This is a genomic window from Methylosinus sp. Ce-a6 (genome assembly GCF_009811655.1).
Classification (GTDB): Bacteria; Pseudomonadota; Alphaproteobacteria; order Rhizobiales; family Beijerinckiaceae; genus Methylosinus.
The window spans coordinates 1-54811 of the sequence record NZ_BGJX01000019.1 but is presented as its reverse complement, the minus strand read 5'-3'; the positions used below and the strand labels follow the sequence as shown (position 1 = coordinate 54811).

At 65.4% G+C, this 54811-nt stretch carries 53 protein-coding genes and 1 tRNA gene (1 of these 54 cut by a window edge); 31 read left to right on the top strand and 23 right to left on the bottom strand.

Translation table 11 applies throughout. The features are described 5' to 3' along the window. The 3 genes in view from rnhA to ispH are tightly spaced (at most 43 nt apart) and all read right to left on the bottom strand, a layout consistent with a single transcriptional unit that may run on beyond the window. Positions 1-431 carry the 5' portion of a ribonuclease HI gene (gene rnhA, locus Mspo_RS13005; RefSeq protein WP_159730388.1) on the bottom strand. The gene continues 19 nt to the left of window position 1, outside the view, so only the first 431 of its 450 coding nucleotides appear in the window; it begins with the start codon at positions 429-431; the stop codon falls past the left edge of the window. After that, positions 428-1393 carry a homoserine kinase gene (gene thrB / locus Mspo_RS13000; RefSeq protein WP_159730386.1) on the bottom strand — a complete coding sequence of 322 codons (966 nt, stop codon included), beginning with the start codon at positions 1391-1393 and terminating at the stop codon, positions 428-430. Before thrB ends, rnhA begins: the two co-directional genes overlap by 4 nt. Before the next feature lie 43 nt (positions 1394-1436). After that, complete coding sequence (ispH, locus tag Mspo_RS12995; protein WP_159730384.1) at positions 1437-2408, bottom strand: 4-hydroxy-3-methylbut-2-enyl diphosphate reductase; 972 nt, start codon at positions 2406-2408, stop codon at positions 1437-1439. Between the two features lie 236 nt (positions 2409-2644). On the opposite strand from ispH, the gene Mspo_RS12990 reads away from it, so the two are divergent. Continuing rightward, positions 2645-3328: a DUF937 domain-containing protein gene (locus Mspo_RS12990; protein ID WP_159730382.1), complete on the top strand. Its 684-nt coding sequence runs from the start codon at positions 2645-2647 to the stop codon at positions 3326-3328. Between the two features lie 4 nt (positions 3329-3332). Here the strand turns inward: Mspo_RS12990 and Mspo_RS12985 are convergent, their stop codons facing one another. Continuing rightward, the gene (locus tag Mspo_RS12985) at positions 3333-3500 is read right to left on the bottom strand and encodes a Flp family type IVb pilin (RefSeq protein ID WP_159730380.1); all 168 of its coding nucleotides are present in this window, start codon (positions 3498-3500) and stop codon (positions 3333-3335) included. Between the two features lie 324 nt (positions 3501-3824). Between Mspo_RS12985 and Mspo_RS12980 the strand changes: the two genes are divergently transcribed. Continuing rightward, the gene (locus Mspo_RS12980) at positions 3825-5198 is read left to right on the top strand and encodes a glutamate--cysteine ligase (RefSeq protein WP_159730378.1); all 1374 of its coding nucleotides are present in this window, start codon (positions 3825-3827) and stop codon (positions 5196-5198) included. A gap of 38 nt (positions 5199-5236) precedes the next feature. Here Mspo_RS12980 and Mspo_RS12975 read toward each other — a convergent pair whose 3' ends face one another. After that, positions 5237-5545, bottom strand: coding sequence for a hypothetical protein (locus tag Mspo_RS12975; protein WP_159730376.1), 309 nt, complete (start codon positions 5543-5545; stop codon positions 5237-5239). Between the two features lie 330 nt (positions 5546-5875). After that, positions 5876-6622, bottom strand: a complete 747-nt coding sequence (locus Mspo_RS12970) for a 16S rRNA (uracil(1498)-N(3))-methyltransferase (protein WP_159730374.1) — start codon at positions 6620-6622, stop codon at positions 5876-5878. A gap of 144 nt (positions 6623-6766) precedes the next feature. Between Mspo_RS12970 and Mspo_RS12965 the strand changes: the two genes are divergently transcribed. Continuing rightward, positions 6767-7210, top strand: a complete 444-nt coding sequence (locus Mspo_RS12965; RefSeq protein ID WP_159730372.1) for a hypothetical protein — start codon at positions 6767-6769, stop codon at positions 7208-7210. Then, a complete protein-coding gene (ubiA, locus tag Mspo_RS12960) occupies positions 7207-8145 on the top strand; it encodes a 4-hydroxybenzoate octaprenyltransferase (protein ID WP_159730370.1) in 939 nt (312 codons plus the stop codon). The genes Mspo_RS12965 and ubiA overlap by 4 nt, the downstream gene beginning before the upstream one ends. Here the strand turns inward: ubiA and Mspo_RS12955 are convergent. Then, positions 8136-8669, bottom strand: a complete 534-nt coding sequence (locus Mspo_RS12955; protein ID WP_159730368.1) for a DUF6101 family protein — start codon at positions 8667-8669, stop codon at positions 8136-8138. The genes ubiA and Mspo_RS12955 overlap by 10 nt on opposite strands. A 229-nt stretch (positions 8670-8898) precedes the next feature. Here Mspo_RS12955 and Mspo_RS12950 point away from each other — a divergent pair, with 229 nt between their 5' ends. From Mspo_RS12950 to lpxK, 4 genes are all read left to right on the top strand, one after another. Then, positions 8899-9732 (top strand): 3'(2'),5'-bisphosphate nucleotidase CysQ, encoded by an 834-nt coding sequence (locus tag Mspo_RS12950; RefSeq protein ID WP_159730366.1) that lies wholly within the window; start codon positions 8899-8901, stop codon positions 9730-9732. Further along, positions 9729-9980: a DUF4170 domain-containing protein gene (locus tag Mspo_RS12945; RefSeq protein WP_159730364.1), complete on the top strand. Its 252-nt coding sequence runs from the start codon at positions 9729-9731 to the stop codon at positions 9978-9980. The genes Mspo_RS12950 and Mspo_RS12945 overlap by 4 nt, the downstream gene beginning before the upstream one ends. 228 nt (positions 9981-10208) lie before the next feature. Beyond that, positions 10209-11486 (top strand): 3-deoxy-D-manno-octulosonic acid transferase, encoded by a 1278-nt coding sequence (locus tag Mspo_RS12940; RefSeq protein ID WP_159730362.1) that lies wholly within the window; start codon positions 10209-10211, stop codon positions 11484-11486. 21 nt (positions 11487-11507) lie between these two features. Continuing rightward, positions 11508-12494, top strand: coding sequence for a tetraacyldisaccharide 4'-kinase (gene lpxK / locus Mspo_RS12935; RefSeq protein ID WP_159730360.1), 987 nt, complete (start codon positions 11508-11510; stop codon positions 12492-12494). Between the two features lie 97 nt (positions 12495-12591). On the opposite strand, the gene Mspo_RS12930 is transcribed toward lpxK, so the two are convergent. Further along, positions 12592-12819, bottom strand: a complete 228-nt coding sequence (locus tag Mspo_RS12930) for a DUF2093 domain-containing protein (RefSeq protein WP_159730358.1) — start codon at positions 12817-12819, stop codon at positions 12592-12594. A 269-nt stretch (positions 12820-13088) separates the two neighbouring features. After that, on the bottom strand, positions 13089-14717 hold the full coding sequence (locus Mspo_RS12925) for an OprO/OprP family phosphate-selective porin (protein WP_159730356.1): 1629 nt from the start codon (positions 14715-14717) through the stop codon (positions 13089-13091). 588 nt (positions 14718-15305) lie between these two features. Here Mspo_RS12925 and Mspo_RS12920 point away from each other — a divergent pair. The 3 genes from Mspo_RS12920 to Mspo_RS12910 all read left to right on the top strand — a co-directional run bounded on the left by Mspo_RS12920 (position 15306) and on the right by Mspo_RS12910 (position 20873). Beyond that, positions 15306-16961 carry an OprO/OprP family phosphate-selective porin gene (locus Mspo_RS12920; RefSeq protein ID WP_159730354.1) on the top strand — a complete coding sequence of 552 codons (1656 nt, stop codon included), beginning with the start codon at positions 15306-15308 and terminating at the stop codon, positions 16959-16961. Positions 16962-17217: 256 nt separating this feature from the next. Further along, the gene (locus Mspo_RS12915) at positions 17218-18849 is read left to right on the top strand and encodes an OprO/OprP family phosphate-selective porin (protein ID WP_244613431.1); all 1632 of its coding nucleotides are present in this window, start codon (positions 17218-17220) and stop codon (positions 18847-18849) included. A 353-nt stretch (positions 18850-19202) separates the two neighbouring features. Beyond that, the gene (locus Mspo_RS12910) at positions 19203-20873 is read left to right on the top strand and encodes a porin (RefSeq protein ID WP_159730350.1); all 1671 of its coding nucleotides are present in this window, start codon (positions 19203-19205) and stop codon (positions 20871-20873) included. 168 nt (positions 20874-21041) lie between these two features. On the opposite strand, the gene Mspo_RS12905 is transcribed toward Mspo_RS12910, so the two are convergent. Beyond that, a complete protein-coding gene (locus Mspo_RS12905) occupies positions 21042-22193 on the bottom strand; it encodes a Ppx/GppA phosphatase family protein (RefSeq protein WP_244613430.1) in 1152 nt (383 codons plus the stop codon). 268 nt (positions 22194-22461) lie between these two features. Between Mspo_RS12905 and Mspo_RS12900 the strand changes: the two genes are divergently transcribed. Beyond that, positions 22462-22535, top strand: a tRNA-Gln gene (locus Mspo_RS12900). Positions 22536-22573: 38 nt separating this feature from the next. Beyond that, positions 22574-23020: a DUF6538 domain-containing protein gene (locus Mspo_RS20295; protein ID WP_368854809.1), complete on the top strand. Its 447-nt coding sequence runs from the start codon at positions 22574-22576 to the stop codon at positions 23018-23020. Between the two features lie 260 nt (positions 23021-23280). Here Mspo_RS20295 and Mspo_RS12895 read toward each other — a convergent pair whose 3' ends face one another. From Mspo_RS12895 to mutY, 4 genes are all read right to left on the bottom strand, one after another. Next, positions 23281-23586, bottom strand: a complete 306-nt coding sequence (locus Mspo_RS12895; RefSeq protein WP_159730348.1) for a hypothetical protein — start codon at positions 23584-23586, stop codon at positions 23281-23283. 245 nt (positions 23587-23831) lie between these two features. Beyond that, positions 23832-24296 (bottom strand): hypothetical protein, encoded by a 465-nt coding sequence (locus Mspo_RS12890; RefSeq protein WP_159730346.1) that lies wholly within the window; start codon positions 24294-24296, stop codon positions 23832-23834. A 115-nt stretch (positions 24297-24411) separates the two neighbouring features. After that, positions 24412-24675 (bottom strand): Imm74 family immunity protein, encoded by a 264-nt coding sequence (locus Mspo_RS12885; protein WP_159730344.1) that lies wholly within the window; start codon positions 24673-24675, stop codon positions 24412-24414. 20 nt (positions 24676-24695) lie between these two features. Continuing rightward, a complete protein-coding gene (mutY, locus tag Mspo_RS12880) occupies positions 24696-25799 on the bottom strand; it encodes an A/G-specific adenine glycosylase (protein WP_159730342.1) in 1104 nt (367 codons plus the stop codon). 50 nt (positions 25800-25849) lie between these two features. Here mutY and Mspo_RS12875 point away from each other — a divergent pair, with 50 nt between their 5' ends. Next, the gene (locus Mspo_RS12875) at positions 25850-26365 is read left to right on the top strand and encodes a DUF721 domain-containing protein (protein WP_159730340.1); all 516 of its coding nucleotides are present in this window, start codon (positions 25850-25852) and stop codon (positions 26363-26365) included. A 122-nt stretch (positions 26366-26487) separates the two neighbouring features. Here Mspo_RS12875 and Mspo_RS12870 read toward each other — a convergent pair whose 3' ends face one another. Then, positions 26488-26808: a hypothetical protein gene (locus tag Mspo_RS12870; RefSeq protein ID WP_159730338.1), complete on the bottom strand. Its 321-nt coding sequence runs from the start codon at positions 26806-26808 to the stop codon at positions 26488-26490. Between the two features lie 140 nt (positions 26809-26948). Further along, positions 26949-28199, bottom strand: a complete 1251-nt coding sequence (locus Mspo_RS12865; RefSeq protein WP_159730336.1) for an FAD-binding oxidoreductase — start codon at positions 28197-28199, stop codon at positions 26949-26951. 271 nt (positions 28200-28470) lie between these two features. Between Mspo_RS12865 and purB the strand changes: the two genes are divergently transcribed. After that, complete coding sequence (purB, locus tag Mspo_RS12860) at positions 28471-29778, top strand: adenylosuccinate lyase (protein ID WP_159730334.1); 1308 nt, start codon at positions 28471-28473, stop codon at positions 29776-29778. Positions 29779-29982: 204 nt separating this feature from the next. On the opposite strand, the gene Mspo_RS12855 is transcribed toward purB, so the two are convergent. After that, positions 29983-30282 (bottom strand): DUF6156 family protein, encoded by a 300-nt coding sequence (locus Mspo_RS12855; protein ID WP_159730332.1) that lies wholly within the window; start codon positions 30280-30282, stop codon positions 29983-29985. Between the two features lie 617 nt (positions 30283-30899). On the opposite strand from Mspo_RS12855, the gene Mspo_RS12850 reads away from it, so the two are divergent. The 9 genes from Mspo_RS12850 to Mspo_RS12810 all read left to right on the top strand — a co-directional run bounded on the left by Mspo_RS12850 (position 30900) and on the right by Mspo_RS12810 (position 43305). Continuing rightward, positions 30900-31472 (top strand): ANTAR domain-containing response regulator, encoded by a 573-nt coding sequence (locus tag Mspo_RS12850; RefSeq protein WP_159730330.1) that lies wholly within the window; start codon positions 30900-30902, stop codon positions 31470-31472. Continuing rightward, complete coding sequence (locus Mspo_RS12845; protein WP_159730328.1) at positions 31469-32641, top strand: CmpA/NrtA family ABC transporter substrate-binding protein; 1173 nt, start codon at positions 31469-31471, stop codon at positions 32639-32641. The genes Mspo_RS12850 and Mspo_RS12845 overlap by 4 nt, the downstream gene beginning before the upstream one ends. A 335-nt stretch (positions 32642-32976) precedes the next feature. Continuing rightward, the gene (locus Mspo_RS12840; RefSeq protein WP_159730326.1) at positions 32977-34302 is read left to right on the top strand and encodes a CmpA/NrtA family ABC transporter substrate-binding protein; all 1326 of its coding nucleotides are present in this window, start codon (positions 32977-32979) and stop codon (positions 34300-34302) included. A 14-nt stretch (positions 34303-34316) separates the two neighbouring features. Beyond that, positions 34317-35213 carry a nitrate ABC transporter permease gene (gene ntrB / locus Mspo_RS12835; RefSeq protein ID WP_159730324.1) on the top strand — a complete coding sequence of 299 codons (897 nt, stop codon included), beginning with the start codon at positions 34317-34319 and terminating at the stop codon, positions 35211-35213. A gap of 13 nt (positions 35214-35226) precedes the next feature. Continuing rightward, complete coding sequence (locus tag Mspo_RS12830) at positions 35227-36018, top strand: ABC transporter ATP-binding protein (RefSeq protein ID WP_159730322.1); 792 nt, start codon at positions 35227-35229, stop codon at positions 36016-36018. 12 nt (positions 36019-36030) lie between these two features. Next, the gene (locus Mspo_RS12825; RefSeq protein WP_159730320.1) at positions 36031-37245 is read left to right on the top strand and encodes an NAD(P)/FAD-dependent oxidoreductase; all 1215 of its coding nucleotides are present in this window, start codon (positions 36031-36033) and stop codon (positions 37243-37245) included. Further along, positions 37245-38999 carry a NirA family protein gene (locus Mspo_RS12820; RefSeq protein WP_159730318.1) on the top strand — a complete coding sequence of 585 codons (1755 nt, stop codon included), beginning with the start codon at positions 37245-37247 and terminating at the stop codon, positions 38997-38999. Before Mspo_RS12825 ends, Mspo_RS12820 begins: the two co-directional genes overlap by 1 nt. Then, positions 38996-40621, top strand: a complete 1626-nt coding sequence (locus tag Mspo_RS12815; RefSeq protein WP_159730316.1) for a sulfite reductase subunit alpha — start codon at positions 38996-38998, stop codon at positions 40619-40621. Before Mspo_RS12820 ends, Mspo_RS12815 begins: the two co-directional genes overlap by 4 nt. After that, positions 40621-43305, top strand: coding sequence for a nitrate reductase (locus Mspo_RS12810; protein ID WP_159730314.1), 2685 nt, complete (start codon positions 40621-40623; stop codon positions 43303-43305). Before Mspo_RS12815 ends, Mspo_RS12810 begins: the two co-directional genes overlap by 1 nt. A gap of 100 nt (positions 43306-43405) precedes the next feature. Here Mspo_RS12810 and pgk read toward each other — a convergent pair whose 3' ends face one another. The 4 genes from pgk to gap are packed head-to-tail and all read right to left on the bottom strand — an operon-like array spanning position 43406 to position 46314. After that, positions 43406-44602, bottom strand: a complete 1197-nt coding sequence (gene pgk, locus Mspo_RS12805) for a phosphoglycerate kinase (protein WP_159730312.1) — start codon at positions 44600-44602, stop codon at positions 43406-43408. A 1-nt stretch (position 44603) separates the two neighbouring features. Continuing rightward, positions 44604-44963, bottom strand: a complete 360-nt coding sequence (locus Mspo_RS12800) for a hypothetical protein (RefSeq protein ID WP_244613429.1) — start codon at positions 44961-44963, stop codon at positions 44604-44606. A gap of 4 nt (positions 44964-44967) precedes the next feature. Continuing rightward, complete coding sequence (locus Mspo_RS12795) at positions 44968-45288, bottom strand: hypothetical protein (protein WP_159730310.1); 321 nt, start codon at positions 45286-45288, stop codon at positions 44968-44970. 18 nt (positions 45289-45306) lie between these two features. Further along, the gene (gene gap, locus Mspo_RS12790; protein WP_159730308.1) at positions 45307-46314 is read right to left on the bottom strand and encodes a type I glyceraldehyde-3-phosphate dehydrogenase; all 1008 of its coding nucleotides are present in this window, start codon (positions 46312-46314) and stop codon (positions 45307-45309) included. Positions 46315-46582: 268 nt separating this feature from the next. Here gap and Mspo_RS12785 point away from each other — a divergent pair, with 268 nt between their 5' ends. Together Mspo_RS12785 and Mspo_RS12780 are read left to right on the top strand one after the other, a co-directional pair. Beyond that, a complete protein-coding gene (locus Mspo_RS12785; RefSeq protein ID WP_159730306.1) occupies positions 46583-46879 on the top strand; it encodes a DUF4164 family protein in 297 nt (98 codons plus the stop codon). A gap of 71 nt (positions 46880-46950) precedes the next feature. After that, complete coding sequence (locus Mspo_RS12780) at positions 46951-47334, top strand: cell division protein ZapA (RefSeq protein ID WP_159730304.1); 384 nt, start codon at positions 46951-46953, stop codon at positions 47332-47334. 22 nt (positions 47335-47356) lie between these two features. Here Mspo_RS12780 and Mspo_RS12775 read toward each other — a convergent pair whose 3' ends face one another. Further along, positions 47357-47872, bottom strand: coding sequence for a hypothetical protein (locus Mspo_RS12775; protein ID WP_244613428.1), 516 nt, complete (start codon positions 47870-47872; stop codon positions 47357-47359). Between the two features lie 450 nt (positions 47873-48322). On the opposite strand from Mspo_RS12775, the gene Mspo_RS12770 reads away from it, so the two are divergent. The 3 genes from Mspo_RS12770 to Mspo_RS12760 all read left to right on the top strand — a co-directional run bounded on the left by Mspo_RS12770 (position 48323) and on the right by Mspo_RS12760 (position 52911). Further along, positions 48323-50128 (top strand): bifunctional diguanylate cyclase/phosphodiesterase, encoded by a 1806-nt coding sequence (locus Mspo_RS12770; protein ID WP_244613427.1) that lies wholly within the window; start codon positions 48323-48325, stop codon positions 50126-50128. A 218-nt stretch (positions 50129-50346) separates the two neighbouring features. Continuing rightward, positions 50347-52446, top strand: a complete 2100-nt coding sequence (locus Mspo_RS12765; RefSeq protein WP_159730303.1) for a sensor domain-containing diguanylate cyclase — start codon at positions 50347-50349, stop codon at positions 52444-52446. A gap of 84 nt (positions 52447-52530) precedes the next feature. After that, positions 52531-52911, top strand: a complete 381-nt coding sequence (locus Mspo_RS12760) for a VOC family protein (RefSeq protein WP_159730302.1) — start codon at positions 52531-52533, stop codon at positions 52909-52911. A gap of 103 nt (positions 52912-53014) precedes the next feature. Here Mspo_RS12760 and Mspo_RS12755 read toward each other — a convergent pair whose 3' ends face one another. Beyond that, positions 53015-53491, bottom strand: a complete 477-nt coding sequence (locus Mspo_RS12755; RefSeq protein WP_159730301.1) for a MarR family winged helix-turn-helix transcriptional regulator — start codon at positions 53489-53491, stop codon at positions 53015-53017. Between the two features lie 96 nt (positions 53492-53587). Between Mspo_RS12755 and Mspo_RS12750 the strand changes: the two genes are divergently transcribed. Then, positions 53588-53956, top strand: coding sequence for an antibiotic biosynthesis monooxygenase (locus tag Mspo_RS12750; protein ID WP_159730300.1), 369 nt, complete (start codon positions 53588-53590; stop codon positions 53954-53956). 26 nt (positions 53957-53982) lie between these two features. Continuing rightward, positions 53983-54429 carry a hypothetical protein gene (locus Mspo_RS12745; RefSeq protein WP_159730299.1) on the top strand — a complete coding sequence of 149 codons (447 nt, stop codon included), beginning with the start codon at positions 53983-53985 and terminating at the stop codon, positions 54427-54429. The last annotated feature ends 382 nt before the right edge of the window (positions 54430-54811 follow it).

Below are 54811 nucleotides of genomic sequence, written 5' to 3'. Positions count from 1 at the left end.
AACGGCGCCATTCCCTTTCTTGCGAGCGCGTCGGCGCGCTCGTTCATCTCGTCTCCGGCGTGGCCGCGCACCCAATGCCACGCCACTTCGTGCCGCTCGGTCGCGGCGTCGAGGCGCGTCCAGAGATCGACATTCTTCACCGGCTTGCGGTCGGCCGTCTTCCAGCCGCGCGCCTTCCAACCCTTCAGCCACGACATGATTCCGTCGCGCAAATATTGCGAGTCGGTGTGCAGATCGACATGGCAGGGGCGCGTCAGCGCCTCGAGCGCCTCGATCGCCGCGGTGAGCTCCATGCGGTTGTTGGTGGTCGCCGCCTCGCCGCCGCTGAGCTCCTTCTCGCGCTCGCCGAAACGCAATATCGCGCCCCAGCCGCCGGGGCCCGGATTTCCCGAACAGGCGCCGTCGGTCCAGATGGCGACGCGCCCGCTCACGCGCGAAGGCCGTAATCGCTTGCGGCGCGGATCGTCCTGTGGAAGCGCAGGCGGGCGAGATATTCGCGCGGATCCTTCGGCCTGACCAGCGCGCCCGGCGGCACGTCGAGCCAATCGACGAAACGCGTCAGCAGGAAGCGCAGCGCGGCGCCGCGCGCGAGCAGCGGAAAAGCCTCGACCTCCGCCGCGGTCAGCGGGCGGGCGCGGGCGTAGGAGTCGAGCAGCGCCGCGCCTTTTTCGGGGTCGTAAGTCCCGGCCGCGTCGAAGCACCAGGCGTTCAGGCAGACGGCGAGGTCATAGGCGAGCGAATCGACGCAGGCGAAATAGAAGTCGATGAGGCCGGAGATCCGATCGCCGAGGAAGAACACATTGTCCGGGAAGAGATCGGCGTGGATGACGCCCTCGGGCAGGCCCTTCGGCCAATCGCGCTCGAGCTGGTCGAGCTCGGCGGCGACGATCTCGCCCAAATCCTCCGCCACCTCTCCCGCGCGCGCGGCGCAGGGCGCATAGAGGGGGCGCCAGCCGCCGACCGAGAGGGCGTTGGCGCGGCGCAGCGGAAAATCCGCGCCGGAAAGATGCAATTGCGCCAGCGCCTCGCCGAGGCGCGCGCAATGGGCGGCCTCCGGATGATGGACGGAATAGCCCTCGAGAAAGGTGACGATCGCCGCCGGTCGCCCGGCGAGCCGCCCGAGCGCGGAGCCGGCGCGGTCGCGCACCGGCTGGGGACAGACCAGCCCCTTCGCGGAAAGATGCTCCATCAGTCCGATGAAGAAGGGAAGGTCCGCCTCGGCGACGCGCTTCTCATAGAGCGTGAGAATGAAGCTGCCGCCGCTCGTATGCAGGAAATAGTTGGAGTTCTCGACGCCCTCGGCGATGCCCTTGCAGGACAGGAGCTCGCCGAGGTCGTAGCCGGCGAGAAAGGCGATCAGCTCCTCGTCGTCGACATCCGTATAGACGGCCATGACATCAGCGCGGTTGGAGGAAAGCGAAGCGTCGGGCGCGCCTTTAGGCGTGCGCGCGCAGCTCCTTGGGAAGCGGGAAGGCGACATCCTCCTCGGCGGCGGAGACGGTCTCGACGGCGATCTCGTAGCGCTCGGCGAAAGCCTCCATGATCTCCTCGACGAGCACCTCCGGAGCCGAGGCCCCGGCGCTGATGCCGAGCGTTGCTATGCCGGTGAACATGCTCCAATCGATCTCGCTGCGGCCCTGGACGAGCTGAGCCGGCGCGCCGGCGCGCTCGGCCACCTCGCGCAGGCGCTGCGAATTGGAGGAGTTGGGCGAGCCGACGACGATCACCGCCTCGACCTGCGGCGCGACCTTCTTGACGGCGGCCTGCCGATTTGTCGTCGCATAGCAGATGTCCTCCTTATGGGGACCGACGATCTGCGGGAAGCGCCGCGTCAGCGCGCTCACGATCTCCTGCGAATCGTCGAGCGACAGAGTGGTCTGGGTGACATAGGCGAGATCGGCCACGTCCTCGAGCCGCAGCTCCTCCACCGCCGCGACCGATTCGACGAGCACCACCGCGCCCGGCGGCAGCTGACCCATGGTGCCGACCACCTCCGGATGGCCGGAATGGCCGACGAGCAGCACTTTGCGGCCGCGCTTGTGATGGATTTCCGCCTCGCGATGGACCTTGGTCACCAGCGGGCAAGTGGCGTCTATGGCGAGAAGGTCGCGCGAGGCGGCCTCGGCGGAGACGGATTTCGCGACGCCATGGGCGGAGAAGATCACCGGCGCCGACGTGTCCGGCACCTCCTCGAGCTCCTCGACGAAGATCGCGCCCTTGGCCTTCAGCGCCTCGACCACATAGCGATTATGGACGATCTCATGGCGCACATAGACGGGCGGCCCGAATTTGGCGAGCGCCCGCTCCACCGCGTCGATCGCCCGCACCACGCCGGCGCAGAAGCCGCGCGGCGAGCAGAGCAGGATCTTCAACGGCGGCTTCTGCGACGGGCGATGCTGAATATTCATTCTCTAGCGCCTCTTTATCGAAGGGGACGGCCGAATGTGCGCCGGGCTGTGATGTCCCGCGTGGAGATGAGTGTCAAGCCGAAGGCGTCGGCCGACCCTCCACTCGAAGGAGAGGATGAAACCGTCGCCTTCGCTCCCTCGCGGCCCGCCCGGAAATCTGCTAGACATGCGTCGACGAAGACTGGCCGCGCGATAGCGGGAATGTCTCGCGGCCCGATAAGGGGACGGAGGCGAATGTGTCGAATATCGTCGATATAATACAGTCCGCCCAAAGCGGCCAGATCATCGAAAATCTCTCGAATCGCTTCGGCCTCGCGTCCTGGCAGACGCGATCGGCCGTCGAGGCGCTGCTGCCGGCGCTGGTCGCGGCGTTGCGAAAGGCGGCCGAGGAGCCGCAATCGCTGCGCTCGGTCATCGACGCCGCCAATGAGCCGGCTCACCGCGCCGCCTTCGAAAGCGCCGACGAGGCCCATGCGCAGGCGAGCGTCGAAGGCGGCGACGCCATCGTCGCGCATTTGTTCGGCTCCGCCTCGGCCGCCGGCGAGGTCTCGCAGCTCGTCGCGCGCGAGAGCGGGCTGCGCGCGGATGTGCTGCAGCGCCTGTTGCCGGTCCTCGTCTCGGTCGCGGCCGGCGGGCTCGGCGCCGCGCTGGACAGCCGAACGGAGCGTCCCACCGAGCAGCCCGCCCCTGCGGCTCCGGCGCGCTCCGGCGGCTGGCTGAGCGGGCTCATCGCGACATTTTTTGGAAAACCCCCGTCTCCGCAGCCGCAGCCGCAGCCGGCGGAGCAAGCCGCCGAAACGCCGCAAGACGCGCTGGAGACGATCCGCGCGACGCTCGCGGCCCCGACTTCGGCCGACGCCGTGCGGCAGACCGATCTCGACGCATTGCTGGGGCGGATTTTCGCTTCGGCGAAGAGCTGACGGCTCAGGTCAGATTATTGGCGACGGGCAGATAATAGGCGCCCGACAATGTCGTGCCGATGATGCGCGTCGCCCCCAGGATCACGATGGAGAGGAAGACGCCGATCAACGCATATTCGATCGTCGTCGCTCCGCTTTCGTCGGCGAGAAATCGTGGCAGCCAATTCGGCATAGGTCAAAATCCTCGAGCGGTCCGGCCGAAACTGGCGTCGTCTTCTCGCCCGTCGCGGCGCCCGCGGTCGGGACGATTGCCGAAAGATAAGCATAATTCGTCTCGAAAAAGTTAAGCCTCTCAGCGCCATCGCGCCCGCTGCGCCGGGGCGGCCTTGCGCGCGGGCGGCTTTTCCGCCAATTCAAGCAGCCGGAACGCATATTGCTTCGCCGCGAGGCCGGAAGCGCTGTCGTTCTCGCCCGCCCTTTCGCGCCCGCCGGAAGGGATGTCGACAAATACGGGCCGCCGCGCCATTTTTGCGCCGGTCCTCACCGAAAGTTGCTGATGGCTCGCGACGTAAACGATACGACGCCGATCACGTCGCGCAATGCGCTCGTGGAGTGGTTGGAGGCTGGAATCAAGACGCCCGACGATCTCAATGTCGGGACGGAGCATGAGAAGATCCCGTTTTTCGGCGCGAGCCGCGCGCCGGTCCCCTATCGATCCCCGGCCGGCGGCATAGAGAATCTGCTCGAGGGGCTGGGCGCCGCGCTCGGCTGGGAGCCGATCACCGACCGCGGGGCGATCATCGGCCTCTATGATCCGCATGGCCTCGGGGCGGTGTCGCTGGAGCCGGGCGGCCAGTTCGAGCTGTCCGGCGCGCCATTGCCCACGGTCCATGACACGAAGGCCGAGCTCGACGCCCATTTCGCCGCGCTGGAGCCGGTCGCGCGACGCTTCGGCGTCTCCTTTCTCGATCTCGGGGCGAGCCCGAAATGGCGGCGCGCCGAGACGCCCGCCATGCCCAAGCAGCGCTACGCCATAATGGCGGCCTATATGCCAAAGGTCGGCTCGCTCGGCCTCGACATGATGTTCCGCACGGCGACCATTCAGGTCAATCTCGACTTCACCTCCGAGAAGGACATGGTCGACAAGCTGCGCGTCGGCCTCGCGCTGCAGCCGATCGTCACCGCGCTCTTCGCCAATTCGCCCTTCATCGACGGCGAGCCGACGGGCCTCTTGTCGCAGCGCTCGCAGATCTGGCGCGACACCGACGCCGCCCGCACCGGAATGCTGCCCTTCGCCTTCGAGCCCGGCATGGGCTTCGAGCGCTATGTGGATTATGCGCTGGATGTGCCGCTCTATTTCGTCAAGCGCGGCGAGGTGTATCACGACGTCGCCGGCGCGAGCTTCCGCGACCTGCTGGACGGAAGGCTCGCCGCGCTGCCCGGCGAGCGCGCGACAATGTCGGACTGGGCCAATCATCTCGGCGCGATCTTCCCGGAGGCGCGGCTGAAGCGCTATCTGGAAATGCGCGGCGCCGACGGCGGACCGCGCTCCCATATGGCCGCCCTGCCGGCGCTCTTCGTCGGGCTCTTCTACGACCAGACGGCGCTCGACGGCGCTCTCGCTCTCATCGAAGGTTGGAGCGCCGAGGATCGCGATGCGCTGCGCGCCGAGGTTCCGCGGCTCGCGCTCGAGGCGCGCATTCGCGGCCGCCGGGCGCTCGACATTGCGCGGGACATGCTGGCGCTCGCCCGCGGCGGGCTCTCGCGACGGGCGAAGCGCGACGCGCGGGGACGGGACGAGACCATCTATCTCGCGCCGCTGGAGGAGATCGCCGAGAGCGGCCGCACGCTCGCGGAGCGGCGGCTCGAGGCCTATCACGGCCGCTGGGGCCGTTCGGTCGATCCGGCCTTCGAGGACTGCTTGTTGTAAGGGAGCGACGCCCGCGCCGAAAAAGGGGCGGACGGCGTTCAGCGCGCGTAGAGGCCGGGCGCTCCCGGCGCGCGCACGTAAGAATGGCCGATCGGCCGCATGCCGTCCTGCGCCCAGACCGGCCCACCGAGGCCCCCGGCGCGCACATGGCCGCCGAGACGCACGCAATTGTCGGAGCCGGAAACCGGGACGAAGCCCTCGCCGAAACGGGCGCATCGGCCGCCGGAAGAAATCGACCCCGTGGTCTGCGCCTGCGCCGGCGGCGCGCCAATGGCGGCGCAGAGGCAGAGGCAGACGAAAAGACGACGGACGTCGAGCCCGAGAGGTTCGGCGGAAAAAACGGTCATTCGCAGATAAGCCTCGAAATGCCTCGCATCGCAACAATCGAGCCGAAGCGATTTGGCGCCCCTCGTCGATGTTGCCGCCCGATGTTTACCAACTCGTTACTTCGCACGCTTCGACGCGAGAGGTCACACGGCGGCGACCACTTAGGGCGCAATACAGTCGAACAATCGTGGCAGGATCGTGTCGCTTGGAGCATGTTCCCGAAAAGCGCGAAGCGGTTTTCGCAAAAAGGATATGCGAACTCGAATAGCCCTTACAGCGCTTTCCGCTCGAACGGCGTCGTTCGCGCGACGAGAATTCGCTCCGAATGGAAAGTTGGTCTGCCGCCGCCGTCAACGCCAATCTCCGAGGACCGCCTGAACCACCGTCAGAGCGGCGACGGCGGCCGTGTCGGCGCGCAGGATGCGCGGGCCGAGCGAGAGCCGCGCGACGAGCGGGGCGGCGGCGAGAATCGCCACCCGCTCGGCGGGATCGAAGCCCCCCTCCGGGCCGACCAGAACATCGACGCCCCGATGCGCCGGCGCCGCGCGCAGAGCGGAGATCGGATCGGCGAGCTCGGCGTCCTCGTCGCAGAAGACGAGCAGTCGCCCGGGCGGCCGAGCGGCGAGATAGTCGTCGAGCGAGACCTCCTCGACGACCTCCGGCAGGCTCAAGAGGCCGCATTGCTCGGCCGCTTCGACGGCGTTGGCGGCGAGCCGCTCGAGATTGACGCGGCGCGCCTGAGTGCGGCGCGTGATGACAGGGGAAAGGCGCGAGACGCCCATTTCGGTCGCCTTCTGCGCCATATAGTCGAGCCGCGCGTGCTTGAGCGGCGCGAAGCAGTAATGAAGATCGGCGCAGGCGGTCTGCTCGCGCAGGCGCTCCTCGGCGACGAGAACGCCCTTGCGCCGAGAGACCTCCTCGAGCCGCGCCCGCCACTCCCCGTCGCCGCCGTTGAACAAGAGGATCGCGTCGCCCTCGCGCAGGCGCAGCACATTCAACAGATAATTGAGCCGGTCGGCGTCCAGAACGATACGCGCGCCGGCCGCGAGAGGCGCCGCGACGAAGAGCCGCTGCGCGGAAAAATCATAGCGTGACACGAGCTTTCCCGCGGGATGAGGGGCGGGCCGCCATCAAGCCGCCGCTTTGTCCGAGAAACTGCCGGATGCTTGCAACGGGCGCAAGTCTCTTGCTAAAATCTCAACTCTTGCTAGGACCTTACCGCCATGAAGGGGATTGCTGCCATGACGGCCAAGAGCGGAAAAGCGAGCCGCTATGTGAGCGTGTCGATTTTCGGAGCGCTGCTCGCATTCGTCGGCGCGGGGTCCGCCTTCGCGCAATCCTGCCAGGAAGACTTCGAGAAGCTCTCGCAGCGGCGCATGGGGCAGATCCAGGCGCTCAACGCCATCGGCAAGGCGTCCAAGGGCAAGATGGATCCGATCGCGGCCTGCCCGGCGGCGCGCAAGCTCGTCGCCATAGAGACCGAGATGGCGGCCTATATCGAGAAGAACAAGGACTGGTGCAACATCCCCGACAATATGGCGGATGGCTTCAAGCAGGCGCGCGCCAAGACGCAGACTTTCGCCGCTCAGGCCTGCTCCTTCGCCGCCAAGGCGAAGAAGATGCAGGAAGAGCAGGCCGTCGGCATCGGCCCGCAGGCGCAGAAGCTCCCCGCCGGCCCGCTGTGAGCGCGGCGGAGCCGCGACTGCCGGACGCGGTCGCCGATCATCCGCTCTGGCGCCTCGCCCCCGAGCCACTACGCCCCTATGTGCAGCTCGCCCGGCTCGATCGGCCGATCGGCTGGTGGCTGCTGCTCCTGCCCTGCTGGCAAGGAAGCGCGCTCTCCTCGGCGGCGCTCGGCCTGCCGCCCAATCTCTTTCATCTGCTGCTATTTTTCATCGGCGCGGTGTCGATGCGCGGCGCCGGCTCCACCTACAACGACTTCGTCGACCGCGACATAGACGCGAAGGTCGAGCGCACGCGGCTTCGCCCGCTGGCCAGCGGCAGAGTGTCGCCGCGCGCGGCGATCGTCTTTCTCATCCTGCAGTGCCTCGTCGGGCTCGCGGTTCTTCTCTCCTTCAACGGCCTCACCATCGCGCTCGGCTTCGCTTCGCCGCTGATCGTTCTCGTCTATCCTTTCGCCAAGCGCTTCACCTCCTGGCCGCAGGCGGTGCTGGGGCTCGCTTTCGCCTATGGCGCTCTGCTCGGCTGGACGGCGCAGACCGGCCGGCTCGATTGGCCGGCGGTCTTCCTCTACGCCTCGGCGATTTTGTGGACGATCGGCTTCGACACGATCTATGCGCTGCAGGACAAGCGCGACGACGCCATCGCCGGCGTGCGCTCGACCGCGCTGCTCTTCGGCGCGCATGTGCGCCTCGCCGTCGGCGCGCTCTATCTTTGCTCTGTCGTCTTCGCCGAATTGGCGCTGCTCGCGGCCGGCGTGGGCGGCTTCGCGCAGATCGGCGTCGGAGCCTATGCGGCGCATCTCTCCTGGCAGGTCTGGCGCACCAGCGCCGCAGCCTCGCCCGAGGTCGCGCTGACGCTGTTCCGCTCCAATCGTGACGCGGGCCTCCTGCTCTTCGCGGGGCTCGTGGCGCAGAGCGCGCTCCTCGCTTACTCGTAGCAGACGATCTCGCGCTCGCTGCGGTGCACCTGCCCCATCCGCGCGTCGTCGCCCTCCTTGCGGCGCGCGCAGAAGCGCGGACGGCGGGCGACGACCGACGTGTTTTTACGCCGGGCGATCGTCTCGCGCAGCGCGACGCCGCCGAGCCGCGGATCCAGCGTCTCGAAATCGCCGCCGCGCGCGGCGAGGCGCGGCAGATCGAGATAGGACGCCCAATATTTCCAATCGGCCGAGATCGCGCCGCCATCCGCCGTCTCGGCGAGGAGGATGTCGAGATCGGGATCGTCATGGGCGAGCGACAGGCGATAGGAGGCGCCGCCGTCGCGGCGCGGCTCGACATCCAGCGCGACGCCGCGATAGGCGCGCACGGGAACGCTGATGAGCATCGACATGCCGCCGAGCCGCCGCGAGATGAGAATATCGCGGCGGCCGACTCGCACCCGGCGCTGGCCGCCATCGGCCCGCCGATCGCGCTGAATGGCGAATTGAAGCTGGGTCTCCGCCCTGTCGCCCGTCTCGAACATGCGCTCGCTCCTCGAAATGTGATCTTCGCGTTTCATGAGGCGCATGTTGGGCGCCGGCCTCGCCAAAGCTCGCTAACAAGCCTGGTGAATCGCCCGTAAACCATTGCTTTTCGACCGATTCTGCCGCTTTGGGTTAGCGGCGGGCAAACAGAAACGTAGAAATTCGCGGCAATTCGCCGAAAAAAGGCGCCTTGCGGGGCGGGCCCGGCTCGCTTAACCACTGTTCTCAATGGCCGACAATTCAAACGACTTCGCGCCAACCGACCTCGCGGCCGAGCTGCCGCTGCTCGAAGCCGTTGCGCGGCGGGCCGGCGAGATCGCCATGGCCTTTTTCCGGCCGGGCGAGAAAACGAGCGCGGCTGTCTTCTATAAAGAGGGCGGGTCGCCGGTGACCGAGGCCGACATGGCCGTCGACCGTTTCCTGCAGGAGGCGGCGCTCGCGCTGTTTCCGGACGCCGGCTGGCTCTCCGAGGAGACGGCCGACAATGAGAAGCGCCTCTCCCGCGCGCGGCTCCTCGTCGTCGATCCGATCGACGGGACGCAGGCGTTTCTGCGCGGCGACGCGCGCTGGGCGGTGTCGATCGCGCTCATCGACGCGGGGCGGCCGACGCTCGGCGTCATTCATGCGCCGGCGCTCGAATGGACCTTCGCCGCCGCCGCCGGCCGTGGCGCGGCGCTCAATGGCGCGCCGATCCGCGTCACCGAGCGCTCCGTTCTGACGGGCGCGCGGCTCGAGGCGCCGCGCGGCCTCGCCGCCCGTTTCGCCGGCTCGGACTATAAGTTCGAGATGCAGAACCGCACGCCGTCGCTCGCCCTGCGCGTCGCCGACGTCGCCTCCGGCCGCAACGATCTGACCATCGCCTCCGCGGATTCGAAAGACTGGGACATCGCCGCGGCCGATGTGATACTCACCGAGGCGGGCGGCGTCTTGTCCGAGCTCGAGGGCGTTCCCTTGCGCTATAATCGTCCGCAACTGCGGCGCGACATGCTGATCGCCGCGCCTCGAGCCATCTTTCCGGAGAGTCTCGCGCTGGCGCGAGCCGTTTCGAAAGGCGTCATATGAGCGAAACGACTATACAGGATGGCGGCGCGCCGAAGCAGGCGCTTCATCTCGTTTTCGGAGGCGAGCTCGTCGACCTCCAGGGAGTCGCCTTCCGCGATCCGACGAAGCTCGACATCGTCGGCATCTATCCAGACGACCGAGCCGCGCTCGCCGCCTGGAAGGCGAAAGCCCATGCGACCGTCGACAACGCCCATATGCGCTATTTCGTCGTGCAGCTGCACGAGCTGCTCGAACCCGACGCGAATTGAGCCGGTCTCGTCGGCGCGCCGCCGGCCGTCGCAATCCTTCTTTCTGACCAGGCATTCCTCGCCTCGCCGACGAGCGCCTGCTCAGACTCTTCAAAACAAGCGGGATTCTTCTCGAAAAAACCGGTTCCCACTTTTTCGAAATCCTGCTCGAGGCCGGAGCGAACCGGCCGAACGGCGCGCCGCGGTGTCGGCCGTCGCGACATTGGCGAGTTTCAAACCGGGGCGTCGATGCCGGTGCTGACGATTTATCGGTTGCTGACGATCGGTTTGACGCCTTTCGCCGGCGTGGCGCTGGGCTGGCGCGCGAGACAGGGCAAGGAAGATCCGCAGCGGCTCGGGGAGCGCATGGGCGTTGCGAGCCTCGCGCGCCCCGCCGGCCGGCTCGTCTGGCTGCATGGCGCGAGTCTCGGCGAGAGTCTGTCGCTTCTGCCGCTCGTGGAGCGCTTCATCCAGCGCGGGGTCGAGGTTCTCGTCACCACCGGCACCGTCTCTTCCGCCAAAGTGCTGCGCGCGCGGCTTCCGGCCGGCGCGGCGCATCAATTCCTGCCGCTCGACGCGCCGCAATTCGTGGAGCGATTCCTCGAGCATTGGCGGCCGGACATCGCGCTCTTCGCCGAGTCGGAGCTGTGGCCCAATATGATCCGCGCGATTCACGCGCGACGGCTGCCGCTGATATTGGTCAATGCGACGATCTCGCGCCGCTCCGCCGCGCGCTGGCGGCGTCTGCCCGGCGGCGCGCGAACCCTGTTCGGAGAGATCGATCTCTGCCTCGCGCAGAACGCCGAGAGCGCGGCGCGCTATCTCGGCCTCGGCGCGCCGCGCGTGCGCGTGTGCGGCAATCTGAAATTCGACGTGCCGCCGCCGCCCGTCGGCGCGGGGAAGCTCGCCGAATTCAACGGCGCGATCGGCGCGCGGCCGGTGTGGGCCGCGATCTCCACCCATGCGGGCGAGGAGGAGATCGCGATCGACGCGCATCTCACGCTCGCCGCGGAGCTTCCCTCGCTGCTCACCATCATCGCGCCGCGCAAGCCCGAGCGCGGGGCGGAGATCGCGGCTCTCGCGCGCGCGAAAGGGCTAGACGTCGGCCTGCGCTCGCAGGACGGAGAGCCGCGGCGCGGCGTGCAGATCTATGTCGCCGACACGATGGGCGAGCTCGGCCTGTTCTTGCGGGCGGTCAGCGTCGTCTTCACCGGCAAATCTCTCACCGCCGAGGGCGGCCATAATCCGATCGAGCCGGCCAAGCTCGGCTGCGCGATCCTGCACGGGCCGCATGTCGAGAATTTCGCCGACATTTACGCCGAGCTCGCCGCCGCCCGCGCCGCCGCCCGCGTGACCGATGCGGAATCGCTCGCCCGCGCGCTGCAATTTCTGCTCTCCGATCCCTCCCGCATGCGCAAGATGGGCCGCGCCGGGACGGAGGTGGTGAAGAAGCTCGGCGGCGCCTCGCAGAGCATCATGGCGGCGATCGAACCCTATCTCGCGCAATCGGCGCTCGAGCAGAGATGAGACCGCGGCGCCGGCTCGAACATGCGCGCGCCTGAGTTCTGGCGGCGGGCGCCGGCCTCGCCGCTGGCGCGGGCGCTGGCGCCGCTCGGCGCGATCTATGGGGCCGTCGCCGCGGCGCGCATGGCGCGGCCGGGCGCGCGCGCCGATCTGCCGACGATCATGGTCGGCGGGCTCACGCTCGGCGGCGACGGCAAGACGCCCGCTGCGCTCGCCATCGCCGCCCTGCTCGCGGAAATGGGCGAGCGGCCCTTCTTCCTCACCCGCGGCTATGGCCGCCGCGACGCGCGGCGCGCGCCCTTTCTCGTCGATCCGGAAAACCATTGCGCGCGGGAGGCGGGCGACGAAGCTCTGCTGCTGGCGCGACGCGCGCCGACCATCGTCGGCGTCGATCGGGCGAAAAGCGCGCGGCTCGCGCGAGAGCAAGGCGCGACGGCGCTGGTTCTCGACGACGGCTTGCAGAGCCGGCGGCTCGAGGCCGATCTCGCTTTTGCCGTCGTCGACGGCTCCTATGGCGCCGGCAATGGGCTCTGCCCGCCCGCCGGCCCGCTGCGCGCGCCCCTCGCCCGCCAGCTCGCGACGGTGGACGCCCTCATCCTCATCGGCGACGGCGCGGCCGGCGAAGCGGCCGCCAAAGGCGCAAAGGCGGCAGGAAAAACAGTGTTCCACGCTCGCGTTACGCCCCTCTCCAGCCCGCTCGCCGGCGAGCGGGCGCTCGCCTTCGCCGGAGTCGCCCGACCGGAGAAATTCTTCGCGGCGCTACAGGCGGCCGGCGTCGAGATCGTCGGCCGGCGCAGCTTCGCCGATCATCATTTCTATGCAGAACGAGAGATAGCGGCGCTGGCGCGAGAGGCCGAGCGCCTCGGCGCGACAATGATCACGACGGAGAAAGACGCGGCGCGCCTTGCCGCGCATTGGCGCTCTCGCGTGGCGGTTCTGCCGATCGAGTTCGTCTTCGCGCAAACGGAGGCGCTACGCGCCCTCTTGCGCGGCGTCCTGCCGGGAAACTAGAGTCTTTTCATGTTTCATTGAAACATGAAAAGACTCTAGGCTTTTGTTTTGACGCGTTTCCAACGCCGAACCGGCGTCCACTTCGGCTGGAAACGCTCTAAGCCTTCGGCGGGAAGGTCACGCCGATGCGGGCGAGCTTCGCCTCGGGGCTCGAATAGGCCTCCTGGAGGTCGACGTTCCAATAGCGGAGCTCTTCGAGCGGAATGGGCTCGCCCGTCACCGCGCAACGCACATAGGCGCCCGGACGGCGAATGCGAAAATCGCCGTCGCGATACTCGACCTCGGCCTCGACCGCGGCCGGCGGCTGTCGTTCGAACCGGTTCATACGAATCCTGCGTCTCGCCCGCTCAGTGAAGCGGCGCACCGACGAAATAAACGAGGTCATGCCGAATTTTCAATAGGCGCGGCGCAATTGGCAAGACCGAATCGCGCCGCCCGCGGCCATGATCTCGCTCCGCCGGCGTTCGCCCCGCCAGAATATGCGAGCCCAGGCCAGAAAAAGGCTCGGAGGATCGCCGTCGATTAAAAAATGCGAATGGCCGCCCCGGAGAGGGGCGGCCATTGCGGAGGACGTCGCCGGTTTTGAGGCGATTCTCACCAGAAGACCTGGGCGCGAGCCAGGAACATGCTCGGGCGGTCGCCATTGAGATAGGCGCGATCGGAGGGCGCGGAGAGCGTCAGAACCTTGGTCCAATTGGCCTGGAGGCGCACGCCTCTGACCGGATACCAATTCAGCGCCAGCGTCAGATTGCCCTCGCGTCCGCCGAGCGTGGCCGTGTTGGCCAGCGCCTTCTGCGCGGCGTTGCCGACGAGAGCGGCCGCATAGACGTAGCTGCCGGGAACGAGGCCGCCGTTGTTCAGGTTGAGCTCGCTGTAGCGGGCGGCGAACTCGAAGGCGCCGAGGCCGCCCTTGTCGAGCGGATTCTTGATCGACACGTCGGCGAATGTGCCGGGCGAGCCCCAGTTCTGGTCATAGCCGCGATAGGAGGCCGCGCGCGATTCGCCGGTCAGGAACACCGAGCCATAGACGTAATAGCCGCTATAGGCGAGGCTCGATCCGCCGGCGTTGCCGAGAAGCAGCGCGTTGAGCGGATTACGCTCATATTGCGAGGCGAGATATTCGGCCTGCACCGCGAAAGGCCCATAGGCGGCGGAGGCCTCGAAACCGTAGCTGTAGGAATATTTCAGACAGCCGTTCTTGAGCGTGAAAGGCGAATAGAGGAGCGAGAGGCCGGTCGAGGCCGTCGCCAGGCTTCCAGAGGCCGCGCAAGTGAGGTCCAGCGCCGTCGGCACGCGGATCAGAGCGCCGCTGCCGCCCAGAACGTCGAACTCGTCGCGCGTTCCCTGGCCGGGCCGATAGGCGTTGGCGTTGGTGGCCGCGGTCGCGTCATTGGGCTTGTGATAGCGGAAGGACGAGCCGAAATGCAGGAGCTTGTCCTCCTCGACGATCGGCGCATAGGTGGCGCGCACCGCCGCGTCCCAATATTGGGCGCCGCCGGTCGGCGGAGCCGCCGCCGTGTCCTGCGGGCTGGTCGAGAAGAAACCGCCCTTGACGCTCCAATGCTTGTCGCCCGCTCCGAACGCGACGCCGATGTGGCGGCTCGGCGCGAGGGCTTCGGTCATGGCGCGTTCGATGAAGGTGATGTGCTTGGTCGAGCTGACCGCCTCGAGGCTGAAGGGCTCGAAGAAATTACCGACCTGGAAGGTGACCGGCTGCTTGGTGATCTCCTCCGGCAGCAGCTTGTCGCGATAGGCCAGATAGGCGTCGCGAATGCCGGCCGCGCCGGAGCCGGTGAAGTCGTATTGGAACTTGTAGAACCAATTCTTATAGGCCTTGCCCTCGACCTCGAGCTGAGCGCGGCGGAAGCCGGCGTTGCTGCGCGACATCGTGTCCGCCGAGCTGGCGAAGCCGCCATCGGCCTGCACGCGGCCGCCGATCTTGAAGTTGAACGCCTTGTCCTCGGTCTCGACGAAGAGGCCGTTGCGGAAGCTGACGAACACCGGCGGCGGGGCGACGAGCCCGGGCAGGGTCTTGGCGGAATTCACCGCATTCCTGACCTGAGCGTTGGTCTTGGCCTGCTCGGACACTCTGGCCTCGAGCCGCTTGATCTGCTCCTTCAGCGCCTTGATCTCGCTCGCCGTGTCGGCCAGCGCCGAAGCCGGAACGCCCAGCAGCCCGCAAAACGCCGCGAGCGCCGCGCCGCCCGAGAGCCGCCGCGTCATTCTCGACCCGATTTTCTGTTCTCTCATGAAAGCCCCCAGTAGTCGGCGCTCGACGTCGCGCGTGAACATTTCGAAAGTCTACGCATCTCGCGCGACTTCATTGGACCAGAATGAGCATCTCGCTATGAATGCAAGTCTCAACGGCCACAAGCAAGCACGCAATCCGCACGGCGATTACGCCTATTGCCCATCGATAGACATATGACGCCCAAATTCGCGCCAATCGTTGCTCGATATACGACCAACGACAGTCGGAATGTATCTTGGATACATCACATGTAATTGTCTTACATTTCGATTGGCGCCTCACGCAAGGGCCGAGTTCGATTCAAATAAGGATTTCCACGTAGGTGTTGCGGATCGGCCACGTCCTTACGGCGTGAGAAGGCGAGCGCTATCACCTGCGAAGTAGAAACGCAGCCCGAGAAGCGTCTCATTTGCGCCTCGTTTTCGGTCCGTGGCATTTGGGTCACACCCTACGTAGAAACCGTTGTCATGAATCGTGGCGGCCGCAATTTGTGATGATTGTGTCACAAATCGCCTCTAGCGATGCGATAGCGGCAAGCAAATCAAGGGGTACAGGCTGACATGATTCACAATCCGAACGTCCAGACGATCGCGAAAGGCGCGACGCCTTCGAGGCTGATGGGAGGCGTGGCCCTGGCCGCTCTCCTCGGCGCGTTCGGCGCGCCCACGGCGGCTCTCGCCGACACGGCGAGCGAGATCAAGGCGCTCAAGGCCGAGCTGAAGCGGCTCGAGCATAAGCTCGAAGACCAGGCCAAGACGACGCATCAGGTCAAGAACGCGCTGAACTCGGCCAAGAGCGCGCCGGGCGCCAAAGCGCCGCCGCCGGTGTTCGTCAGCTTCAAGAACGGCCTCTATGTCGAGACCGAGGACAAGGACTTCAGCTTCCATGTCGGCGGCCGCGTCCAGACCGACGGCGGCTTCACCGACAAGGCCTATACGACTCGCGCCAGCAACGTCGGCTTCCGCCGCGCCCGCCTCGAGGTCGTCGGCAAGGCCTATAAGAATTGGTACTATAAGTTCCAATACGACTTCACCGGCACCGGCGTCGCCGGCATTCGCGACGCCTTCCTCGCCTATCGCGACAACTTCCTGCCGGAAGGAATCACCAAGCAGCCGGTCACGATCCAGATCGGCAACCAGTACGAGCCTTTCAGCCTGGAGACGCTCAACTCGTCGAAGCACATCACCTTCATCGAGCGCGCCCTGCCGGAAGGTCTCGCCCCGGCCCGTCATATCGGCGCCTCGATCGGCGCCGGCGACAAGGATTGGAGCGTGAAAACCGGCATCTTCTCCACCAGCCCGCAGGACACGGCGACCGCGCCGCGCGTCGGCGGCGCGCAATATTGGGACGCGTCGATTCGCGCCACCTATGCGCCGATCCGCACCGAGGACACGCTGCTGCACGTCGGCGCGTCGTTCCTCTATCATCGTCCGAACGACTCGACCGCGGCCACCCATTCCGCCGTCCTCAACCCCGGCACCGAGACGCGCGACGAGACCGGCATCATCGGCGGCGGCGGCGCGCTGGTCCGCGTGGCGCAGGACCTCAGCTGCGGTCCGACGGATGTGGCGGCCGCCGGCCTCGGTCTGTTCTACACCCCGTTCGTTCGTCGCAACGGCTGTCTGAAGGACGCTTTCAACTACAACTTCGAAGCCGCGGCCGCCTATGGCCCCTTCTCGATCCAGGCGGAATACACCGGCTCCCAATATAATCGCGATTGGCAGTCGGCTTTCCTGCTCGGCAGCCAGGGCGGAAGCACCCTCAATTACAGCGCCTACTATGTCTATGGCTCGGTCTTCCTGACCGGCGAGTCGCGCGCCGAGTCCTATGCCGGCTACGACAAGGACTGGAACACGCCCGGCACGTTCCACGATGTCCACATCAAGAACCCGCTCAACAAGGGCGGCATCGGCGCCTTCGAAGTCGCCGCTCGCTACGACGGCATCAATCTGAACAATGGCGGCCTCGTGCCGTCGAGCTATGTCTATGCGGCGACTGTCGCCGGCAATGCGGCGCAGAAAGCGCTCGCCAATACCGCGACGCTCGGCGGCCGTCTCGAGAACTTCACGCTCGCCTTCAACTGGTATCCCGTCAAGGGCGTCCGCTTCCAGGCGAACTGGACGCACTCCTTGACTTTGGTCGCGCCGGCCGACCGGCCTTACCTCAACGGCCAGCATCCGAATATCTTTCTGGCCCGCGCCCAGGTCTTCTGGTGAGCGAATACGCCGGCCTTCATAGGCCCGGCGACATGTTTCGATCGAGAAGAGGCCGCCCTCCCCGGGCGGCCTTTTTTCTTTGCGGGGTCCGGTCACAGGCGTGACATTTCCGCAACAGCCGCCCGAGAACCGCTCGGCCGGAATTCCATTCGATGATTTAGACTAGTAACTCCATATGGTATATGCTTACGATAATTTACTTAGACAGTCTTACGGGGATCAAATGAAACGGCATAGCGGATCACGCGGACGGACGATGCGGCGACTGTCGAGCGGCGTCGCCCTCCTCGCTTTTGCAGGGATATTCGGCGTTCCCGTCACGGCGCTGGCGGACACGGCGAGCGAGATCAAGGCGCTGAAGGCGAAGCTGAAAGAGCTCGAGGCCAAGATCGGCGCGCAGGGCAAGGCGACCGCCCAGGTCAAGAACGCGCTCAACTCCGCCAAAGCCGCGCCGGGGACGAGCGCGCCGCCGCCCGTCTTCGTCTCTTTCCGCAACGGCCTCTTCGTCGAGACCGAGGATCAGGATTTCAGTTTCAAGCTCGGCGGCCAGATCCAGGCCGATGGCGGCTTCGCCTCCTCCGCCGACACCATCTCGCGCAGCAATGTCGGCTTCCGCCGCGCGCGCCTCGAGGTCGAGGGAAAGGCGTTCAAGAACTGGTTCTACAAGCTCCAGTACGATTTCACCGGCTCGGGCGCAGCCGGCATTCGCGACTTCTATCTCGCCTATCGCGACAGGTTCCTGCCCGAAGAGATCACCAAGCAGCCGGTCACCATTCAGATCGGCAACTTCAAGGAGCCGTTCAGCCTCGAGGCGATCGAATCGTCGAAATATTTCGTGTTCGTCGAGCGCTCGCTGCCCTCCGTCCTCTCGCCGAGCCGCCACATCGGCGCGGCTATCGCAGCCGGCGACAAAAACTGGTCGATCAAGACCGGCATCTTCTCGACCAGCCCGCAGGACACGGCGACCGCGCCGCCGACGGGCGAATCGCAATATTGGGACGCGGCGGTGCGCGGCGTCTATGCGCCGATCGTCGAGGAGGACAGACTGCTCCATCTCGGCGCCTCCTTCAAATATCACAAACCCAACAACACCACCGCAGCCACCGACGCCGCCAATCTGCGCCCCGGCCAATCCTCCGAGCGCGAGGAGACCGACGTGCTCGGAGGCGGCGGGGCGCTGACCCGCGTCTCCGCGGCGCAGGACCTCTCCTGCGCCGGCTCCGCGGCCAGCCTCGACATCGCGACGACCGGCGTCGGCCAGCTCGTCGCGCCCTTCGCGCGGCGCTCTAGCTGCCTGAAATACTCCTACAATTACGGATTCGAAGCCGCCGCCGCCTATGGCCCGGTCTCGCTGCAGGCCGAATATATCGCCGCCCAATATGAGCGGGACTTCACCAATGCGCTCATCTACGGCAATGGCGGCGGAACCAGCCTGCGCTATAGCGGCTATTACGTCTTCGGCTCCGTGTTCCTGACCGGCGAATCGCGCGCGGCCTCCTACAAGGGCTATGACAAGGACTTCAACACGCCCGGCAGCTTCGGCGAGGTGCAGATCAAGAACCCGCTGAACAAGGGCGGCCTCGGAGCCTTCGAATTCGCCGCGCGCTACAGCGAGATCAATCTCGACAATGGCGGCCTCGTCGACGGCAATTTCGTCTATGCGGCGACCGCCGTCGGCAACGCCGCGCAAAAGGCGATCGCCCGAACGGCGACGCTCGGCGGACGTCAGGATAATCTGACCCTCGCGCTCAACTGGTATCCCGTGCGCGGCGTGCGCTTCCAGGCCAATTGGACCAAGACCCTGACCCTCGTCGCGCCTTCCGACCGCCCCTATCTCAATGGCGACCGCCCGAGCCTCTTCCTGGCGCGCGCGCAAGTCTTCTGGTGAGGCGGACCTCGAGAAGCGAAACCAGGGTCTTTCCGTGTTTCATTGAAACACAGGAAGACCCTAGGCTTTTGTTTCGACGCGTTTCCGGACGCCGAACCGGCGTCCGCTTCGGCTGGAAACGCTCTAAAAACAGAACGCCCCGACGCTCGCGGCCGCCCCTCTCGGGGCGGCCGTCGCATTTTCCGGGCGCAGCCCCACGCGCGGCCGTCCAGGCGCGCCCCATTTCCGTCGGGCGGGAAATAAAATAAGAATTAAGAAGTTTCATCGCCGATTCGGCGAAGCGTCGGTAATCGAGACAATACGTAAGATATATTACGTAGTTCGATTGATAAACGCTGCGCTGGATTGGGGAAATGCTCAAATCGAATCGATGCTGCATCGCTGTGCTCGTCGGTCTATTCTGCGTCGGCGCGACAGAGGCCGAAGAGCTCCCGAAGCGACGAGCGGCGCCGGCCGAATATGTTCGTATCTGCGATCAATATGGCTCGGCGTTCTTCTATATTCCCGGATCGAACACCTGCCTGCGAATCGGCGGAGCGGTCGTCGGCGAATGGCGCAGCTGGAGCACCTCGTACCGCATGTCGCGCAGCATCATCGCGACCGACAACCCCTTCGCATTCGGCGCCGGCGGAGGCGGCAATCCGCTCGGCATTCCCGGCCATGTGCCCAATCTCGGCTATTCCAATCCGCGCAGCGGCGACAACAGCGGCTTCGTCGGCGTCGGCCGAGTCGAATTGGACGCCCGCGCCCCGACCGACTACGGCACGGCGCGCGCCTTCGCGCGAATCGAATCCTATTTCGGCTCCGACAGCAGCGCCGCGACCGGCTCGCTCAGCGGTTCACAATATTTCGGCGCCGCGAATTTCGCGAACGGGACCGTGTTCCGCACGACGGCGCGCGAGACGACGATATTGAACAAAGGCTTTCTGCAATTCGGCGGACTGACGATCGGCCGCGCGCAGTCCTTCTTCGATTTCTACACCGACAACATCAATTGGGAATCTCTGCGCGGCTCCAATGCGACGGTCGGCGCGCTCGCCTATACTTATACGTTCCGCGACGTGGCCGCGCTCACCCTGTCGCTCGAGGACAATGTCTCGCGGCGCGGCTTCATCGGCTCGACGATCGGCGCCTTCAATTACATCGCGGCGATCTACGGACTGACCGGCGCGGCGGCCGATGCGGCCGCCGCCGCCTGGGGAACGCGCTTCACCGGCGTGCCGGATGGCGTGCAGATTCCAGAAATCGTCGCCGCCTTCCGCATCGACCAGCCCTGGGGCGCGGTGCAACTCTCCGCAGCCTCCCATCAATTGCGCACCTCCACCTATACGCGCAACGCCGCCGTCGCGACGCCCGTGACCGGCCTGCCGCTCGGAACCGCGATTACAGCCGTCTCGCAGGACGATTTCGGCTACGCCTTCCAGGGCGGCGCCCAGTTCAATCTCGACAAGATCGCTCCCGAATATTTTCCCGCGGGCGACAAATTATGGATCCAGGGCACCTATGCGCGCGGCGCCGTCGGCTATCTGATGGGCAATAATCTGAGCTTCAACGGCGGCCCGGTGAACGGCAACGCCTTCTATGGCTATGGCAATGGCGGCGTCAAAGCCAGCAATGGCTGGGAGTTCTCGAGCTTCGACTGCATTTGGACAGCGGCCGCCCATTGCGACAAGTCGATCGGCTGGGCGGCGCTCGCGGCCTTCAAGCATTATTGGACGCCGACGCTCTCTTCCGGCGTCTACGGCTCCTATCTCGCGCTCTATCACAGCCCGAGCGCGATCGCCGCTTTCGGCGGCGGCGTCGGCGCGGTCAACACCACCGAATATCGCATCGGCTCCAATCTCGTCTGGACGCCGATCAAGAATTTCGACCTCGGCGGCGAGCTCATGTATCTGCGCGACAATCACCACAGCCGGCCGGTCGGGCTCGCGCCGGACATTGCGCTGTGGTCGGTCGGCCTGCCCTCGTGGAAAGGCGTCAACGCCACTGTGGAAGGGCGCGTGCGCCTGCAGCGCTCGTTCTAGCGGCTTGCGTCAATGAAAGTGAAGACGCTCGCGCCCCCTCCCCAACCTTGCGCGGGAGAGGGTGAGGGAGGGGGCCTTCGGGTCTTCGGGTCTTCGGGTCTTCGGTTCGAATGACGCAGACCTATTCGAGTTGGCATGTCCTTTTCCGAAAACCGCTCCCGACAGCCTTCAGCCCTCGCGGGCGAGGAGGCCGTCCGCCTCCATCATCTCGAGCAAGATGCCCTCGCGCAGGCCGCGATCGGCGATGCGCGTGCGGGCGGCCGGAAAAACGCGGCGGATGGCCTCGAAGATCGCGCAGCCGGCGAGCACGAGATCGGCGCGCTGCGGGCCGATGCAGCCATTGGCGGCGCGCTGCTCGAAATCCATGGCGCGCAGCGATTCGATCGCCCGCGTCGCATCCTCGTCGGAAAGCCAGAGGCCGTCGACGCGCCAGCGGTCGTATCGCTCGAGGCCGAGATGAACGCCGGCGAGCGTCGTCACCGTGCCGGAGGTGCCGAGCAGGTGAAAGCGCTCGCAGCGCCGCTCGACGGCGGTGCGCTCGGCGAAGGGGGCGAGCGCCTCGAGCGCGCGCGCGGTCATCGTCTCATAGACTTCCGCGGTCACGCTTTTGCCGCCGAATCGCTCGGCGAGCGAGACGACGCCGAGCTCGAGCGAGGTCCAATGGCGCAATTGGCAGCCCTGCGCCTCGCGCCTCAGCCAGACGAGCTCGGTGGAGCCGCCGCCTATGTCGAAGAGCAATATGCTCTCCGCGCGCGGATCGGCGAGCGAGCCGCAGCCGCGCGCCGCGAGGCGCGCCTCCGTCTCGCGATCGATGACCTCGAGCAAGAGGCCGGTGCGCTCGCGCACGCGCTCGACGAATTCGGCGCCGTTCTCGGCGGCGCGGCAGGCCTGGGTCGCGATCAACCGGGCGCGGGAGACGCCGCGGGCGCTCATCTTCTCGCGGCAGACGTCGAGCGCGTCGAGCGTGCGCTCGATCGCCTGCTCGCAAATGCGGCGCGACGCGCCCATGCCCTCGCCGAGCCGCACGATGCGGGAGAAGGCGTCGACGACACGCAGCAGCTCCGTCTTGCGGCGGGAGCGCTGCTCGGGCCGGGCGATCAGCAGCCGGCAATTATTGGTGCCGAGATCGAGCGCGGCGTAGACATGCTCGTCGCGCCGATCGCCCCCCGAGGCGACGCGCGCGCTCGGAACATGCGACGCGGCGCCGGCGCACGAGGCCCGGGGATCCTTCGCTTCGCCCTCGGACGCGCGCGCCTCGAAGCCGACGCGCGGCTTCGCGCCGCCGCCCAAGCCCCCGCCCCGATGTTCCGGCTTCTTCAACCTGCCTCCCGACCGGCCTTCGCATCGCGCCGCCGCGCGACCGGTCTGCATCCTCGAAAAACGGCGACTGTCATGGCCGATCGCGCGAAGTGTAGCAAGGCCGGCGCGAATGCCAAGGAGACGGTTTTCTTAAGCGGAGCTCGAACGTGGCTGGCGGCAGGCCGCCGCGCGCGTCGCCGCGGCGACGGCGGGAATTGCGGCGATCATGTTGACAGGCGCAAGACCTCTCTTTAGATCAGCGCGACACGCTGCTTCGCGGCGCGGCCGTTGGGGGATAGTTCAACGGTAGAACAGCGGACTCTGACTCCGTTAATCTTGGTTCGAATCCAGGTCCCCCAGCCAGCCATTGTTTTCCAAGGAGTTTCTGACGCCGTCTGTCCGTGCAGGGTGACAACCCCACACGGCCACCCCACGTTGCGGGCCGACCGGTGTCTCAATACCTCATCCGAGCAGGCGATACCTATTTTTTTCGTCGCCGCGTGCCAAGAGCGCTCCAGCAGCGTCTGGGCAAACTCGAGATTTACCGAAGCCTGAAAACCTCCTCTCGTCGCATCGCGACCGCCCGCGCGGCGGAATTCTTCGTGTTAACCGAGGAGATTTTTCACGTGGCCAAGGCTTATCGTCGACTCAAGCCGCTCGTTTCCAACAACGAGCCGATTCCACCGACGCCTGTCTCCGACGAAGAAATAAGGGCTGTGGAGAAGAACGGATTGGCGGCCTCTTTCCTAAAATGGACCAAAGAGCGACTTGACCTCGACCGCGATTATTATGGGCGACGACACCAAAGCTCATGCAAAAGGAGGAGGCCGAGGCTGCTTTACAGTTAGCTGATTTCGAAGGCCCCATTTACCAGAACGCTTGGCTTTGCGTTGCGGAGGTTTTCGATGTCCCCCCGCGACGCGGTTTTTGCCTCATAAGCGTCGAAATTCTGGAACGGGCTTATCGGCTCCTCCAACGGAACCGCTCGAATTTCTAGTTCGCCATCCAAGGCTTCGACCATTTCTCCGAGGATTCTGAGAGTCCAATTTCCTGGAGCCTTAAGCTTTTCGGCTCGCCCGAGCGGTGTGAGAGCTGTCGGGCCGCCGCGTCACTCTACGGCCAAGCGCTCGGCCAATTCCGTCACATCGTCCCAATTCAAATGGTGGACTCCATATGCCGTTTCCACATGCACGCCGTCTTGCCGGACTGCGGCGGAGAATTCGGTGTCGCCTCCGACCGGGCTCAAATAGATGAAATCGGCGCGCCGCCAGTCATAGGCCAGCGCAGTGAAATTGCGTGACAATGTCCGACCCTCTTCGAGGGTCAGGTCGAAATATAGCCGCTCGCTCAACATCATTCGCAGCATTTCGCCGAGCATCCGATGCGACACGCGTTTGACGAGGGGATAAGTCATACGTCTTCGCTCGATAGGGGATGCCGGGCCGTCAGCTCGTTCAGAAGGAGTGTCGTACGATTTCCGGCTGATTACTTCATAATCACGGGCGTCATCGCGAGCCGAAGGCGAAGCGATCCAGCGCCGTGGGGCGGCTCCTGGATCGCTTCGTCGCTGCGCTCCTCGCGATGACGCGCGAGCAGATCAACTGGAAATCGTATCATTTCCGACGCTCGCGCAGCGAGCGATCGAAAATCCAGAGCGCTTTAGATAGCGCGAACCTCTTCGGGCTTCGCGATGAACTCCAAACGGTCGGCGCGATCGAAATCCGCCGCCGGGACCTCGAACACGAAGCGGTTCGGATACCAGAAATTGGCGTAGGGCAGGAACAGGCTGCTCGATGACAGGCTGGCCAATTGCTCCGCGCCCGCGAAAAGCGCCGCTTCGAAACCGACCCCATTCGTCGGCGCCGACGTATTGTCGCCGAACACCTCGAACTGGACGAAGAATTTGGCGGAGACGACCTCGCCCTCGAGCGTTTTGATCCCGATGACGCGAAGATCTTGGAAGCGGCGGCCGATATTGCCATCCGTCAGGAGTTGCGGAAATTCATGCGCGCGCCCCTTCTTGACCATGGCGGCGTCGCCCAATGGCGCGCCCAGATCGGCCAGGCCGGTCGGTTTCGCGGGCGCCAATGTCACGACGGCGCGGGTTTCTTGCAATGAGGGCAAGACGGGCTCCTTGTAGCTTTGTGGCTTTCGACGTTGGAAACCCGACCAAAATTCCGGGCCCGAGCCGCAGGAGGCATTTTGCGCGCCAAATCGGCCGAAGGCCGAGGCCGGAGCGTCAGTCGAATGTCACGCTCAGCCCGTGACGCTCGAGCTCCTCCTCTATCGCCTCCAGGATCGTCTGCAGCTCGACGATATCGATGGGAATTTCCTCGTCGGGCGCGTCCCAATGGTCGATATCGTCGAGGCGGATGAAGAAATCCGTCTCCTCCTCCGCGTCGGGCGGGGGCGCCGAATTGGCGATGGTCAGCACATGGCGGCCCGAGAGGACGCGGATCGCGCCCTCCGTCATCTCGACCTCGATCGATTTGCGCCGCGCCATGCCGATGCTCCCGCTGGACCTCACTCTACAATCAATCCGGCCCGCACGGCCACTTTTCGCATGAGGGTCGGAAGGCCCTCCTCGGCGAGGCGCGAGAGCGGCGTCCAGCGGCCGTTCTCGATATCGGGCGGCGGCGGCGGGAGCGTCGCGGCGAATATGGTCAGCCGCAGCGAAAAATGTGTGAACACATGCTCGACCTCGCCGGGCAGCTCCCGCCAGCGCGCCGCCGCGGGCGCATGGACGCGCGCGCGGGACGGGTCGAAATCGACGCGAAAGGGAGTGGAGGGAAATTCGCTCATGCCGCCGAGCAGGCCGCGCATGGGCCGCGTGCGCAGCAGCGCGGCGCCGCCGCTCGTCAGCACGAAGGCGGCGCCGCGACGCAGCGGCTTCGCGAGCTTTGGCGCCTTGACGGGGAAACGCTCCGTCTCGCCGCGCCGCGCCGCCGCGCAGGCGGGAGCGAAGGGGCAGAGATCGCAGCGCGGCCCGCGCGGCGTGCAGACCGTCGCGCCGAGATCCATCAGCGCCTGGGTGAAATCGCCGGAGCGCGAAGCAGGAAGCAGAGTCTGCGCCGTTTCGCGCAATTGGCGCTTGGCCTCGCGCAGCGGCTTGTCGACGGCGAAAAGGCGGGCGACGACGCGCTCGACATTGCCGTCGACGGCGACGCAAGGCGCGTCGAAGGCGATGGCCGCCACCGCCGCCGCCGTATAGGGGCCGACGCCCGGCAGAGAGAGGAGCTCGGATTCCTCCTTCGGGAAAACTCCGCCGCGCTCGAAAGCGAGCTGCTGCGCGCAGGCGTGGAGATTGCGCGCGCGGGCGTAATAGCCGAGGCCGGCCCAGGCCTTCATCACCTCGTCGAGCGGCGCCGAGGCGAGCGCCTCGACATTGGGCCAGCGGGCGAGAAAGGCGTCGAAATAGGGTTTGACCGCCTCCACCGTCGTCTGCTGCAGCATGATCTCCGAGAGCCAGACCGCGTAAGGATCGGCGCGCTCCCCCGGCCGCGCGCGCCAGGGCAGATCGCGCCGGCGGCGGTCGTACCAGGCGACCAATTCCGCGAGCAGCGCGCGCGGATCGAGGCGCGGCTTTTCCGGCGGCGTTTCGGGCGGCTTGGCGGGGGCTCTCGGCATGGGCTAACCTGTCCATAACGAGGTCGGACGCGGCCGCGCAAGGAGGGAGCATGACCGGAACGGCGACGGGGCGCTCGAAATCCAGGCAATCGCGCCCACTCGGCGAATTCGTCGACAAGGCGCTCGGTCCGCTGGCGGCGCGCCAGGGCTTCGGAGAATCCTCGCTGCTGCTGCGCTGGGAGGCGATCGTCGGCGCGCGCGTCGCCGCCATTTGCGAGCCGATGAAGCTGCAATGGCCCCCGCGCGCCAAGAACCGCCCCGCGGAGAAGAGCGAAGAGCCCGCGACTCTGGCGCTGCGCGTCGAGCCGGGCTTTGGCCTCGATATTCAGCATATGAGCGCGGCCATCATCGAGCGCGTGAATGCGCATCTCGGCTGGCGCTGCGTCGCCAAGGTCACGATGAGGCAGGAGCCGCTCGCCCCGCGTCGCGCCCGCCCGGCGCGGCCGCCCGCCGATCTCGCCGCGCGCAGCCGGGCCGAGGCGGCGACCGAAGGGGTCGCCGACGAGAGGCTGAGAGCCGCGCTGGTCGCGCTCGGCGAACGGGCGCTGGCGAGAAAGACGCCGTGAACGGGCCGCTTTGTTCCGGCGCGTCGCCGACGCCGAACCGGCGTCCACTTCGGCTGGAAACGCTAAGCTTTGTCTGACGCGTTTCCGACGCCGAACCGGCGTCCACTTCGGCTGGAAACGCTCTATTGGATGATCCAATAGGCGTCCGGGTCGCCCCTCATATGCACTTTGACGAGACGGCTGAAGGGCCGGACGAACTCGACGATGATCTCGCCGCCGAGCACGCGGCAGTCCTTGCTCTTGATGCCGCGACGGATGATCTCCCGCGCCGCCTCGAGATCATATTGCTCCGCGAGCTCGATGACGCGCTGCATGTCGGCTCGCTCCTTGCAGCCGGCGTAGCCTGGAAAGCCTTCGTAGATGACGGCGACCTCGATGGCCGCCGCGGGCCGCAACAGAAAAGGAGCGAGCGCCGCCCCGAGAATGAATGCCGCGAGCTTCATTGTCGTCTCCGCTCAAAAAAACTTGGCGTCCGCGCGAGGCGCAGACGCTATGAAAAAGTCGACGACGATCGATCGCCGACACAACTCGACGAATCACCGCGCCAATGGTCGCTCATCCGGCGGCAAAATTCCGCTTGAATTTATCGAAATCGATCGACCGCGTAAGGCGCCGGATCGGTGAAGGGCTCTGCGCCCGTCATCATCTCGGCGAGCAGACGGCCGCTCACCGGCCCCAGCGTGAAGCCGTGGTGCTGGTGGCCGAAATCGAACCAGAGGCCCTGGTGGCGCGGCGCCTTGCCGATCACCGGCAGCATGTCCGGGAAACAGGGCCGGCAGCCCATCCAGGGCTTGGGATCGAGCCGCTCGCGGATCGGAAACAGCGTGCGGGCGAGCTTCTCGTCCCAGTCGATCTGCACCGGGGTCGGCTTCGCGTCGCGGCGGGCGAATTCGGCGCCGGTCGTCAGCCGCACGCCGCGCGTCATCGGCGCCAGCACATAGCCATTGTCGGCGTCCAGCACCGGATGCGACAGTTTCGCCCCCTCGGCCACGGCGTAATGCATGTGATAGCCGCGCTTGACCGCGAATGGCAGATCATAGCCGAGCGGACGGAAAATCTGGTCCGACCAGGGCCCGAGCGCCACGACGAGATCGCGCGCGATCACTTGTCCGTCATGCGTGGGCACGCTCCAGCGCCCGTCGCGCGTCTGTTGCAGTCCGCGCACGTCGCCGGCGAGAAAGCGTCCGCCGCGCTGCTGGAACAGGGCCGCGTAGGACTGCGCCACGGCGCTCGGATCGGCGACCGAGCAGGTGTCGAGAAAATGCACGGCGCCGGCGACGCGGGCGAGATCGGGCTCGAGCGCGGCGAGCGCGTCGGCGTCCAGCACCTCTATGCGCAGCTTGAACTCGCGCAGGCGCTCGGCGTCGGCGAGGCCTTTGGCGAGGCGGCTCTCGCTGCGATAGAGCTTGATCCAGCCGATGCGGCGGACGAGCTCGCCGGCCCCCGCGACCTCGATCAGCGCGTCATGCTCCTCGAGGCAGCGCTCGACGAGCGGCAGCGCGGCGAGCGCGTGGCTCTTCGCCCGCTCCGGGCCGCTCTCGCGGAAATAGCGCAAGAGCCAGGAGGCGACGCCGGGCAGCGCCGAGAGATGGTAGTGCGCCTGTGGCGAGAGGTTGAGCGCGTAATAGAGCAAATCGCGCGGATCGCGGGGGAAGAGATAAGGAAAGATCGAGGCGCGCTCGATCAGCCCGGCGTTGCCGAAGCTCGTCTCGAGCCCCGCCGCGCCGTGCCGGTCGACGAGCGCGACGTCGCGGCCCCGCGCCTGCAGATGCAGGGCGGCCGACACTCCGACCATTCCCGCGCCCAGGACGGCGACATCGGCGGTCTGCTGCATAGGATTCTCCAGCGAAACACATTCTAAAGCGGAATATGGCGGCGTGGGCGGGCGAACGCCAGCGCGGGCGTTGGTTCATCCGCAGCAATATTTCGGCCAACCGTGAGGAGCGCTCAAATCACCTCGATCAGGCTTTCGCCCCGCGCGCGATCCGCTTCCGGTCACCCTGGCCTTCGCCCGCCCCCTTCACTCCGCCCGCGGAAGGGCCTAAACGATCCTCTTCCCGCCGACCCGGCTGCGCCGAGACTTTTCCCAAAGGACGCCCGAGCCCATGATCCCCCGCTATTCCCGCCCCGAGATGATGACCATTTGGGAGCCGCAGACGCGCTTTCGCATCTGGTTCGAGATCGAGGCCTACGCCTGCGACGCGCTCGCCGAGATCGGCGTCATTCCCAAGGAGAGCGCCAAGGCGATCTGGGACAAGGCCGATTTCGTCACTTTCGACGTCGCCCGCATCGACGAGATCGAGCGCGTGACGAAGCATGACGTCATCGCCTTCCTCACCCATCTCGGCGAGTTCATCGGGCCGGACTCGCGCTTCGTGCATCAGGGCATGACCAGCTCCGACGTGCTCGACACCTGTCTCGCCGTGCAATTGTCGCGCGCCGCCGATCTCTTGATCGCCGATGTCGATGGATTGCTCGCGGCGATAAAACGCCGCGCGCAGGAGCATAAATATACGCCGACGATCGGCCGCTCGCATGGCATTCACGCCGAGCCGACGACCTTCGGCTTGAAGCTCGCGCAGGCCTATGCCGAATTTGCGCGCGCCCGCGAGCGGCTCGTCAATGCGCGCAAGGAGGTCGCGACCTGCGCCATCTCCGGCGCCGTCGGCACTTTCGCCAATGTCGATCCGCGCGTCGAGGAACATGTGGCGAGACAGCTCGGCCTCGCGGTGGAGCCCGTCTCCACGCAGGTCATTCCGCGCGACCGCCACGCCGCCTTTTTCGCGACGCTCGGCGTCGTCGCCTCATCGGTTGAGCGGCTGGCGATCGAGATTCGCCATCTCCAGCGCACGGAGGTGCTGGAGGCGGAGGAATATTTCTCGGCCGGGCAGAAGGGCTCCTCCGCCATGCCGCACAAGCGCAATCCCGTGCTGACCGAGAATCTCACCGGCCTCGCGCGGCTCGTGCGCGGCATGGTGACGCCGGCGCTGGAGAATGTCGCGCTGTGGCACGAGCGCGACATTTCGCATTCCTCCGTCGAGCGCAATATCGGCCCCGATGCGACGGTGACGCTCGACTTCGCGCTGGCGCGGCTGACCAGCGTCATCGACCAGCTCGTCGTCTATCCGGAAAATATGCAGAAGAATCTCGACCGGCTCGGCGGGCTCGTGCATTCGCAACGCGTGCTGCTGGCGCTGACGCAAAAGGGCGTGTCGCGCGAGGAATCGTACGCGCTGGTGCAGAGAAACGCCATGCCCGTATGGCGCGGCGAGGGCGAGTTCCGCAAGCTGCTCGGCGCCGACGCCGAAGTGAGCGCGAAGCTCTCGCCCGCGGAGCTCGACGAGCTGTTCGACCTCGCCTATCACTTCAAGCATGTCGACACGATCTTCGATCGCGTGTTCGGCGAGGCGTGACGCTATTCGCGGACGCTCGCACCGCCGAACCGGACAATCACTGCGCGTCATCGCGAGCGAAGCGAAGCGATCCAGAGCCGTGGGGCGGCCCCTGGATTGCTTCGTCGCTGCGCTCCTCGCAATGACGGCGAGCCGATCGTCCGGAAACGACGAAATCCATTAATCGAGCCTTCGGGCTCGCGCTCTGCCCGACTTACGCCGCCATCAGGCCACCGACTGCTTGCCGTTCTCGTCGAACAGAACCTCGGTCTCGTCCTCGCCCATCTCGATGAGCGCGCGGGCGAGTCCGCCTTCGGCGCGATATTCGTACGTGTGACGCAGCTCCACCTCGCCATAGACCATTTTTTCGCAAAGCAGCAGCCGCTCCGCTTCGTCATAGCGGGCGCGAAAAAACGTGTTGCGATTGGCGAGGTCGTTAGGGTCGAGCGGCGACATCAGATTGAGCGGCAGGCTCACGCCGCTATAGGTGAGGAAATAGTAGTAACCGTCATTGTCCGCGTTCATTCGTTTCTCTCCCGTCGGGCCGGTCTCGGCGCGCTCCCGCCGGCCTCGTCGGAGCCATTGCGTAGCGCGGCGCGCGGAAAAAGAAAACCGCCTCGCTGCGACCACTGCGACCAATTCGACGCTTGACGAAATCGAGAATCGAGATCACCATTTCATCATCGCGTCATGAAGGGGCCGAGGGCCGCGGCGAATACGCCAGCCCCACGGCGGACCGATCGAGCGGGACCTCGAGGGACGGGGCGCGATGGGCGGGCTGGCGTGGCAACGCACGCAGGTCCAAGGTCGAGCGATACATGCGAGAGGAGCATGACGCCACCGGGTCACACCGTTTGACCTCAGCCGAGGTCGATGGCGCGGCGGAGAAATCGAGCGCTGGTTTCCTCGAGCGCCGACATTCGTGACATCCCGACGGGCGGCAAAGCGCGAAGGCCAAGCGCGGCGTCTCCCAAAATTCCAAATCTGGATCTTTCCGGAGATTTCGCATCCCGCGAAACATATCGGCCCCGTCAGCCCTAGCGCTGCGGGGCCTTCTCTTGTCCCGCCACCGAAATCATTTGAAATTCGTCCGCATTTTCGCTAGCGCGTCGCAAGCGGCGCAGCGTCGCGGAGGCGTCGATTTGAAAATCGTCATCGTCGATGAGAGTCCCGTGCGGGCGGCGATCCTCGAGGACGGATTGCGCGAGGCCGGCTTCACCAATGTCGAGCGCATCGGCGAGATGCGCAGCCTGCTCGCCCGCATCTATGCGATCGACCCCGACGTCATCCTCATCGATCTCGCCAATCCGAGCCGCGACATATTGGAGCAGATGTTCCAGGTGAGCCGCGCCGTGCGCCGGCCCGTGGCCATGTTCGTCGATCAGAGCGACACGGCCTCCATTCAGGCCTCGGTCGACGCCGGCGTCTCCGCCTATATCGTCGACGGGCTGAAGAAAGAGCGAATCAAATCGATCCTCGATCTGTGCATATCGCGCTTCAACGCCTTCTCGCATCTGCAGGACGAATTGGCGCGCGCCAAATCGGAGATAGAGGAGCGCAAGACCATCGACCGCGCCAAGGGCCTGCTGATGAAAGCCAAGAACCTCGGCGAGGAGGAGGCCTATCGGCTGATGCGCAGCACGGCCATGCGCGAGAAGAAGAAGATTTTCGAGATCGCCCAGGCGATCATCACCGCCTCGGAGCTGTTCAAATGACCGCGAAGCGCGAACATTTACGCATCGGCTTCATTCCGCTCGCCGACGCCGCCTCGCTCTTCGTCGCCGTCGACAAGGGCTTCGTCGCGCAGGAGGGGCTCGATGTCGAGCTCGTGCAGGAGGTCTCCTGGTCCAATGTGCGCGACAAGCTCAATATCGGCATGTTCGACGCCGCCCATCTTCTGGCGCCCATCGCCGTCGCCTCGAGCCTCGGCGTCGGCCATGTGAAGACGCCGATCGTCGCTCCCTATAATCTCGCCATGAATGGCAACGCCATCACCGTTTCGCCTTCGCTGCGCGAGGCGATGATGGCGCGTCTCGACGGCGACGCGCTCGATCCGCTCGCCACGGCCAGAGCGCTCGCCCGCGTCGTCGCGGATCGCAAGGCCGCCCATGCCGAGCCGCTGACCTTCGGCATGACCTTTCCCTTCTCGGGACATAATTACCAATTGCGCTATTGGATGGCGGCGGGCGGCGTCGATCCCGACGAGGACGTTCGGCTCGTCGTGCTGCCGCCGCCCTATATGGTCGGCAGCCTGGCTCAGGGCCATGTCGACGGCTTTTGCGTCGGCGCGCCGTGGAACTCCGTCGCCGTCGATCTCGGCGTCGGGCATATTCTGCATTTTTCGGTCGAGCTCATCTCGCGCTGCGCCGAGAAATCTCTCGCCATGCGCGAGAGCTTCGCGCAGGATCGCCCCGATGTCGTCGCCGCGCTCCTGCGCGCCCTGCATCAGGCCGCGCGTTTCATCGGCGAGGCCGAGCCGGCGGAGATCGCGGCCATGCTAGCGCGGCCGGGCCGCGTCGGCGTCGACGCCGAAGTGATCCTGCGGACATTGCAGGGACGTCTCAAAGTGTCGCCCGACGGCGCGACGCGGGAGAATCGGCGCTATCTCCTGCTCGGCGAGGAAGGCGCCGAGCGACCCGATCCGACGCAGGCGGCATGGCTCTATGCGCAAATGGCGCGCTGGGGCCAGGCGCCGGCGTCGCCCGCGCTCCTCGACGCCGCCGAGCGCGTGTTCCGCGCCGATATTTTCGACGCCGCTTTGCCCTCCGCCACAGCGCCCGCGCCGCGATCCGGCGATGCGATCGGCGCCTTCTCGGGGCCCTGTTTCGACGATCGCGACCTCGGCGCCTATCTGTCCGGCTTCCCCATTCGCCGCACGCCTTAGCCTGTTTTTTGTCGATCAGGCGCCCTCATATTGAGCAAGGCGCCGGCGCACGCAGCGAAGCTCATAGCCGCGCCCGCGCGGCGCCTCATTGATTATAAACGAACTAATTCGCTTTCGCCGATTGGCGCGCCGCTTGCAATTGTAAACGCGACGATGCGCCCCGCGCGTCTCAGTCCAACGACGGACGAACCAGCAACGCCGCTGTCCCGAGGAGTTCGCGCGAAATGCGCCCTCCTCCAGGGAAGCGGTTTTTTGCGTTTTGCGCCGTCGAAGAAGACGGCGCCGATCGAGCCCCGACCATTGCGCCCGCGAGCGCGAAGAGGACGACGCCGACGATGACCGACGACACAAGCGAAGTGAAAACCCTGTCGCCGACGACGTTCGATCGTCGTGCGTTGCTGCGCGGCGCGGCGGGCGCCGCGGCGAGTTTCGCCGCCATGCGCGCAGCCTTCCCCGGCGGCGCCTTCGCCGAAGGCTCGGGGCCCGAAACCACGAAAGCCATCCTCGGCTATATCGCCCTCGTCGACGCCGCGCCGCTGATCGTCGCCAAGGAGAGAGGCCTCTTCGCCAAGCATGGAATGCCGGACGTCGAGGTCGTGAAGCAGGCCTCCTGGGGCGCGACGCGCGACAATCTCGTGCTCGGCGGCGCCGCCAATGGCATAGACGGCGCGCATATTCTCACGCCCATGCCCTATCTCATCTCGACCGGCAAGGTGACGCAGAACAATGCGCCGACGCCGATGTACATACTCGCGCGCCTCAATCTCGACGCGCAGGGCATTTCCGTCGCCAACGAGTATAAGGATCTGAAAGTCACGACCAACGCCTCCGCGCTGCGCGAGGCTTTCGCGAAGAAGAAAGCCGCGGGCAAAGAGGTGAAGGTCGCCATGACCTTCCCCGGCGGCACGCATGATCTTTGGCTCCGCTATTGGCTCGCCGCCGCAGGAATCGATCCCGATAAGGATGTCTCGACGATCGTGGTGCCGCCGCCGCAGATGGTCGCCAATATGAAGGTCGGCAATATGGACGCCTTTTGCGTCGGCGAGCCCTGGAACGAGCAGCTCGCCAATCAAGGCATAGGCTTTTCCGCCTGCGCGACCGGCGAGATCTGGTCGAAACATCCGGAAAAAGCGCTCGGCCTGCGCGCCGATTGGGTGGACAAGAATCCGCGCGCCGCGCGCGCGCTCACCGCCGCCGTGCTGGAAGCGCAGCAATGGTGCGACAAAATGGAGAATAAAGGCGAGCTCGCCGAGATCGTCGGCAAGCGCCAATGGTTCAACGTGCCTGTCGCCGACATCGTCGGCCGCTTGAAAGGCGATCTCAACTACGGCAATGGCCGCATCGAGAAGGCCACGAAGCAATATATGAAATTCTGGCGCGATTCCGCCTCCTATCCGTTCAAGAGTCACGACGCCTGGTTCGTCACCGAAGACATTCGCTGGGGCAAGCTCGAGCCGACGACGAATATCAAGGCGTTGGTCGACAAGGTGAATCGCGAGGACATTTGGCGCGAGGCGGCGAAATCGATCAACGTCCCCGCGAAAGAGATTCCGATATCGACGTCGCGCGGCAAGGAGACGTTCTTCGACGGCAAGGTCTTCGATCCTGAAAATCCGCAAGCCTATCTGAAGAGCCTATCCATCAAGCGCGCCCAAGTTTGACCGAAGAGGCCGAAATGACGATGCAAATCACCAAGAATGATCTCGTCGACACGACAGTCGCCGACGATCGTTCGATCGACGAGCTCTACGCGCGCCGGCGCGTTCCGCTCGTGGAGAAACATGGCGCGCGCATTCGCGCCTTCTTCGCCGCAATTGTGCCGCCGATGATCGTGCTCGCGATCCTGCTCGGCCTCTGGCAGCTTCTCTGCCTCGCGCCGAGCTCCGCCCTGCCCTCGCCCTCGCGCATATGGAGCGAGGCGAATGATCTCATTCTGCACCCCTTCTTCGTTGCAGGGCCGCAGGATTTGGGACTCGGCTGGCGCGTGCTCACCTCGCTGCAGCGCGTCGCATTCGGCTTCGGCCTCGCGAGCGTCGCCGGCGTGCTGCTCGGCGTCATCGTCGGCCAATCGCAATGGGCGATGCGCGGCCTCGATCCGCTTTTCCAAGTGCTGCGCACCGTGCCGCCGCTCGCCTGGCTGCCGATCTCGCTCGCGGCGTTTCGCGACAGCTATCCTTCGGCGATCTTCGTGATCTTCATCACCTCGATCTGGCCGATCGTCATCAACACCGCCGTCGGCGTGCGCAATATCCCGCAGGACTATCGCAATGTCGCCGCCGTGTTGCGGCTCAATCATTTCGAGTTCTTCTGGAAGATCATGATTCCCTCCGCCGCGCCCTACATCTTCACCGGTCTGCGCATCGGCGTCGGCCTGTCCTGGCTCGCCATTGTCGCCGCGGAGATGCTGACCGGCGGCGTCGGCATCGGCTTCTTCATCTGGGACGCATGGAACTCCTCGCGTCTTCCCGACATATTCGTGGCGCTCGCCTATATCGGCGTGACCGGCTTCGTGCTCGATCGCATCGTCGCCGCGATCGGCGCTCTCGCCACGCGCGGCGCGCAAGCCTCCTGAGAAAGGACTTTCGATGAGCTATCTCCGCATCGATCACGTCGACAAGACTTTCTCGAACGGCGCGCGCGCGACGAAAGTGCTCGAAGCCGTCGATCTCTCGGTCGAGAAGGGACAATATGTCTCGATCATCGGCCATTCGGGTTGCGGCAAATCCACGCTGCTCAACATCGTCGCCGGCCTCGTCGCCGCCAGCGCCGGCGGCATCGTGCTGGAAAATCATCAGGTCGACACGCCCGGGCCGGATCGCGCCGTCGTCTTCCAAAATCATTCGCTGCTGCCCTGGCTCACCGTCTACGACAATGTGCGCCTCGCGGTGGATAAGGTGTTCGCGGGCAAGAAGAGCCGCGCCGAGCGTCATGATTGGACAATGCGCAATCTCGAGCTCGTGCAGATGATCGCGGCCAAGGACAAGCGTCCGAGCGAGATTTCCGGCGGAATGAAGCAGCGTGTCGGCATCGCCCGCGCGCTCGCCATGGAGCCCAAGGTGCTTCTGCTCGACGAGCCCTTCGGCGCGCTCGACGCGCTCACCCGCGCGCATCTGCAAGATCAGGTGATGGCGCTGCATCGCACGCTCGGCAATACGGTGATGATGATCACCCATGACGTCGACGAAGCGGTTCTGCTGTCCGATCGCATCGTGATGATGACCAATGGCCCTCGCGCCACGATCGGCGAGACGCTCGACGTCGCGCTGCCGCGTCCGCGCAACCGGCTGGAGCTCGCATCCGATCCCGTCTATCTCGAATGCCGGCGCCGGGTGCTGCAATTCCTCTATGAGCGGCATCATTATGTCGAAGCGGCCTGAGGCGGCGACGCAATGAGCGAGCCCCTCGTCATCATCGGCAATGGCATGGCCGCCGCGCGCCTCGTCGAGGAGTTGGCGAAGCGCGCGCTCGGCCGCTACGCCATAGCCGTCATCGGCGAGGAGCCGCGCCTCGCCTATAATCGCGTGCTGCTCTCTTCCGTTCTCGCCGGCGAATCCGAAATGGCCGACATAGAGTTGAAGCCGGCGGACTGGTGGCGCGACCGCGGCGTCACGCTTCTCTATGGGCGCAAGGCGCGCTCCGTCGACCTTGCGGAAAAGCGCGTGACGCTCGAGAGCGGCGAGAGCGTCTTCTATTCGAAGCTCGTCTTCGCCACCGGCTCCCGCGCATTGCGCCTGCCCCTGCCCGGCGCCGAGCTTCGCGGCGTCTGCGTGTTTCGCGACGGCGCCGATGTCGACATGCTGAAGCGCATGGCCGCGCAGCGCGAGAGGATCGTGGTCATCGGCGGCGGCCTTCTCGGCCTCGAAGCCGCCTATGGCCTCGGAAAATGCGGCGCCAAAGTCACGCTCGTTCATGTCGCCGATCGGCTGATGGAGCGACAGCTCGACGCGCCCGCCGCGGCGCTGCTGAAACAGCTCATAGAGAGCAAAGGAATAGAGACGCTGCTCGAGGCCAATACGATTCGCATCCTCGGCGATGGCGACGTTCGCGGCGTGGAGCTCGCCGATGGTCGCCGGATCGCGGCGGAGGGCGTCGTCTTCGCAGCGGGAATCGCGCCCAACAGCGAGCTCGCGCGCGACGCCGGAATCGAGACGCAGAGAGGAATCGTCGTCGACGACCAAATGACGACGAATATCGACGACGTCTTCGCGCTCGGCGAATGCGCGCAGCACAGAGGCGTCTGCTACGGCCTCGTCGAGCCCGCCTATGAGCAGGCGCGCGTTCTCGCCGCGCGCCTCAGCGGCGAAGGCGACGTGTATGAAGGCAGCGTCGTCTCCACCAATCTGAAAGTCTCGGGCGTCAGTGTTTTTTCGGCCGGCGATTTTCTCGGGCGCGACGGCGGCGAGACGATCTCCTGGCGGGACCAGGGGCTCGGACTCTACAAGAAGCTCGTCATCGAGAGCGGCCGTCTCCGCGGCGCCGTGCTCGTCGGCGACGCCAGCGCGGCGCTCTGGTATCTCGAGCTCATCCGCTCGCGCGCCGATATTTCACAATGGCGCGACGCGCTCATCTTCGGCCGCGCGCTCTGCGAAAGAAAGGCCGCGTGATGGCCGGCGATTTCACTCCGGAACAAAAGCGCTATCTCGAAGGCTTCGCCTCCGGCTTCAAAGCGTCGCGCGAAACCCGCGGCGCGACGCCGACGAAAGCGACGCCGATCGGCCCGGACGCCATCCATATGGAGGCGCAGGATCGCGCCGTCGCGCACGGCGGCAAGCTCAACGATCAAGAAAAGATCAAGCGCGAACAGCATCCTTTCGACGCCTATGCGCGCCTCGCGGCTCAAGCGAAGCGCAATGAGCCGCCGACGCCGGCCGATAATTTTCGCTGGCGTTATCATGGACTGTTCTATGTCGCGCCGGCGCAATCCTCCTACATGTGCCGCCTGCGCATACCGAATGGAATTCTCACCCATTGGCAATTCGCCGGCCTCGCCGATCTCGCCGATCGTCTCGGCGGCGGCTATCTGCATGTCACCACGCGCGCCAATCTCCAGATTCGCGAGATCGAGCCGAAGAACGCCGTCGCCATGATCGAGGGCGTGCAAAGTCTCGGCCTGTGGACGCGCGGCGCCGGCGCCGACAATATTCGCAACATCACCGGAACGCCGACCGCCGGAATCGATCCCCAAGAGCTCATCGACACGCGTCCGCTCGCGCGCGCGCTGCATTTTCATATTCTCAACGACCGCTCGCTGTCCGGCCTGCCACGCAAATTCAACATCGCTTTCGACGGCGGCGGCCGCATCGCAGTGCTCGAGGATACGAATGACGTCGCCTTTCAGGCCGTGGAAATCGCGGACGGACATGGCCTCGCGCCCGGAATCTATTTCCGTCTCGCGCTCGGCGGAATCACCGGGCATAAAGATCTCGCGCGCGATACGGGCGTCATCGTTTCGCCGGACGAGGCGGTCGATGTCGCGGACGCCATATTGCGCGTCTTCATCGAGACCGGCGACCGCACCGATCGCGCGCAGGCGCGGCTGAAATATGTGCTCGACCGATTGGGCTTCGACAAATTTTTGAGGCTCGTCGAAGAAAGGCTCGGCCGCGTCCTGACGCGCGCGCCCGCAGCGGCTGTGGCGCCTCGACCGAGCTTCGACAGGCTCGCGCATATCGGCGCGCATCGACAAAAGCAGCCGAGCAGAAATTGGCTCGGCGTCGCGCTGAGGCTCGGGCGATCGACGAGCGATGACGTCCATGGCCTCGCGGAAATCGCGCGCGTTTTCGGCGACGGCGACATAAGATTGACCGTTTGGCAGAATCTACTGATATCCGGCGTTCCCGACGCGCGCGTCGAAGAGGCAGTCGCGAGAATCGAAGCGCTCGGCCTTTCGACGAAAGCGTCGCCGATCCGAGCCGGCCTCGTCGCCTGCACCGGCAATGTCGGCTGCCGCTTCGCCGCAGCCGACACCAAGAAACATGCCGACGAGATCGCCGCGCATTGCGAGGAGCGATTCGAAATCGACACGCCGATCAACATACATTTGACCGGCTGCCGTCATTCCTGCGCGCAGCATTACATCGGCGATATCGGCCTCGTCGGCGCGCGCGTCGCGATCAATGACGAGGGCGACACGGTCGAAGGCTATCACATGGTCGTCGGCGGCGGCTTCGGCGCCGAGGGCGCCATCGCCCGCGAACTATTCGAGAATGTCACGGCGCAGGACGCGCCGCGCAAGGTGGAGAGCCTATTGCGCGCCTATCTCGCGCATCGTGCGACAGGCGAAGAGAGTTTCGCCGCCTTCACGCGGCGTCACGACACGGACTCCTTGAGACGATTGATCGCGGAGACGGAAAGGTGACAGAGATCACACGGCCGCAGCAGCTAGAGCTCATCCCGCCCACGGCGCCTTTTTCCGATGAGCAACGCGCCTGGCTCAACGGCTTCTTCGCCGGGCTGATGTCCATGGACGACGCCGGCGTCGTCGCGCTGTCCCCCGCCGAGAATGCGGCGATCGCCGGCGAGTGCGACGACGGCGCCGCGCCTTGGCATGATCCGACGCTGCCGTTGCAGGAACGCATGAAGCTCGCCGACGATCGTCCGCTGCGGCGGCGCATGATGGCCGCAATGGCGCAGCAGGACTGCGGCCAATGCGGCTATGATTGCCACAATTATGCGGAGGCGCTGTTCGCCCGCAAGGAGCAGCGGCTCAATCTCTGCGCGCCCGGCGGCAAGGAGACGGCGCGCATGTTGAAATCGCTCGCGGAGGAGCTGGAGGCCGCGCCGTCCGGCCAGGATGCCAGCCCGAAGGGTCGCGGTGCGATCGCGACTTCGGACCGCGAGCCTTCGGGCTCGCATCCGGCCGTCGCTCCCGGACGCTCGCGCGACAATCCGGTCGAGGCGAAATTTTTGTCGCGGCGGCGGCTGAACAAGCCTTCGTCCGAAAAAGAGACCTGGCACATCGAATTCGATCTTTCGGGCAGCGGACTGGATTATTCGGTCGGCGATTCGCTCGGCGTGTTCGCGCGCAATGATCTCGGCCTCGTCGATCAGATCATCGCCATGATCGGGGCCTCGCCGATGACGCCGGTGAATGGCAAGCCCCTGCGCGACGCCTTGCGTGACGATCGCTCGCTCGCGCCTGCGTCGGATCGGCTCTTCGAGCTCATCTCCTTCGTCACCGGCGGCGAAGCGCGCGCCAAAGCGCGCGCGCTGGCCCAGGGCGAAGACCCGGACAAGGACGCAGCCGATCTCGACGTGCTCGCCGCATTGATGAAATTTTCGGGCGTTCGCCCTCATGCGGAAGCTTTCGTCGAGGCGCTCGATCCCCTGCAGCCGCGCCTCTATTCCATCTCCTCCTCGCCCAAATCCGCGGCGGGGCGCGTGTCGCTCACCGTCGATACGGTGCGCTATGTGATCGGCAAGCGCTTGCGCAAGGGCGTCGCATCGACCTTTCTCGCCGAGCGCATGGAGGCAGGCGCGCCGGCGAGGGTCTATGTGCAGGCTTCGCACGGCTTCTCGCTGCCGGAAGATCCGAACGCGCCGATCATCATGATCGGCCCCGGCACCGGCGTCGCGCCTTTCCGCGCCTTTCTCCACGAGCGCGCGGCGATCGGGGCCAAAGGCCGCAACTGGCTGTTCTTCGGCCATCAGCGCAGCGATTGCGACTTCTTCTATGCGGATGAGCTCAATGCGATGAAATCCTCCGGCCTGCTCACGCGCCTGTCGCTCGCCTGGTCGCGCGACGGCGCGGAGAAATTCTATGTGCAGGACCGAATGCGCGAGGTCGGCCGCGATCTCTTCGCTTGGCTCGCCGATGGCGCGCATCTCTATGTCTGCGGCGACGCCAAGCGCATGGCGAAGGATGTCGAGCGCGCGCTCGTCGATATCGTCGCGCAATATGGCGCGCGCTCCACCGACGAAGCGGTCGCCTTCGTCGCGGAATTGAAGCGGAACGGCCGTTATCGACAGGACGTCTATTGATGCAGAGGTTCGATCCGCGCAGCGCAGCCGTCGCGACCACATGCCCCTATTGTGGCGTCGGCTGCGGCGTGCTGGCGACGCCGGACGGATCGGGCGGCGCGACGATCGCCGGCGACCCGCGGCATCCGGCGAATTTCGGACGTCTGTGCTCCAAAGGCTCGGCGTTGAACGAGACGCTGTCGCTCGAGGGGCGGCTGCTCCACCCGATGCTCCGCGACGGCGCGCAACTGCGTCGCGCCAGTTGGGATGAAGCGCTTTCCGAAGTCGCCAAAGGCTTTCGGCGCGTGATCGACGCGCATGGGCCGCAGGCGGTCGCCTTCTATCTCTCCGGTCAATTGCTGACGGAGGATTATTACGCGGCCAACAAGCTCCTCAAGGGCTTCATCGGCTCGCCCAATGTCGACACCAATTCGCGGCTCTGCATGGCCTCGACGGTCGCCGGCCATAAGCGCGCTTTCGGCGCCGACGTCGTGCCGGGATGCTATGAGGATCTCGACCTCGCCGATCTCATCGTGCTCGTCGGCTCCAATGCGGCCTGGTGTCATCCGATATTGTTCCAGCGCATTCTGCGCAACAAGCAAGAGCGCGGCGCGAAGCTCGTCGTCATCGATCCGCGCCGCACGGCGACGGCGGAAGAGGCCGATCTGTTTCTGCCGATCGCGCCCGGCGGCGATGTCGCGCTGTTTTGCGGCCTGCTCGTCCATCTCGTCGCCAATGGCGCGGTCCGCGACGATTACGTCATGCGCCATACGGAAGGCTTCGCCCAAACGCTCGCCGCCGCGCGCGCCATTGCGCCGACGATCGCCGCCACAGCCGCCGCCGCCGGGCTGCGAGAGGTCGACGTCGCCGCTTTCTTCGAGCTCTTCGCCGCGACGCCGAAAACCGTCACCGCCTTCTCGCAGGGCGTCAATCAATCGGCGCAGGGGACCGACAAGGTCGATGCGATCGTCCATTGTCATCTCGCGACGGGGCGCATCGGCGAGCCGGGAGCCGCGCCCTTCTCGCTCACCGGCCAGCCCAACGCCATGGGCGGGCGCGAGGTCGGCGGACTCGCCAATCAGCTCGCCGCGCATATGGGCTTTTCGGAGGCCGAGGTCGATCGCGTCCGGCGTTTCTGGAACGCGCCGCGCATTGCGACGCGCGAAGGGCTCAAGGCCGTGCAGATGTTCGAGGCGATCGGGCGCGGCGAGATCAAGGCGCTGTGGGTGATGGGGACGAATCCCGCCGTCTCGCTTCCGCAGGCGGACGAAGCGCGCGCCGCGCTCTCGAGGCTCGACCTCTTCGTCGTCTCGGACAATGTTCTTTCGAACGATACGATAAATGCCGGCGCGCATGTGCTGTTGCCGGCGCAGGCCTGGGGCGAGAAATCGGGAACGGTCACCAATTCCGAGCGGCGCATCTCGCGCCAGCGCGCTTTTCTCCCTTCGCCCGGCGAGGCCGAGCCCGATTGGCGCATCGTCGGCGAGGTCGCGGCGCGCATGGGGTTCGGCGAGGCCTTCCGCTTTCGCTCCGCCGCCGATGTGTTTCGCGAGCACGCCGCGCTCTCCGCTTTCGAGAATGACGGCGCGCGCAGCTTCGACATAGGCGGGCTCGCAGAGCTTTCGGGCGAAGCCTATGACGCATTGCGTCCGACATTCTGGCCCATTCGCGCCGGCGAGACGAAGGGTCGCGAGCGCTTTTTCGCGGAGGGGAGCTTTTTCACCGCCGACGGCAAGGCGCGCTTCGTCGCGCCCGAGCGTCCCGCGCTGAAAGCCGCGACATCCGCCGCCTTTCCGTTTCGTCTCAACACCGGGCGCATACGCGACCAGTGGCACACGATGACGCGCACCGGAAAGAGCCCGCGTCTTGCGCGACATCTGCCCTCGCCCTTCGTCGAGATTCATCCGGCGGACGCCGCCGCCGCCGGCCTCGTCGACGGCGGTTTCGCGCGCGTCTCCACGCGCCACGGCGAATGTCTGCTCGCCGTCGCCGTCACCGAGCGCCAGCGGCGCGGCGAACTGTTCGCGCCGATCCATTGGAGCGACGAGACCGCCTCCCTCGCGCGGGTCGGCGCGCTCGTCGCCGCCGTCACCGATCCGCATTCCGGCCAGCCCGAGGCCAAGGCGACGCCGGCTCGCATCGACGCGGTTTCGTTCAAATCGCACGGCTTCCTGCTCTCGCGCGCGGCGCTGCGGCCGCCCTTCGCCGAGCTCGCGACGAAAGTCGCCCTCGCCCACGGCCATGGGCTCTTATTCGCCTCGAACGCCGGGCTCGAGCTGTGGCGCGACTATGTGGCCGCGCTCGGCGATCGCGCTGACGCGGCGGATTATTTCGACGAGGCGCGAGGCGTCTATCGCGCCGCGCGTTTTGCGGAGCAGCGCGTCGATCTGTGCCTCTTCGTCGGACGACAGGATGCGCGCGCCGCTTTCGACCAGGCGACGGCGCTGTTCGAGAAGGAGTGGCTGACGATCGAGGAGCGCAAGGCTCTGCTCTCCGGTCGCGCGGCCGACGGGGCGGAGGAGGATGGCGCGATCGTCTGCGCCTGTTTCGGCGTCGGCGCCAAGGCGATCGACAAGGCCATCGCCAATGGCGCGCGCAGCGTCGCCGAGATCGGCGCGCGGCTTCGCGCCGGCACGAATTGCGGCTCCTGCATTCCGGAGCTGAAGCGCGCCATAGCGGCGGCGCGCGCCTGCTGCGAAGAATAATTCGGCCGTCATCGCGAGCGAAGCGAAGCAATCCTTCAGCCGCAGGGCGGGCTCTGGATTGCTTCGTCGCTCCGCTCCTCGCAATGACGGTCGCGGTTGTTTATTTCATCAGCGCGGCGACGCCCGGCAGCTCCTTGCCCTCGAGCCATTCGAGGAAGGCGCCGCCGGCGGTCGAGAGATAGCTGAACTCCTGCGCCGCATGGGCCTGATTGAGCGCGGCGACCGTATCGCCGCCGCCGGCGACCGAGAGCAGCCTGCCTTCCACCGTCAGCCGCGCGGCCGTCTGCGCGACGGCGTTGGTGCCTTCGTCGAAGGGCGGCAGCTCGAAAGCGCCGAGCGGCCCGTTCCAGACGAGCGTCTTGGCTCTCGCGAGCAGGCTCTCGACATGGGCGATGCTCTTCGGCCCGACGTCGAGGATCATGTCGCTCTCGCCGACATGCTCGATCGCGACGATATGCGAGGGCGCGTGGGCCTCGAATTTCTGCGCCACAGTGGCGTCGACCGGCAGCACGATCTCGCAATTGGACGATGTCGCCTCGGCGAGAATGGCGCGCGCCTTGTCGAGAAGATCATGCTCGCACAGCGATTTGCCGACGGGCTTGCCCTCTGCGGCGAGGAAAGTGTTGGCCATGCCGCCGCCGATGACGAGAATATCGACCTTACGGATCAGATTGCCGAGCAGCTCCAATTTGGTGGAGATTTTCGCGCCGCCGACGATCGCCATGACGGGACGCGCGGGATTCTCCAGCGCCTCGGAAAGAGCCTGCAGCTCCGCCTGCATGGTGCGGCCGGCGTAAGCCGGCAGAAGATGCGCCAGCCCTTCCGTCGAAGCATGAGCGCGATGCGCGGCGGAGAAGGCGTCATTGACATAGACGTCGCCGAGCTTTGCGAGCTCGGCGGCGAAGGCCGGATCGTTCTTCTCCTCGCCCTTGTGAAAGCGCGTGTTCTCGAGCAGCAGAACATCGCCATTCTTCAGTTGCGCGATCGCCGCGCGCGCGACATCGCCGACGCAGTCATCGGCGAAGGCGATTTTGCGCTTCGTCAGCTCCTCGATCGCGCCGACGACGACTTTCAGCGAATCCTCGTCCTTGCGCTCGCCCTTGGGGCGGCCGAAATGGGCGAGAAGGATCACCTTGCCGCCCTTCTTCGAAATATCCTCGATCGTCGGCAGAACGCGCTCGATGCGTGTCTTGTCGGTGACGACGCCATTCTCGGTCGGCACATTGAGGTCCACGCGCAACAGGACGCGCTTTCCTTCGAGGTCTGCGGAGTCGAGCGTTTTGAAGGAGGAGGTCATGTCACCTCTTCAAGAAGTTCATGGCGAAGATCAGAATTCCCGAGCCGAGCGCCCAGGTGGTGAAGACGATGCCGAGAATCGTCCATGTGGCCGGGAGGCCAGAAATTCGCGTGTCTAGGCCTCCGAGCCTACCTTCGAGGCCGACGAAACGGCCATCGATTTTTTCGAACTTGCCATCGAGCTTAGTGACGCCGATCTTGATTTCGATCAGCTCTTTCCCGATGTCCTTGAGCATCGCTTTGACTTCCGACAAGTCGGACTCGAGGCGCGCAACTCGCTGTTCGAGCATGGGATCCTCCGGTCCATCTCCGCTGCCGCCTAATTTATACCTGTTCGAATCGAAAGGAACTATGTCGGCCATCATATCAGTCCACTTTGATCGGCTTGGCGGCATTTTCGAGAATTTTCCAGGCATGTCGCTCGATCATGCCACAACGTCGGCAAACAAGATCGAACACTTTGATGTCGAAGCCTCCATGACCCAAGTCGTGTTTCTGCTTCTCTTTCTGAAACTGGGTTACATAGATTATAGGCCCCGCCAAGAAAAAGCTTTCACTTCCACAACGCAGGCACTTCAGATTCGGAAAGGCATGATCGATGGTTTGCGCCATGTGAACGAGTTCGTCATCGGCCGAGATCGACACCACTCCTTCGTGCTTCTCCGGTTGTTCGCGCTCGTCACCCATCATGAATCTCCATCACCTTCAAATCAATTTTCCGATCGTCGCCGCGACATCGGTCATGCGGCCGGAGAAGCCCCATTCATTGTCGTACCAGGAGAGGATGCGCACGAAGCTTCCGTCGATGACCTTGGTCTGATCGAGATGGAAGGTCGAGGAGCGCGGATCGTGGTTGAAATCGATGGAGACATTCTTGTCGTCGGTGTAGCCGAGAATGCCCTTCAACGGGCCTTCGGCGGCGGCGATCACGGCGGCGTTGATCTCCTCCTTGGTCGTCGCGCGCTTCGCCACGAATGTGAGGTCGACGGCCGAGACATTGGGCGTCGGCACGCGGATCGCGGCGCCGTCGAGCTTGCCTTTCAGCTCCGGCAGCACGAGGCCGACCGCCTTGGCCGCGCCGGTCGAGGTCGGGATCATGGAGAGCGCCGCGGCGCGGGCGCGGTAGAGATCCTTGTGGAACGTGTCCAGCGTCGGCTGGTCGCCCGTATAAGAGTGGATCGTCGTCATGAAGCCGCGCTCTATGCCGATCGCCTCGTTCAGAACCTTGGCGACCGGGGCGAGGCAATTGGTGGTGCAGGAGGCGTTGGAGACGACGAGATGCTCCTTGGTGATCTTGTCCTCATTGACGCCATAGACGACGGTGATGTCGGCGCCCTCGGAGGGAGCGGACACGAGCACGCGCTTCGCGCCGGCGTCGAGCAGCGCTTTCGCCTTGTCGCGCGCGGTGAACAGCCCCGTGCATTCGAGCGCGATGTCGATTCCGAGCTCCTTATAAGGCAGCTCGGCCGGATTCCTGATCGCCGTGACCTTGATCGGCCCATGACCGACGTCGATCGAATCGCCCTCGACCTTCACCTCGCGCGGAAAGCGGCCATGCACGGAATCATAGCGCAGCAGATGAGCGTTGGTCTCGACGGAGCCGAGATCGTTGATCGTCACCACCTCGAGGTCGGCGCGGCCGCTCTCGACGATATAGCGAAGGATATTGCGTCCAATGCGCCCGAATCCGTTGATCGCCACTCTCACGGCCATAGCGGTGCTCCCTTCTCGTCTGCTCTCCCGGGCGGGCTTCCGGCGGCCCATATATCGCCCGCCGGCGGGAGTCGGCCTATTTCGCCGCCGGTTCGTCGCCCGATCCGGCGGCGAGCGCCCGCTCGAATGAGCGGCTTGATAACAGGTCGCGCCCCCCTGTCAACGCGGCCGCCGGTCGCCGCTAGCGCAGCGTCGTCCGCGCGGATTGGGATTTGCGCAATTCATGCTAGGAGAAGACGAATCTAATCACGATCGGTCCGGTTTCCATATGACGCAAGTCTCGAACAGGCTCGATGACGCGCTGCAGCGGCTCTCCGTCGCGCTGGAGCGGCTGGAGGAGACCGTCACGCGCCGCATCGAGGCGGAGCTGTCGCACGCCGACCTCGAGGAAGAGCTCGCCGTCATGCAGGACGACCGCAGCCGCCTCGGCCTCGAGCTCGACGCCGCCCTCGCCCAGAACAGCGCGCTGGAAAAGGCGCGCGACGAGGTGCTGACGCGTCTCGACCGCACGAGCCTCGGCATTCGGGCCGTGCTCGGCGACGACGACCGGACGCAGAGTTCCTAGGCTTTTGTTTTGACGCGTTTCCAGCGCCGAACCGGCGTCCACTTCGGCTGGAAGCGCTCTAGAGGCGACGAATGGCGCATGTGGTGGTGACGATCGCAGGCCGGACCTATCGCATGGCCTGCGAGGACGGCGAGGAAGCGCATCTCGACGAGCTCGCCAAGCTCGTCGAGGTCAAGATTTTGTCGTTGCGCGAGGGGTTCGGCGACATTGGCGAGCAGCGGATCACCGTCATGGCGGCGCTGACCCTCGCCGACGAGGCGTCCGTCGCGCTGCGCAAGCTCCAAGCGGTGGAGGCGGAGCTCGCGGCGCTGCGACAGACGGAAGCGGAGCAGCGCGACGCGGCGACAGCTCTCGAGGAAAAAATCGCCGCGGCGCTCGAGGACGCCTCGGCGCGCGTCGAGCGCCTCTCCCGAGAGCTGCAGTCCGGCGGCGGCGAAACGCCTTCGCTTCCGTGACGAGAAAGCCTCGAGGCGCGCCTCAGCGGCCCCAGGCTTCGAAGCTCGGATCGTGCTTGAGCTTCTCGAGATCGTCGGCCTGCTGCGAGAGCTGGATATGCCGGCGCTCCGCCGCGTCGCGCTCCGCCCCGTCCTTGAGGATGGCGATCTTGAGCTGCTCGGTCGCCTTGCGGGCCAGCGCATTGATCCAGCGGTTGAGATTGGAGACGACGAGATTCTTCTGCGCGAGCTCCCCCTCGCGCCCGACCGCGGCGCCCTTCAGAATGTCGCGCTCCTTGGTCGCCGCGGCGAGCTGCGCATCCAGTTCGGCGATCTTGTCCTGAGCGGTGGCGGCGGCGCGGGCCTTTTCGATCGCGGCGATGCCGTCTTCGAGCCAGGAAATCTGCTGCGCGAGCAGGGAATCCTTGGCGCTGCCGTTGACGTCGAAGGAATTGGGCAGCGGGAAGAAGGGGCTGATCTCCACCGCTCGCGCCGGAGCGGCGGCGAAAGGCGCCGATATCAGGACGGCCAGAGCCAAGGTGGCGAATTTCGACGACATGTTTCTCTCCCATCTGGCGGGCCGTTCTTGTGACGGCGCCCCCCTTTTTTCCGGGGTCGGCCGCCGCCCGCGGACGCGTCAGACTGTGCCATCGACGTAACTATGGCAAGCCTTGCGCCTTGCGCCTTGCGCCTTGCGCCTCGCGCCTTGCGCCTTGCGCCTCGCGCGCCGCCCGGCCCGGCGCGAATGCGAGCGCGAAAAACCGGGACTCGTCTCGACCAGACGGTCGAACATTAGACTTTAGCCGATGCGCTACACATCTGGACGCGAACATGCGATAATGCGGCGTTGTCGAAGCGGATGCGCGATCACGCCGAGGTCGCCGACGCCTTATTTCACTTCCGAAACTCTCATGATTGACGGCTTTTCGACGAGGACCCGCTCCTAAATCTCATAGCGATGGTCGAGACGCGACGAAAAAGGACAAGATTTTCTTCGAAGGCGAAGTCGATGCTCGAACTCGACTGTGACAATTACTCGAACGCGACGATGCGAGGACTTCGGACGCTCCAACACGAGGTGCTGGAGAGCCTGGCCTGCGGCAAGCCATTGCTCGATACGATGAACGAGCTCTGCCGCCGAGCCGAACAGCTCGCGCCCGGCGTCATCTGCTCGATCCTGACGGTCGATCGCGAAGGCCGGCTGCATCCTCTGACGGGCCCGAGCCTGGCCGACGAAGATTCGGCGTCACTCGCAGCCGATTTCGGCGAGCCTGTCGAAGTCAACGACATCGAAAACGACCCGCATTGGGTCGAGTTCAGAGCAAGGGCGCTCCCGCTCGGGCTGCCCGCATGCTGGCGCTCGCCCATTCGCGGCTCGGATGGTCGCGTGATCGGCACATTCGCCATCTATTATCGCTCGCGGCGCGAAGCCGGCGCGCTCGACCGTACGATCGCCTCGACCTGCGTGCATCTGTGCGCCATCGCGCTCGAGCAGGAGGAGCGCGACCAGCGCATTCGACGGCTCGCCTATTTCGACGCCGTCACCGGCGTCGCCAATCGCGCCTCCATGGAGCAATGCGGCGAGGCGGCGATCGCCGCCGCGATCGCGAACGGATTCGGAGCCGCGATTTACGGCATCGACCTCGACAACTTCAAGGAGATCAACGACACGCTCGGGCATCGGGCCGGCGATATTCTGCTCAGATCCGTCGCCGAGCGCATTTCCTCGATTTTGAACGAGGGAGATATCATCGCCCGGATCGGCGGCGACGAATTCGCAGTGGTTCGATCTAACGCCGCCTCCCCCGCGGATGTCCGCGGCTTCGCCATGCGGCTCATGGAGGCGATGGCCGCGCCATTCGACCTCGAGGAGGCGATGGCGACGGTCGGCGTCAGCGTCGGGATCGCGCGCGCGCCGGACGACGGCCACGATCTGCGAACGCTGATGCGAAAGGCGGATTTCGCTTTGTACGACGCCAAATCGAGCGGCCGCGGCCACTTCCGCTTCTTCGATCCGAAAATCGAGTCGCGGGTCGCGGCCAATCGGCGAATTTGGCAGGATTTGAGGCAGGCCGTCGCCAGCGGCGAATTCGAGCTCCATTTCCAGCCGATCGTCGCGCTCGACATCACGCGCGTCTGCGGCTATGAGGCGCTGCTGCGATGGCGGCATCCGCGCGACGGCCTGCGCGCGCCCGAGGACTTTTTCCCCGTCGCCGCCAAGGCGGGACTTTTATACGAGATCGGCGATTGGATCGTGAACGAGGCCTGCGCCTCCGCGGCCGCTCTGCCGCCGGACACGCGCGTCGGCGTCAATGTGTCGCAGGCTCAATTGGAGAGGAGCGGCTTCGCGGGCCGTCTCGCCGAGGCCATCGCCGCGGCCGGTCTGAGCCCCGCACGGATCGAGATAGAGGTCGGAGGATCGGCAGAGCTCGCGGCCGACACAGAAACACTCGACTGTCTGTCGCAGATCCGCGCGCTCGGCGTCTCCGTCGCGTTGGACGATTTCGGCGCGGGCGGCGCGGCGCTCGCCCATCTTTATGCTTTCCCGGTCGATCGCGTCAAAATCAGCCGCCCGCTGATCCGGGACGCGCAGACCCGTCCCCGCGCCGCGACGATCGTGAAGACGATCGTCGGCCTCGCGCGGGATCTCGGCTTGGCGACGACGGCGGAGGGCGTCGAAACGGACGCGCAGCTGCGAATGCTGCGCCAATTCGGCTGCGACGAAATCCAGGGCTTCGTCATCAGCCCGCCGCGACCATTGAGCTCCTTTCTCGAACACGCGGAAAAGGCGCATCCGCCGTCGTCGCGCGCCTGATCGGAGGAGCCCGATCCGAGACATTCTTCGCGCGTCGCGGCGAATGCGAAGCTGCCGGCGACACGCCGGCTCGACGCGGCCGAGCCGCTGGCCGCGAGCGCGCTACATTCGGGCGATAACGCCCTCACGAGAGAGAGATGTTCTGCGGCGGCCGCGAGGCTTTTCGGGACATTTTCGCGAAAATCGGGTTTGCTCGGCGGCGCGTCGGAGTTTGGATTATGCATGGCAGAAAGCGCGATTCGCTTTCCGAGGAGCAGGATGTCATCGACCTGGAGACGCTCGGCGCCTCGATCCGCGCGGATCAGGCGCAGATGCTCGCCGAGGGGCGCTTCGTTCTCGTCTTCAACGCGACCAACGCGGCGATCGTCGCGGGCGTTTTCCATCAATTCTATCCCGACGCGCTGATCGCCGGCTGGCTCTGCGCCTTCGTCGTCATAGTGGCGGCGCGCATCGCTCACGCCCGCTCCTTTCGCGCTCTCGAGGCTTCCCCGGACGAGGTGCGGCGCTTTCTGTCGGTCTGGACGCTCGGCTCCGCCGTCACGGGCGCCCTGTGGGGAGCCGCGTCCTCGGCCCTGTGGCTGACCTCCGACACGAGCTACCAAGCCTTTCTGGTTTTTACGGCGGGCGGCATGGCGGCCGGCGCCGTCATGACCAATTCGTCCTATCTGCCGGCGATGTTCGGCTTCATCGCGCCGAATGTCGCGCCCGCGATCTTCGCCCTCTTCGCGCGGCCGGAGCCGACTTCCACGGCGATGGGCGCGCTGCTCTCGGCATTCACCGTCGCTCTGGTCGTTCTGGGCCTGCGCGGAAACGGATGGCTCGTTTCGGTGTCGCGGCGCACGCTTCTGCAGGAGGCGCTGTCGGCGGCGCTCCACCAGCGCAACGCGCTGCTGCATGCGGTCTCGACCGCGGCCACCGAGCTGACCAGGGCGGCCCCCGGCGCGACGGCTGTCCCGGACCTTCTGGAGTCGGTCGGCGAGGCGATCGCCGCCGATCGCATTCTCGTCTTCGAGTCCGGATCGGAGTTGACGGGCCCCCCTTCCCCTCTCCATCTCTGGCGGAGGCCCGGCTCTGCGCTCGCCTCGGATACGGTCGAAGCCGCCAAGGTTCGCAACGCATTTCTGTCCGATCCGCTGCTCGCCGCTCTGAGAGAGCGCCGGCCGGTGACGGCGGCGACGCGAATGCTCGGTCCGGGGCCGGCCAAGGATTTCTTCGAGCGAGCCGGCGTGCGCTCGGTCCTGTTCGCGCCCATCGTCGTCGACGACTCCGCATGGGGATGGATCGAGATCGAGGATTGCCGGACGGAGCGTCTCTGGAAGGCCGCGGAAATCGACGCCTTGCGAATTGTCGGGGACATCATCAGCGGCTCGATCTCGCGTCAGCGCTATATCGATCGGCTCCGCGACGCCAATGAAGTGGTCGAGCGCAGTCCAACTCTCCTGTTCCGTCTGCGCATGGACGGCCGCGCGCCGCGCCTCGTCTATGTATCCCACAATATCGCGCTGTTCGGCTATGATCCCTGGGAGCTGACCGATCCCGCGAGCAAGCTCGCCGATTGCGTTCATCCGGACGATCTCGAGAAGGTCGGCGCCTCCTTGGCGCGGGCGGCGGCGAATGGCGGCCGCAATGGCATGGTCGAATTCCGCTTTCGACGGCGCGACGGCGAATATAGATGGCTCGACGCCCGCTACGCCGCGCGCGACGGCTCCGGCCGATCGCAATTGATCGAGGGCGTGGCGCTCGACGTGACCGAGCGCAAGGAGATCGCCGACAAGATCGCGCTCCTCGCGCAGACGGACGCATTGACCGGCCTCGCCAATCGCCGCAGCTTCATCGACGCGCTCCTGCGCGCCTTCTCGACCGCCAGGGCCGGCGGCGAGCCTTTCGCGCTGCTCTACATCGATGTGGACCGCTTCAAGGACGTCAACGACCGGCTGGGCCATGCGAGCGGCGACAGCCTGCTCGAATCGCTCGCCCAGCGGCTCAAGGAGCGTTGTCGCGCCGGCGACGTCGTCGCGCGCCTCGGCGGCGACGAATTCGCCATTCTCCAATCCAAGGCGCGCGACGCCGCCAGCGCCGCCGCCATGGCCTCGAAAATCTGCGCCTTCTCGGCGGCTCCCTATGCTCTCCCCGGCGGCGAGCTGCGCGCCACGGTCAGCGTCGGCGTCGCCTTGTTCGCCGCCGAGATCGAGGGGCCGGATGCGATGCTGGCGCGCGCCGACCACGCGCTCTATCGCGCCAAGGAGAGCGGCCGCAATCGATACGTCCTCTTCTCCGACGCCGACGCGCCGGAGCCGGCGGATGATGTCTCCGTTTGAAATCATGACGGATCGCCGTTTCGCTGTCATGATAGCGGCGGAGCCGAAAAAGTATCGAAAAAACAATACTCGAAAGGTGATTTCATGCCTACGAAGATCGCTTCATGGGCCTTTGTGCTCGCTGTCCCCGACCTCGAAAAGAGCGCCGCCTATTTCCGCGATGTGCTCGGCTTCGACCTGCTCTGGGCGGAGGCCACGGATTGGAGACTGGTCCAGCGTGACGGCGTGCGAGTCATGTTGGGTCATTGTCCGACCGACATGCCGCGGGCGGCGCTCGGCTCCCATAGCTTGTTCGGCTATATCGGCGTGAACGATGTCGATGCGATCCACGCCGAGCTCGGCGCGCGCGGCGCGGTTTGCACGCCGCCGGCCGATCGTCCCTATGGGATGCGCGAGATCGTCGTCACGACCATCGACGGCCATCGCATCCTGTTCGGGCAAGACTTGTCTGCGAGCGCGGGCTGACGTCGTGAAGAAGTTGGATGGCGGCTGAGCGCCGGGAGGGGACGTTCGCCTGGTTCCATATTGGAGCTTATGCGAAGGGGCAGGCAGGACGCTACGTTTCGATTTAGTCGCTCTCGTCGGCATCATCCTTTGCATTCAAATTCTGGCGCAGTGCTAACATCACCCGGTGAGCGGTCTCGATGTCTTTGACCGCCAGGCCCTCCGCAAGACTGTTGCTCCAAGGAGCCTGAACGCGCATCGCCTCGTCGAAGGTCTGCTTTCCCTTTTTTGTCAGGACAACAAGCTGCGCCTTTCGGTGATGCGGGTTGGCTTCAAAACCGACTAAGCCTTCCTTGGCGAGGTCGTTGATGATGCGCTGCACGTTTTGGCGATGCGCGCCGAGGTTTCGGGCAAGCCACGCGACGGGCTGCGGGTAATCGGCGGAGACAATCGCGCCGAGGATTTGCCAGCGCGCACTCGTTAGTCCGAGCGGCGCGACCAGCCGATCCCCTGCGGACAAAAGCTGATTGTTCAGCCTGAAAAGGTCGAGAACGAGGTCGGTCACAGCATCACCGCCGGGCGTTCGTTTCGGTTGGGGCATTTCGCACCATAGTTAGATATTGACATCATAGTGTCAATGTAGATATGACATCATGGTGCCATATCGGCACTGACCATTCAAATGAATGGAGCCGTCATGTCGCTGTTGCGTCCTCTCGACCCAAGCTTCCCGATTGAGCGTCAGCTCGGAATCGAAACCGGTCCGGTCGTTCTGGTGAACATCTTCACGTTCGATAAGGCTGACGAACCCGGTTTCCTCAAAATCTGGCAGGATGATGCGGCGTTTATGAAACGTCAGCCGGGCTTCATCTCGACCCAGTTGCATCGCGCTCTTGGCGAGAGTCCGACCTATTTGAATTATGCCGTTTGGGAATCGAACGCTGCATTCCGCGCTGCATTTTCCAACCCCGACTTCCAAGCGAAGCTCTCGGCCTATCCTTCGTCCGCCGTCGCATCCCCGCACCTTTTCCAAAAGGTCGCGGTGCCAGATATCTGCGTCGCCTGACGGTCGCGCTTCAAAGGGGGGAAGCTATGCTCAAGATGGTTCATCCCGTCGCAGGCGCAGTCGCATTGCTGACGATTTTGACCTTTTGGCTTTCGACGCTCTTTGCCGAACTCTTTGGCTCCGAGGCGATTGTCGTCAGCGTCAAGACCTCCATCCCATGGGGATTTTTTGTGCTCATTCCGGCGCTGATGACGACCGGCGGCACAGGCTTCGTGCTGTCGAAAGGAAGCCGCGCCGGTGTGATCGGCGCGAAGCTCAAACGCATGCCGTTCATCGCCGCTAACGGCCTCCTTGTGCTCATTCCCGCCGCACTTTTTCTCGCCTCCAAGGCGCGCGCAGGCGAATTCGACACGGCGTTTTATGCGGTGCAGGCGTTCGAACTCCTTGCCGGTGCGACGAACATCACACTGCTTGCCCTCAATATGCGTGACGGCCTGCGCTTGAAGGGGCGTCTTCGTCGTGCGCCAGCATGAGTCCCAAGAACTGATTCTCGAGGCGGAAGGCCGAACGGCCTTCCGCCTTTTTCTGGCGCGCCCCTGAATTTCCAATCGGTTACTGCGTGCAAAAGATAGGTGCGAAAGTCGAGCGTTATTCTCAGTGAAGACGGAGACCTCAGTGAATGACCGCTCTGGGTCAGAAGCCGAATCTCACTGTCGGGCCCTTGACGCGTCATGAAAATATTCCTATCTTCACCTTCGCTCCCGCCGACGCAAGGGCGCGTTCCTCGGGTCGTGGAACGCGGGCGGGGGCCGGCTCCATCCGGGACGGCGACCCCCGTCCCTGGACAGGCGGCGCGTCGCCGGACCGGCGTTTCTCTCCCGTCCATAGGGAGAGCGAGAGCCGTTCCGTGATCCC

Excerpts from the sequence above, each read along its gene's own strand:
- thrB (WP_159730386.1), bottom strand. The coding sequence starts at position 1,393 with ATGGCCGTCTATACGGATGTCGACGACGAGGAGCTGATCGCCTTTCTC.
- ispH (WP_159730384.1), bottom strand. The coding sequence starts at position 2,408 with ATGAATATTCAGCATCGCCCGTCGCAGAAGCCGCCGTTGAAGATCCTG.
- Mspo_RS12985 (WP_159730380.1), bottom strand. The coding sequence starts at position 3,500 with ATGCCGAATTGGCTGCCACGATTTCTCGCCGACGAAAGCGGAGCGACG.
- Mspo_RS12980 (WP_159730378.1), top strand. The coding sequence starts at position 3,825 with ATGGCTCGCGACGTAAACGATACGACGCCGATCACGTCGCGCAATGCG.
- Mspo_RS12975 (WP_159730376.1), bottom strand. The coding sequence starts at position 5,545 with ATGACCGTTTTTTCCGCCGAACCTCTCGGGCTCGACGTCCGTCGTCTT.
- Mspo_RS12965 (WP_159730372.1), top strand. The coding sequence starts at position 6,767 with ATGACGGCCAAGAGCGGAAAAGCGAGCCGCTATGTGAGCGTGTCGATT.
- Mspo_RS12955 (WP_159730368.1), bottom strand. The coding sequence starts at position 8,669 with ATGTTCGAGACGGGCGACAGGGCGGAGACCCAGCTTCAATTCGCCATT.
- Mspo_RS12950 (WP_159730366.1), top strand. The coding sequence starts at position 8,899 with ATGGCCGACAATTCAAACGACTTCGCGCCAACCGACCTCGCGGCCGAG.
- Mspo_RS12945 (WP_159730364.1), top strand. The coding sequence starts at position 9,729 with ATGAGCGAAACGACTATACAGGATGGCGGCGCGCCGAAGCAGGCGCTT.
- Mspo_RS12940 (WP_159730362.1), top strand. The coding sequence starts at position 10,209 with ATGCCGGTGCTGACGATTTATCGGTTGCTGACGATCGGTTTGACGCCT.
- lpxK (WP_159730360.1), top strand. The coding sequence starts at position 11,508 with ATGCGCGCGCCTGAGTTCTGGCGGCGGGCGCCGGCCTCGCCGCTGGCG.
- Mspo_RS12930 (WP_159730358.1), bottom strand. The coding sequence starts at position 12,819 with ATGAACCGGTTCGAACGACAGCCGCCGGCCGCGGTCGAGGCCGAGGTC.
- Mspo_RS12925 (WP_159730356.1), bottom strand. The coding sequence starts at position 14,717 with ATGACGCGGCGGCTCTCGGGCGGCGCGGCGCTCGCGGCGTTTTGCGGG.
- Mspo_RS12920 (WP_159730354.1), top strand. The coding sequence starts at position 15,306 with ATGATTCACAATCCGAACGTCCAGACGATCGCGAAAGGCGCGACGCCT.
- Mspo_RS12915 (WP_244613431.1), top strand. The coding sequence starts at position 17,218 with ATGCGGCGACTGTCGAGCGGCGTCGCCCTCCTCGCTTTTGCAGGGATA.
- Mspo_RS12910 (WP_159730350.1), top strand. The coding sequence starts at position 19,203 with ATGCTCAAATCGAATCGATGCTGCATCGCTGTGCTCGTCGGTCTATTC.
- Mspo_RS12895 (WP_159730348.1), bottom strand. The coding sequence starts at position 23,586 with ATGACTTATCCCCTCGTCAAACGCGTGTCGCATCGGATGCTCGGCGAA.
- Mspo_RS12885 (WP_159730344.1), bottom strand. The coding sequence starts at position 24,675 with ATGGCGCGGCGCAAATCGATCGAGGTCGAGATGACGGAGGGCGCGATC.
- mutY (WP_159730342.1), bottom strand. The coding sequence starts at position 25,799 with ATGCCGAGAGCCCCCGCCAAGCCGCCCGAAACGCCGCCGGAAAAGCCG.
- Mspo_RS12875 (WP_159730340.1), top strand. The coding sequence starts at position 25,850 with ATGACCGGAACGGCGACGGGGCGCTCGAAATCCAGGCAATCGCGCCCA.
- Mspo_RS12870 (WP_159730338.1), bottom strand. The coding sequence starts at position 26,808 with ATGAAGCTCGCGGCATTCATTCTCGGGGCGGCGCTCGCTCCTTTTCTG.
- Mspo_RS12865 (WP_159730336.1), bottom strand. The coding sequence starts at position 28,199 with ATGCAGCAGACCGCCGATGTCGCCGTCCTGGGCGCGGGAATGGTCGGA.
- purB (WP_159730334.1), top strand. The coding sequence starts at position 28,471 with ATGATCCCCCGCTATTCCCGCCCCGAGATGATGACCATTTGGGAGCCG.
- Mspo_RS12855 (WP_159730332.1), bottom strand. The coding sequence starts at position 30,282 with ATGAACGCGGACAATGACGGTTACTACTATTTCCTCACCTATAGCGGC.
- Mspo_RS12845 (WP_159730328.1), top strand. The coding sequence starts at position 31,469 with ATGACCGCGAAGCGCGAACATTTACGCATCGGCTTCATTCCGCTCGCC.
- Mspo_RS12840 (WP_159730326.1), top strand. The coding sequence starts at position 32,977 with ATGACCGACGACACAAGCGAAGTGAAAACCCTGTCGCCGACGACGTTC.
- ntrB (WP_159730324.1), top strand. The coding sequence starts at position 34,317 with ATGACGATGCAAATCACCAAGAATGATCTCGTCGACACGACAGTCGCC.
- Mspo_RS12830 (WP_159730322.1), top strand. The coding sequence starts at position 35,227 with ATGAGCTATCTCCGCATCGATCACGTCGACAAGACTTTCTCGAACGGC.
- Mspo_RS12825 (WP_159730320.1), top strand. The coding sequence starts at position 36,031 with ATGAGCGAGCCCCTCGTCATCATCGGCAATGGCATGGCCGCCGCGCGC.
- Mspo_RS12820 (WP_159730318.1), top strand. The coding sequence starts at position 37,245 with ATGGCCGGCGATTTCACTCCGGAACAAAAGCGCTATCTCGAAGGCTTC.
- Mspo_RS12810 (WP_159730314.1), top strand. The coding sequence starts at position 40,621 with ATGCAGAGGTTCGATCCGCGCAGCGCAGCCGTCGCGACCACATGCCCC.
- pgk (WP_159730312.1), bottom strand. The coding sequence starts at position 44,602 with ATGACCTCCTCCTTCAAAACGCTCGACTCCGCAGACCTCGAAGGAAAG.
- Mspo_RS12800 (WP_244613429.1), bottom strand. The coding sequence starts at position 44,963 with ATGGCCGACATAGTTCCTTTCGATTCGAACAGGTATAAATTAGGCGGC.
- Mspo_RS12795 (WP_159730310.1), bottom strand. The coding sequence starts at position 45,288 with ATGGGTGACGAGCGCGAACAACCGGAGAAGCACGAAGGAGTGGTGTCG.
- gap (WP_159730308.1), bottom strand. The coding sequence starts at position 46,314 with ATGGCCGTGAGAGTGGCGATCAACGGATTCGGGCGCATTGGACGCAAT.
- Mspo_RS12785 (WP_159730306.1), top strand. The coding sequence starts at position 46,583 with ATGACGCAAGTCTCGAACAGGCTCGATGACGCGCTGCAGCGGCTCTCC.
- Mspo_RS12780 (WP_159730304.1), top strand. The coding sequence starts at position 46,951 with ATGGCGCATGTGGTGGTGACGATCGCAGGCCGGACCTATCGCATGGCC.
- Mspo_RS12775 (WP_244613428.1), bottom strand. The coding sequence starts at position 47,872 with ATGTCGTCGAAATTCGCCACCTTGGCTCTGGCCGTCCTGATATCGGCG.
- Mspo_RS12770 (WP_244613427.1), top strand. The coding sequence starts at position 48,323 with ATGCTCGAACTCGACTGTGACAATTACTCGAACGCGACGATGCGAGGA.
- Mspo_RS12765 (WP_159730303.1), top strand. The coding sequence starts at position 50,347 with ATGCATGGCAGAAAGCGCGATTCGCTTTCCGAGGAGCAGGATGTCATC.
- Mspo_RS12760 (WP_159730302.1), top strand. The coding sequence starts at position 52,531 with ATGCCTACGAAGATCGCTTCATGGGCCTTTGTGCTCGCTGTCCCCGAC.
- Mspo_RS12755 (WP_159730301.1), bottom strand. The coding sequence starts at position 53,491 with ATGCCCCAACCGAAACGAACGCCCGGCGGTGATGCTGTGACCGACCTC.
- Mspo_RS12750 (WP_159730300.1), top strand. The coding sequence starts at position 53,588 with ATGTCGCTGTTGCGTCCTCTCGACCCAAGCTTCCCGATTGAGCGTCAG.
- Mspo_RS12745 (WP_159730299.1), top strand. The coding sequence starts at position 53,983 with ATGCTCAAGATGGTTCATCCCGTCGCAGGCGCAGTCGCATTGCTGACG.